The sequence below is a fragment of the Rhodococcus sp. NPDC004095 genome (genome assembly GCF_053604015.1).
The window spans coordinates 1-45,483 of record NZ_JBSGGS010000026.1 but is presented as its reverse complement, the minus strand read 5'-3'; the positions used below and the strand labels follow the sequence as shown (position 1 = coordinate 45,483).

Sequence of the window (45,483 nt, the reverse complement as noted above, 5' to 3'; positions counted from 1 at the left end):
ATTCCGGGCCTGTTCGCGGCCGGTCGCTGCACGTCCGGCGTCTGCGCCGGTGGCTACGCGAGCGGCGCCTCCCTCGGTGACGGCAGCTTCTTCGGACGCCGCGCCGGACAGAGCGCGACCGACGCCTGACGCCTGCGCGAGATCCACGTGCCGCCCACGACCGTTGTCGGTCGCGGGCGGCACGCAGGGTGATGGGGTTGTCAGCCGGACACAGACGTCGGGACCGAGTCGGGATAGACCTGTTCGAACCATCCGCGCTGAGCGGCATCGAACGTGCCCAGTTCCATCGCGCGTCTGCCCCACGCCTTGATCAGATCGAGGAAGCTCGTGACGTCGTAGATGTCCTCCTGCCGGGAGAACTTGCCGTTCCCCGCATAGGTCAGGATGCTCACGTGCGGTGCAGCCCAGCGAGATCCGTCACCCGGGTCGCTCATCACGTTGTCGCACTTGGCGACGATGACACCGCTCGCCTCGTCGATGACGTGGAAGTGTTCGGGGAAGGCGACCGTGTGCGAGCCGGGGAACTGGACCAGGCTGGGCTCGGCCCAACCCCAGATGCCCTCCTTGCCCTCGAGGACCCCCGCCATCTGCTCGTGATACACGACGTCGTCGGTGAACAGCTCGAGAAAGTCCCGCCAGCTCCCCTCACCCGAACCGGCCCGATTCACCGTCGTGAGCCACGTCTGGAATGCCGACTCGAGTTCGTTTCTGCTCCATGCATTTTCGCTCATGAAGCATGTTACGCACCGGGCCGCGCACGAAAATTCACTCCCTCCCGCTCATCGGGAGGCCGCCCGGTCGGGCGGCCTCACAGCCGGGGATCGACCGGCTCGGACTCCAACGCGAGGACAGCGAACACCGCCTGGTGGATCCGCCACAGCGGATCTTTCTTCACCAGCCGGTCGACGGCTTCGAGGCCGAGTGCGTACTCGCGCAGGGCCATCGACTGCTTGTGACCGAGACTCCGGTTCCGGAGTCGTTCGAGGTTCTCCGGCTCGGTGTAGTGCGGCCCGTAGATCAGCCGCAGGTACTCCCGGCCCCGCACCTTCACGCCCGGCTGCACCCGCGATCCGGGCACCAGGTTGGCGAACGGCTTGACCACCATTCCCTCACCGCCCGCCGCGGTCAGCTCCTCCCACCAGGCGACACCGGCCGCCTCGGACTCCGGAGAGATGGTGTCGACGATGATCCGGCGGGTCGTCCGGAACAGGTTCGGCGCCGCCTCGGCCAGGCGGTCCGCGACTGCGAGGTGCCAGCCGTGGTCGCGGTCGGCGTATCCGGTTCCTTCGGTGGCCAGCAGCTGGAACGGGGCGATCTGCACGCCGTCGAGCCCGTCGGTCGGCCAGACGTAGCGCCGGTACGCGTCGACGTACTGCGCCACGTCGTCCGCGCGCCCGTTGACACTCGACTGCAGCGCGGCCACGTCGAGGCCGCGGGACGCTGCCGTCGCCAGCACCTGCGCCCGCGCCACCAGGTCCGTGCGGGCCGCCGCACCCACCGCCGCGTACTGCGACCGCAGCAGGCCTTCCGACTTCGCCGACCACGGCAGCAGCTCCGCGTCGAGTAGCAGCCAGTCGGTGCCGAGTTCGTCCCACAGTCCGGCCGCGGTGACGGCGGCGGCGATCATCTCGACCAGTCGCTGGGTCCGCTCCGGGGCGAACATGCGCCTGCCCGTTCGAGTGTGCACCATCCCGGACAGTCCGTCCCCCACCCCGAACCGCTCGGCGGCGACCCCGGCGTCACGGCACACGAGCGCGACGGCGCGCGAACCCATGTGCTTCTCCTCGCAGATCACCCTGTCCACCTTCGCCTTTCGATAAGCGGCGAAGGCCTCGGCCGGATGTTCGAGCAGGCCCGGCAGCGACGAGGTCGCACACGGCGCCATCGTCGGAGGCAGGTACATCAGCCACTGCGGCGCCGCCGCCCAGCGGCTCATCACCTCGAGCGCACCCGCCGCGTTCTCCGGGCGCACCGAGACGCGTCCGCGCAGCGACGTCTCCACTCCCCCGACTCCCAGGATGTCCGCGATGTCGAGAGCCTGCGGATCACTGTCGGCGACATGCAACGGCCGGATCGGCGGATACCATTCGCGCTGCGCGGGAACCGAAACCACCTCGCGTTCCGGGTAGCGCAACGCGGTGAGGGCACCACCGAAGACGCACCCGGTGTCCAGGCACGCGGTGTTGTTGACCCACCGCACGTCGGGCACCGGCGTGTGCCCGTAGAGCACCATCGCGTCCCCGCGATACTCCTCCGCCCACGGGTAGCGCACGGGCAGCCCGAATTCGTCCGTCTCGCCTGTGGTCTCGCCGTAGAGGGCGAAGCTGCGCACCCGGCCCGACGCCCGGTTGTGGTATTCCTCCTTGAGCCCGGCGTGGGCCACCACGAGCCGTCCCTCGTCCAGCACGAGGTGCGCGACCAGCCCGTCGCAGAACTCCGCGACCCGGCGGCGGAACTCCTCGGTCTCGTTCCCGAGCTGCTCGAGGGTCCGGTCGAGTCCGTGGGTGGCGGAGACCTTACGTCCACGCAGCGCCTTGACCAGTTTGTTCTCGTGGTTGCCGGGAAGGGCCAGTGCATGACCGGCGGCGACCATGCCCATCACCAGGCGCAGCACGCCCGGCGCGTCGGGACCGCGGTCGACGTAGTCGCCGAGGAACAGTGCCGTCCGCCCCTCCGGTGGGCGCGCATCCACCGGCCGACCCGACTCGTCCCGGACGATCTCGTAACCCAGTGTCGTGAGCAGGGTTTCGAGCTCACCGAGGCAGCCGTGAATGTCGCCGACGACGTCGAACGGGCCCCGCAGGTCGCGTCGGTCGCTCCGCAGCGGTCGGCGCAGGATCCGTGCCTGCTCCACCGCGTCGACGCCGTCGAGGACGTGGACGACCTGGAAGCCCTCGCGAGAGAGCCCGCGCATCGAGCGGGTGAGCTGCTGGTGCTGACGCCGCAGCACGGCCCGGTCGAACGCCCGCTCCCCACGCGCGGCGTTGCGTTCGGCGCACACCGGCTCGGGGACGTCCAGCACGATCGCCACCGCCAGCATGTCCTGCGAGCGGGCCAGATCGATCAGCGCGCGGCGGGCTGCCGGCTGCACGCTCGTCGCGTCGACGACGGTCAGCCTGCCCGCGCGCAGCCGCTTGGCCGCGATGAACTCGAGCACTTCGAACGCGTCGGCCGTTGCCGCCTGCGAGTTGGGGTCGTCGCTGACGAGGCCGCGGCAGTGATCGCTCGAGATCACCTCATAGGGCCCGAAGTGCCGGGCGGCGAAGGTCGACTTGCCGGATCCGCTGATGCCGACGAGGACGACCAGCGACGGCTCCGGTATCTCGAGGTCGCTCCGCTCCGGTATCTCCAGATCGCTCATTTACGCCTCCTCCCTTCGCGTGAAGACCGCCATCTGGGTCGGCGCGCCGTGCGCGGTGTCGGGGTCGCCGATCCCGGTGAAGCGGACCTCGTAGCCGTGCGTGTCCGTGATCTCGGCGGCCCAGGTCTCGAATTGCGTTCGGGTGAACTCGAACCGGTGATCCGGATGGCGGAACGCGCCGGGTTCGAGATTCGGGTAGAGCGCGTTGTACTCGGCGTTGGGGGTGGTCACCAGCACGAACCGCGGCCGCATGTCGCCGAAGACCGACCGGACGAGCGCGGGCAGGCGGTCCTCGTCGACGTGCTCGACGACCTCCATCAGCACGGCCGCGTCGAAACCGCGCAGCCGCGCGTCCCGGTAGGTGGCCGACGACTGCAGCACCGAGATCCGCGCACGCTGCCGATCGGGCAGATCGCCGAGTCCGAGACGCCGTTCGGCCCTGCGCAGCGCCGCGTCTCCGACGTCGACTCCGACGATCTCGGTGAACGCCGGCCGGGCGAGCAGCTCCCGCAGCAGCTTTCCCTCACCGCAGCCGACGTCGACCACTCGGGACGCACCCAGGTCCTCGAGCGTCGTCAGCACCGCCTCCTGGCGCAGCTGCGCCAGACTCGCGCTCGGCACCCGCGGTTCACTGACCGGGGTCTCGCCCCCGTCGGCGAGGCGGTCGGTCACCGATGCCACCAGCTCACGCCGGTGCGCCAGATAGCGGGCGGCGATCAGCTCGTGCTCGGGGTGGTCGGCGAGCCATTCGCCCGCCACCCGCACCAGCTTGTCGGCCTCGGCCTCGCCGACCCAGTAGTGCTTGACGTCGTCGAGCACCGGCAGCAGGACGTACAGATGCCGCAGCGCCTCGGACACCGGGAGCGTGCCCTCCAACATCAGGCTCACGTAGTCCGAGTCGCCCCACCGCGGGATCGTCTCGTCCAGCGGCACCGGCGTCGCCGTGACCGCCCAGCCGAGCGGCCCGAACAGCCGGGCGGGCAGGTCGGCGCCACCGCGCGCCGGCGTCACCGGAACCGTGATCGTCAGCGCTACCGGCGAGAGCGGAAGCTCCGGGCGGGAGTTCAGCGTCCCGGCGACGGCCGACTTGAACACCCTCGAGATCGCGACCGCAAGCATCGAGGACGCCGCATAGGGCCGGTCGTTGATGTACTGCCCCAGCGCGAATCCGTCGGTACCGCCGCGGAACGAGCCCCGCGGAGGCACGACCGGATCGATGTCGAGGAGCAGCGCAACGGTGCACCGCGACGCGGACACCTCCGGGTACAGCACGGTCGCGGTGCCCACCGACAACTCGAAGGTCTGGACCCGATCGGGATGCTTGTGCAGGAGGTGGCCGAGATCCGAGGCGTCCGGGAACTCGGCGGTCGCCGTTGCGGTCAGTGTGAAGTGCACCGATCGGACATTACGGGCGGGGTGCCGCTTCCGCGACGCAATTACCGCGTCGCGCGCCTCGTGTCCGATCGGGAACCGGACGGCGGGGAGACCGGCCGTCAGGCCTGCTGGGCCGCCTTCTCCGCGGCCTGCGCCTGCGCGACCTGCTGCGGGGTGAAGCGGATGAACAGGGCCGCGATGCCTGCGATGGCCGCGCACACGGCGCTGCCGACCAGCGCGAAGGTGTAGCCGTTGCCGAGGGCGACGATCTGATCCGCGGTCATCTCCGACACCGAGCCCTTCACGCCGCCGAGCGAGAGGGTCCGTGAGGTGGCCATCGCGCCGACCACCGCGAGCGCGAGCGGCCCGCCGAGGGTCTGCGCGACCTGGGCGATAGCGGCGAGCGGTCCGATCTCGTGCGAACCGACACCGGCGATCGCGCACAGCGGCAGCGGCACCACGGCGAGGCCGACACCGAACCCGATGCCGATGACGGGCACGAACAGGTTGGCCCAGTACGTCGCGGACCCGTCGAGCGTCGACCCGTACAGCAGACCGACGACCATGATCACGGCACCGGCGACGACGAGCCAGCGCGGCTGGATCCGCACGATCAGCTTCGATGCAATCGCGGCGGCGGCGCCGAGGCCGAAGGCGAACGGGATGAACGCCATGCCCGCGCGCAGCGGGCTGTAGCCGAGGATGTCCTGCACGAACAGGGCCACGTAGGCGGCGACGCAGAACATCACCGCGCCGGCGAAGAAGATCGCGACGAACGTGGCGACCCGGTTGCGGTCCCGGAAGAGCGAGAAGGGCAGCAGCGGGTTGTCCGCCCGGCGTTCGACGAACAGGAACGCCACCAGCAACACGATGCCCGCGATCGCGGTCCCGATCACCGCGGCACTGGTCCAGCCCAACTCGGGGCCCTCGCTCATCGCGAACACGATCCCGGTGCAGCCCAGGGTGGCGAGCACCGCGCCGGGGACGTCGAGTGGGAGACGTTCGCTCGCCGTCTCCCGCAGCGCGGTGAACGCGCACGCCACGATCAGCAGGCCGATCGGCACGTTGATCAGGAAGATCAGTCGCCACGACACCTCGGTCAGCGCGCCGCCGATGATCAGTCCGGCGATCGACCCGATGCCGGTCATCGCCGCGAAGATCGCGATCGCCTGGTTGCGAGCCGGGCCTGCGGCGAATGTGGTCGCGACGAGCGCGAGCGCGGTCGGTGACGCCACCGCCGCGCCAGCGCCCTGCAGGAACCGCGCCAGCACCAGCGTGATCTCGTTGAACGCGAGCCCGCACGCCAGCGAGGCGACGGTGAACACCGCCACACCGGCGATGAACATCTTCTTGCGCCCGAACGCGTCCCCGAGCCGGCCACCGAGCAGCATCAGACCTCCGAACGCCAGCGCGTACGAGGTGAGCACCCAGTTGCGGCCGCTGTCGGACAGGCCGAGATCCTGCTGCAGCGGCGCCAACGCCAGGTTCGCGACCGTGCCGTCAAGCACGACCATCATCTGCAGGCCGCTGAGCACGACGATCGCGAGCCCGATCACGCTGGTCGCGGCCGCCTTCCCGGGCGACACGACGGCGGCTTCGGAGGCACGAGAGTCAGACACGGGATTCCACGTTACCGATCGTTTACCGAGAAGCCGGCGACCGGACCGACGACGATGATTGCCGGAGGCCGGATCCCCTCCTCCCGAACCCGCGCCGCGACGGTCGCCAGATCCGCCCGCAGCTCGCGCTGGGACCGGGTGGTGCCCTCCTGGATCACGGTCACCGGAGTCTCGGCGGGACGACCACCCTCGACGAGCACGGCGGCGAACTTCTCGATCCGCTCGACGCCCATCAGGATCACGATGGTGCCCCGCAGCTTCGCGAGCGCCGACCAGTCGGTCAGCGAGTCCGGATGGTCGGGTGCGACGTGCCCGCTGACGACGACGAACTCGTGGGTGACGCCGCGGTGGGTGACCGGGATGCCTGCCGCGGACGGGACCGAGATAGCGCTGGTGATACCGGGGACGACGGTGACCGGGACCCCGGCCGCCGCGCACGCCTCGAGTTCCTCGTAGCCGCGACCGAACACGTACGGGTCGCCGCCCTTGAGCCGGACCACGAACTTGCCTGCCTTCGCGTTCTCGATCAGCGCGGTGTTGATCGCCTCCTGCGCCATCGCGCGGCCGTACGGGATCTTCGCGGCGTCGATCACCTCGACCTGCGGTCCCAGCTCGGCGAGCAGTTCCGGTGGGGCCAGGCGGTCGGCCACGACGACGTCGGCGCGCGCCAGCAGCCGCCGGCCGCGGACGGTGATCAGATCCGGGTCGCCGGGGCCGCCGCCGACCAGCGCGACGCCGGGCGCGTGCGGCTCGTCGTCGATCAGGGTGCCTGCCTGCAGCGCCTCGACGATCGCGGTGCGGACCGCGGCCGAACGCCGGTGCGCGCCGCCGGCGAGCACACCGACCTCGAGACCGTCGAACGAGGCGCTGGCCGGGGTGACGGCGGTGCCCTCGCGGGCGTTGTCGGCTCGGACGCAGAAGATGCGGCGACGCTCTGCCTCGGCGACGATCGCGGCGTTGGTGTCCGGTTCGTCGGTGCAGGCGATCGCGTACCAGGCGCCGTCGAGGTCGCCGTCGAGGTAGTCGCGCAGGTCGGCGGTGATCTGCCCGCCGGTGATCATGCCCTCGACGGCGGGGGTGACGGCGCGGGCGATGACGTGCACCTTCGCGCCGGAGGCGACGAGCAGGCCGAGGCGGCGCTGGGCCACGGTGCCGCCACCGACCACGACCACCTTGCGGCCGGTCAGATTCAGACCGACGAGGTAGTTCGTCTCGTCTGCTGCCACTGCACTTCTCCTTTGTGCGCTTCGCGCCTGTGGGTTCTTGTGGCCCCTGTGCGGACCAGCAGGACTCACAGGAGCGGGTTATCAAACAGTACGGGCGAGCGCGACGGTGACGCCATCGCGGGCACGCTTGCGTATGAGCAGGTCGCCGCCGCCGGAGCCGAGCACCGCGGCCGCCTCCGCGACGCTGGGGGTGCCGACCTCCGCGGCGACCCGATCGGACGGGGTGGGCACCGAGACCGCGGACAGTTCGTCGGCGGTGAAGCCGAGGACCGGGACACCGAGTTCCGCGGCGGCGGTCGCCACGGAGGACTCGGCCGCCTTGCGGTCGAGCGTCGCCAGCGCGTGCAGCTCGGCGGGATCGTCGACGATGTCGCTGATCGCGTCCAGCACCGTCTCCGGCCCGATCCCGTCACGCAGGCCGACTCCGACCACCAGGTCACCCATTCGCCAACTCGAACTCTCGTGCGGCAGAGACGAATCGACGGATCGCGTCCGGATGCGCCGCCGGGTGGGTGTGCAGATACGACGCGTGCACTCCCCCGCCGACGAAGCCCTCTCGGCTCGCGGCCCCGCCCGCGCGCCACCCCCATGCCGGCGCCCAGCCCTCGGCGGACTGCGCGGCGAGCGCGGTGCGGTGGAACTCGTGCCCGACGACCCGTTCCCCGGCCTCGAACAGCACCGACGACTCCAACGACACCGCATCCCGGTAGCCGAGCGTGAGCCTCGACCCGAAACCGGCCTCGACGTCGATCACCCGCGACATCGGGTGTCCGTCGAGCGCACGGGTCAGGTACAGCAGGCCCGCGCACTCGGCGTGGATCGGCATTCCGCGGCGGGCCGCCTCCCGCACCGCGGTCAGCAGCGCGGTGTTCGCCGCGAGCGCGGCCCCGTGTTCCTCCGGGAATCCGCCGGGCAGCACCAGCGCCGACGTCCCGGCAGGCAACGCGTCGCGGGCCGGATCGAACAGCTGCACCCGGGCACCGGCCGCCTCCAGCAGTTCGCGGTGTTCGGCGTACCCGAACGTGAATGCGGCGCCACCGGCGACCGCGACCACCGGTCCGCCCGCGACGGGCGACCCGACCTCCGCTTCCGGGTCCCAGGCCGGAGCGGTCACCGTCGCCGACGCCAACGCCCGCACGCCCTCCAGGTCGACGTGCCGGGCGATCAGCGCGGTCATCGCGTCCACCGCGGCGGTCGCGGCGCCGCCGTGCTCGACGGCGGTGACCAGCCCCAGGTGACGGGACGGCACCGCCAGCTCGGCGAGCCGCGGCACCACGCCGAGGACCGGGACACCGACCCTCTCGCACGCCTGCCGCAGCACCTGCTCGTGCCGGGGGCTGCCGACCCGGTTCAGGATCACCCCGCCGATCCGCACCGCGCGGTCGAACGTGGCGAACCCGTGCAGCACCGCGGCCAGGGACTGGCTGTGCCCGCGGGCGTCGACCACGAGGACCACCGGCGCTCCGAGCAGGCCGGCGACCTGCGCGGTGGACCCCTCAGCGGCACCTTCCGGGGCCGGGTCGGCGATCTTGCCGTCGAACAGGCCCATCACGCCCTCGACGACGGCGATGTCGCAGCCCGCGCTGCCGTGGCGGTAGAGCGGCCCGATCCGATCGGCACCGACGAGTACCGGGTCCAGGTTGCGTCCGACCCGGCCTGCGGCGAGACCGTGGTAGCCGGGGTCGATGTAGTCCGGGCCCACCTTGAACGGCGCCACCCGATCCCCCACCGCCCTCAGAGCGCCGATCAAACCCGTTGCGATGGTGGTCTTTCCGCTGCCCGACGCCGGCGCGGCGATGACGACGGCAGGCGCAACCGGCTCCGTCACCACTCGATGCCCCGCTGCCCCTTGCGGCCGGCGTCCATCGGGTGCTTGACCTTCGTCATCTCGGTGACCAGGTCGGCGGCGTCGATCAGTGCCTGCGGCGCGTCCCGGCCCGTGATGACGACGTGCTGGGCGCCGGGCCGGTTGACCAGTACGTCGACCACCTCGTCCACGTCGATCCAGCCCCACTTGAGCGGGTAGGTGAACTCGTCGAGGACGTAGAACTTGTGTTCCTCGGCCGCGATTCGGCGCGCCACCTCTCGCCAACCGTCCAGCGCCACGCGGGCATGATCCTCGTCGTCACCCTTCTTGCGGGTCCACGACCAGCCGTCACCCATCTTGTTCCACTGCACCGGCCCACCGACCCCGGTGCTCTCGTGCAGGTCACCGAGGGCACGGAACGCGGCCTCCTCTCCGACCTTCCACTTCGCGGACTTGACGAACTGGAACACGGCGACGTCGAAACCCTGATTCCAGGCGCGCAGCGCCATCCCGAACGCGGCGGTGGACTTGCCCTTACCGGGGCCGGTGTGCACGGCCAGGACCGGGGCGTTGCGGCGCTGCCGAGTGGTCAGGCCGTCGTCGGGAATGTTCTCGGGGACACCCTTTGGCATACGGAATCTCCTCTACTGGAAGCGAAGTCGGGTCATGCGGCGGCCCGGGTGGGTGGCGGGATCAGGCGGCTGCACGGGTGGGTGGCGGGATCAGGCGGCGGCACGGGTGGGGGGCGGGATCAGGCGGCTGCACGGGTGGGGGGCGGGATCAGGCGGCGGCACGGACGACGCCGGCGACCTGTTCCGCGGACAGTTCGGCGAGCCGGATGCAGGCGCCGCGCAACGCCGTCGCGAGTTCCGCGGCCAGCCCGAGGCGCACCATCCCGGGTTCGCAGTCGACGACCACCGCGGCCACCGACACGTCCGCGAGCAACCCGGCCGCGACCTTCGCCCGCCGAACCGGATCGGCACCGCCGGTGGCGCGGCCGTCGGTCAGCGCGACGACCATCGCGCGGCGCTGCGGGTCACGCACCCGCTCCCGCAACACCACCTCACGGGCTTTCAGGAAGCCCTGCGCGAGTGGGGTTCTCCCACCCGTCCGCAGCGCGCGCAGGCGGCGCACCGCGACGTCGACCGAGGAGGTCGGCGGCAGCACGAGTTCCGCGGTCGCGCCGCGGACCGTGATCACCGCGACCTTGTCCCGCCGCTGGTAGGCGTCGCGCAGCAGCGACACCACCGCACCGGTGACCGCGGACAGCCGGTCCCGCGCGGCCATCGAACCGGACGCGTCGACGACGAACACGATCAGGTTGCCCTCGCGTCCCTCCTTGAGCGCACCGCGGATGTCGCCGGGCGCCAACAGCATCCGGCCGTCCCGGCGGCCACGGGCCACCTGGTGCTCGGCTGCGGCGAACAGGGTGCCGACCAGGTGCAGGCCCCGCCCGGGTTCGGTGGTGGCGCGCACGGTGCGACCGCGCGGTGACCGCGACCGCGAACGCCGGCCGGGGGCGCCCTCGCCGACTCCGGGGACGGTGAGAAGCCGAGTCCGGAACTGCGCGGACGGCGCCCCCACCGGGCGTTCGCCGGCCGTGCCGGGGCCGGGCGGGGCCGGGGCATCGGCCTGCGACGGGTCGGACGGGGCGGGGTCACCGCCGTCGGACTCGGGCTGCGGGGCGCCGCCGCCGGGACCGTCCGGGTCCGGGTCGGGTTCGGGATCGGGTTGCTGCCGGGCCTGCTCGTCGGCGTCACGCATCGCATCGTCGAGCTGCTGTGGGTCCAGGCCCGGTTCGTCGAACGGGTCGCGGCGACGACGGTGCGGCAGCGTGAGTTCGGCGGCGACCCGCACATCCTGCTCGGCGACCTCGGTCGCGCCGCGCCAGGCGGCGTGCGCGGTGGCGGTGCGCGCCAGGACCAGGTCGGCGCGCATACCGTCCACGTCGAAGGACGCGCACAGGGCCGCGATGCGGCGCAGTTCGGTGTCGGGCAGTGCGACCTCGGCCAGCGCGCCGCGTGCGGTGGCGATCCGGCCGGCGGTGTCTGCGTCGGCGGCGGCGTACCGGGCGGCGAACCCGGCCGGGTCGGCCTCGAAGTCGAGTCGGCGACGGATCACCTGCATGCGGACGTCGACGTCGCGGGAGGCGGCGACGTCCACGGCCAGACCGAACCGGTCCAGCAGCTGCGGGCGCAGCTCCCCCTCCTCCGGGTTCATGGTGCCGACCAGCACGAACTTCGCCGGATGGGAGTGCGAGACGCCGTCGCGTTCGACATGGACACGGCCCATCGCGGCGGCGTCGAGCAGCACGTCGACGAGGTGGTCGTGGAGGAGGTTGACCTCGTCGACGTAGAGCACGCCGTCGTGCGCGGCGGCCAGCAACCCGGGCTGGAACGCCCGCTCGCCGTCGCGCAGCACCTTCTCCAGGTCGAGGGACCCGACGACGCGGTCCTCCGTCGCACCGACCGGAAGCTCCACCAGGCGGGCCGGGGTGCCGGAGGACGTCGGGGGCAGCAGTGCGGCGAGGGCGCGGACCACCGTGGACTTGGCGGTGCCCTTCTCGCCGCGGACCAGCACGCCACCGATGCCGGGATGCACCGCGCACAGGGTCAACGCCAGACGCAGCTGGTCCTGGCCGACGATCGCACTGAACGGGAAGCCCGGCTCGGCAGCCGAACCCTGTTGCGGCACGGCGGCCGAATCATGTTGCGCCACGGCGACACTCCCCTCACTCCCCGGTCTCCACGCCGGGGGTCGGACGAAAGGTTCCGCCGCCGCGGCGATCTGACTTCGGACGCGCTCATGGGCCTGCGTCCGTCACAGTGGCGGGACCGTGCCTGATTCACACAGGACTTCCCCGCGGCGGAGAACATCGATGTTCGGTGCCGACTCTATCCGGTGAGACGACACCGGCCGCCACCTGGCCCGGACGGGCAGGTGACGGCCGGTTGGGGATCCGACGGATCAGGCCGAGGCGGCTGCGGCGACCTCGGCGGGCGCCTCCAGCTCGAGAGCCTTGTTGCTCCAGTCCCACACCTCGCGGAACAGGGACTCGTTGTCCGACAGCTTCAGGCCCAGTGACGGAACCATCTGCTTGAGCTGCGGCTCCCACGCGGTCCAGCGGTCACCGAAGCAGCGCTGCAGGACGTCGAGCATTGCGGGGACCGCGGTCGACGCACCGGGCGAGGCACCGAGCAGGCCCGCGATGGTGCCGTCGGCCGCGTTGATGACCGCGGTGCCGAACTCGAGCACGCCACCGTTGCCCTTCTTGCGGATCACCTGCACGCGCTGGCCCGCGGTGATCAGTTCCCAGTCGCCGCCGGTCGCGCGCGGCACGAACTCGCGAAGGGTCTCGATGCGGTCGTCGGCCGACTGCAGCAGCTCACCGATGAGGTACTTGGTCAGGCCAAGCTCGGTGACGCCGACGCCGAGCATGGACATCAGGTTGTTCGGCTTGATCGAGCCGGGCAGGTCGGTGACCTTGCCGTTCTTGAGGAACTTCGGGGACCAGCCTGCGTACGGGCCGAACAGCAGGCCCTTCTTGCCACCGATGACACGGGTGTCGAGGTGCGGGACCGACATCGGCGGCGCACCGACGGCGGCCTTGCCGTAGACCTTGGCGTTGTGCTGGTCGATGAGCTCGGGGTTGGTGCAGCGCAGGAACTCGCCGGAGACCGGGAAGCCACCGAAGCCCTTGGCCTCGGCGATGCCGGACTTCTGCAGCAGGTGCAGCGCTCCGCCGCCGGCGCCGACGAACACGAACTTCGCGTTCACGGTCTTCTTGTCGCCGGTCCGCTGGTTGACCACCTTGAGCGTCCAGCTGCCGTCGGACTGCTTGGTGATGTTGCGCACGTCGTGACCGAAGTACACGCTCCCGCCGGTCGCGCCGATGTTGCCGAGGAGCTGCTTGGTGAGGGCGCCGAAGTCGACGTCGGTGCCACCCTCGGTCCAGTTCAGGGCGACGGGGTCGGAGAAGTCACGACCCTTGGCCATCAGCGGCAGCCGCTTGGTGAACTCGTCCGGGCGCTCGGTGTACTCCATGCCCGCGAACAGCGGGTGGCCGGCGAGGGCGTCGTAGCGGGCCCGCAGGTACTTCACGTTCTCAGCCCCGTGCACGAAGCTCACGTGCGGGATCGGGTTGATGAACTCCTTGGGCTCGGTCAGGATGCCGGCCTCGATCGCGTACGACCAGAACTGGCGCGAGACCTGGAACTGCTCGTTGACGTTGACGGCCTTGGTGATGTCCACCGAGCCGTCCTTGTTCGCAGGCGTGTAGTTGAGCTCGCACAGCGCCGAGTGTCCGGTGCCGGCGTTGTTCCACGGGTCGCTGCTCTCGGCAGCGGCGGCGTCGAGTCGCTCGAACACGCTGATCGACCAGTCCGGCTGCAGCTGCCGGAGGAGCGCTCCGAGCGTGGCACTCATGATGCCCGCACCCACGAGAACTACATCGGTCTTGGTCTGTACCGCGGTGTTGTCTGACACTGGAGAATCGACTTCCTTGTCCATTGGCAGCGGCAGTCGCGCCGACTGCCCGCGCATAGGTTACCTGCGCGTATGAGCAGGGTTTACCTCGCCTCAATTGTGCGCCCCCGGCCGGTCACGAACGACCATTACGATTGTGATTTGTGACTACCTGGGTGCCGGACCTCCTCGGTGACGGCTACGAACAGACGACTCTGCCCCTCGGCGACGACCCCGACGGCGAGGGCGAGGTGGTCGCGACGCTGGTCCGGTACCGCCCGGCGGGCGCGACCCCACGGCGTCGCGCCGTGCTCTACCTGCACGGATTCACCGACTACTTCTTCCAGACGCACGTCGCCGAGCACTTCCACGACCGCGGCTACGACTTCTACGCACTCGATCTGCGCAAGTGCGGCCGGTCACGACGCCCGGACCAGACCCCGCATTTCGTGACGGATCTCGCACTGTACGACGCCGAGCTGGACTGGGCGCTGGAGACGGTCCGCGAGCAGACGCACGGCGGTTCGGTGTTGTTGACCGGGCACTCGACGGGCGGCCTGATCCTGCCGCTGTGGCTGGACCGGGTGAACCGCCGCCCCGGCGGCAGCACCGGCGCCGGCATCGCCGGCCTGATCCTCAACAGCCCGTGGTTCGACCTGCAGGGCCCGTCGTACGTGCGCAGCGCGGGCACGGTCGCGATCCGGACCGTCGGACGACTCAAGGACAGGCTCGAACTCAAGCAACCGCCGATCGACGTGTACGGCCGCACCCTGCACCGCAGTCACGGCGGCGAGTGGGACTACGACCTCGAGTGGAAGCCGTTGCGCGGCTTCGGGGTCACGTTCGGATGGCTGCGCGCGGTCCGGCGGGCGCAGGCCCATCTGCACCACGGGCTCGACATCGGGGTGCCGTCGCTGATCCTGCGGTCGAAGTCGACCCACTACTCGATGCGGTACACCGAGAAGTCGGAGGTCGCGGACCTGGTGCTCGACGTCAAGCAGATCGCGCGCTGGGCCGGATGCCTCGGCGACCGCACCACGATCGTCCCGATCGAGGGAGCCCGGCACGACGTGTTCCTGTCCCGGGAGGTGCCGCGCAAGCAGGCGTTCGACGAGGTGGACCAGTGGCTGGGCTGGCTCGAAGCGCAGGGCGTCCCGGAGGGACAGGGCATCTCGGAAGGACAGGGCGCGTGACGCACTTCGACCTGGCGATCATCGGATCCGGTTCCGGCAACACCATTCTCGACGAGAGGTTCGCGGACCTGAAGGTCGCGATCTGCGAAGGCGGCACCTTCGGCGGCACCTGCCTGAACGTGGGGTGCATCCCGACGAAGATGTTCGTCTACGCAGCCGAGGTCGCCCGTACCGTGCGCGACGCCGCCCGGTACGGCGTCGACGCCCACGTCGACAAGGTGCGCTGGCCCGACATCGTGGGCCGGGTCTTCGACCGGATCGACCCCATCTCGGCGGGCGGCGAACGCTACCGCCGCGACGAGAACCCGAACACCACGCTGTTCTCCGGCTACGCCACCTTCACGGGTCCGCGGACGATCAGCACCGGCACCGGCGAGGTGATCACCGCGGACCAGGTCGTGATCGCGGCCGGGTCGCGGCCGATCATCCCCGACGAGGTCGCCCGCAGCGGCGTCCCGTACGTCACCAACGACGACATCATGCGGCTGCCCGAACTCCCGGGGCACCTGGTGATTCTCGGCAGCGGATTCATCGCATCCGAGTTCGCGCACGTGTTCTCGGCCCTCGGCAGCCGGGTGTCGATCATCGGGCGCGGCGAGCGTCTGCTGCGCGACCTCGACGCGGACGTCTCCCAGCGGTTCACCGACCTCGCGCGCGGCAAATGGGATGTGCACCTGGGCAATCCGGCCGTCGAGGTGCGGGGCCGCGAGGGCGCCGTGGAGGTCGTGCTCGCGGACGGCACCGTCGTCGCAGGCGACACCCTGCTCGTCGCGACCGGTCGCACCCCGAACGGCGACCGGCTCGGCGCCGAGACCGCCGGCATCGAGGTGGACGCCCTCGGCCGGGTGACCGTCGACGAGTTCCAGCGCACCACCGCGGAGGGTGTGTTCGCGCTCGGCGACGTGTCGTCACCGCACCAGCTCAAGCATGTCGCCAACCACGAGGCCCGGGTGGTGCAGGCGAATCTGCTGCGCGACGCCTGGAGCGAGGGCGCCGACCTGGTGCGGACCGACCACCGGTTCGTCCCGTCGGCGGTGTTCACCGATCCGCAGATTGCCTCTGTCGGGCTCACCGAGGAACAGGCCCGCGAGCGGGGCCTGGACGTCTCGGTGAAGGTGCAGCGGTACGCCGACGTTGCCTACGGCTGGGCGATGGAGGACGACGAGGGCCTGTGCAAGGTGATCGCCGACCGCGGCACCGGGCAACTGGTGGGCGCGCACGTCATCGGCGCACAGGCGTCGACCGTGATCCAGCCGTTGATCCAGGCAATGAGCTTCGGCCTGCCCGCCCGGGAGATGGCGCTGGGCCAGTACTGGATCCATCCCGCCCTGACCGAGGTCGTCGAGAACGCCCTCCTCGGCCTGAGCTGAAAGTGTGTGATTCCTCCCGGGTTCCGGGAGGAATCACACACTTTCCGCGAGCCCACGCGCCGCGGCGCCGCTGACCCGTACCCGGATGTCGTCGAGGTCGACCTCGTTACCTGCGGTGCTGCGCACCTCCACGCTGATCGGCTCGCCGGTCTCGTCCTCGACGAGCTGCAGCGGCCCGCGGCCGTCCTGCAGGTACTTGTCGCCCCACTGCATGAGCGCGATCACCGCAGGCAGCAGATCCCGGCCCATGTCGGTGAGCACGTACTCGTAGCGGGTGCGCTGCCCGGGCTCGCGGTAGGGACTCTTGGCCAGCAATCCCGCCTGCACCAGGTCCTTCAACCTGGCCGACGCGACGGCGTCCGTGATCCCCACCCGCTGGGCGAAGTCGTCGAAGCGCGTGGTGCCGTAGTACGCCTCGCGCAGCAGCAGGATCGCCGAGCGGGTCCCGACGACGTCCATGGCCCGCTTGATCGAGCAGCGATCGCCCGCCTCCCATGCCGAGCGGTCCGCGAGGGGTCCCTGCAGCTTCATCGCCATGCCCCCAGACTACTGACTTACGAAAACCATAGCCAGACTCCGCCCGATCTGGGTATGGTTTTGCATAGCTAGATGGTTTGCACTGGTGGACCGAGCGTCAGGACCCGACCGGGCGCTCACGAGCGAGAAGGACACACGATGAGGGACGCAGTGATCGTCGAGGCCGTCCGCACTCCCCTGGGCCGAGGCAAGGCGACGGGTGTGCTGCACGACGTACACCCCGTGGACCTGATGGCCCACAGCCTCCGCGAGGTGGTCCGACGCAGCGGTGTCGACGCAAGCCTGATCGACGACGTCATCGGCGGCGTGGTCAGTACGGTCGGCGAGCAGGGCGCGAACGTGACCCGCCGCGCGGTGCTGGCGGCCGGGTACCCCGAGTCGGTACCCGCCACCACGGTCGACCGGCAGTGCGGCAGCAGTCAGCAGGCGGTCCACTTCGCGGCACAGGGAGTGATCTCGGGCGCGTACGACATCGTCGTCGCGACCGGGGTGGAATCCATGAGCCGGGTGCCGATGGGCTCGAGCATGCTCGGGACCACGGACCCGAGCGGAATCGCCTTCGCCGAGCGCTACCCCGAGGGTCTGGTACCGCAGGGCATCAGTGCCGAACTGATCGCCGCGCGCTGGGGCATCTCCCGCACACAGATGGACGAGTTCGCGCTCGCCAGCCACGCCAAGGCGGCGGAGGCCACCAAGAACGGACTGTTCGACGCCGAGATCGGTGCCGTCGGCGAGGTCCGCACCGACGAGGGCATCCGGGTCGGCAGCACACTCGAGACCATGGCGGGTCTGCGGTCCGCCTACTACGACGAGGCGATGGCCCGCAGGTTCCCCCAGATCGGATGGAACGTCACGGCGGGCAACGCGAGCCAGGTCACCGACGGCAGCGCCGCGCTGCTGATCACGACGAGCGAACGTGCCGGACAACTCGGACTCACACCGCTCGCCCGGATCCACAGCGTCGCGGTCGCCGGCGACGATCCGCTCTACATGTTGACCGCGGTCGTCCCCGCGACCCGCAAGGTGCTCGACCGGGCGGGACTCACCGTCGACGACATCGATCTGTTCGAGGTGAACGAGGCGTTCGCCTCGGTCGTGCTCGCCTGGGAGCAGGAGACCGGCGCCGATCCGAGCAGGGTCAACGTCAACGGCGGCGCCATCGCGCTCGGTCATCCGCTCGGCGCCAGCGGGGCACGTCTGATGACCACGATGGTTCACGCGCTCCGTGACCGCGGCGGACGCTTCGGCCTCCAAACCATGTGCGAAGCAGGCGGACTGGCGAACGCAACCATCATCGAACGCCTGTGAGCCCACGCTCCGCGGGCGGGGTCACCCCCGTCCGCGGAGCCACCGCGGCGGCCGACTCCGGCCGTCACCCGATGAGAGGAAACCATGAACATCGAAGGACGCACCGTGCTCGTGACGGGCGCGACCGGAGGCCTCGGCCGGGAATTCGTCGGCCAGTTCCTCGCCCGCGGGGCGCGCCGCGTGTACGCCGCGGCGCGGCGCGATCACGACTGGCACGACGATCGGATCGTCCCCATCCACCTCGACGTCACCGACCCCGCGTCGGTCCGGTCGGCCGCCGCCGCGGCACCGGACGTGGACGTGATCGTGAACAACGCCGGGATCACCGGCGCCCCCTCGCTTCTCGCCTCACCGATCGACGAGATCCGGAACACGTTCGAGACCAACGTGTTCGGGCCGCTCGAGTTGGTTCGTGCCCTCGCCCCCACTCTTGCGCGGAACGGAGGAGGAGCGGTGATCGACCTGCACTCGATCCTGAGCTGGCTGGCCACGCCCGGGGCCTACAGCCCGTCCAAGGCCGCCTTCTGGGGACTGACGAACGCGCTGCGGCTCGAGCTCGAGGGACAGGGGACCCAGGTGCTCGGCGCCCACCTCGCCTACACCGACACACCGATGATCGCGCACCTCGACGTTCCGAAATCGGACCCGGCCGTCATCGTCTCCCGCATCCTCGACGCCCTCGAGGACGGGGCGGAGGAGGCGATCGCCGACGAGGTGACGGCGGGACTGCGGGCGGTGCTCGCGACCGCGACCACCGGACGGATCCCGAGCAACGCCTGAGCGGCCGCGCCACCGGTGCGTGATCTCACCCCGGTCGGGGTGAGATCACGCACCGCGCGTCAGCGCCGGTGGTCCAGCGCCCGAACGGCGCGGTCACCGATCGACTGCAGGATCTGCACCACGACCACGAGCACGACGACCGCGACGAGCAGCACCGGCGTGTTGAACCGCTGGTAGCCGTAGACGATCGCGAAGTCGCCGAGGCCGCCGCCGCCGATCACGCCGGCCATCGCCGAGTACCCGACGAGCAGCACCACGGTCAGGGTCGCGCCGGCGATCAGCGCCGACAGTGATTCCGGCAGCAGCACCTTGCGCACGATCTGCCCGTTGGTCGCGCCCATCACCTGGGCGGCCTCCACCCGTCCGACCGGGACCTCGCGCAGCGCCGCCTCGACGACGCGCGCGTAGAACGGAATCGCGCCGATCGTCAGCGGCACGATCGCGGCGGTGGGGCCGATCGCGGTGCCGACGATCAGACGCGTGGTACCGATCAGGGCGATCATCAGGATCAGGAACGGCAGCGAGCGGAACACGTTGACGACGGCGCCGAGCACCGAGTTGACCGCGCGCTGCGGCCACAGACCGCCCGGCGACGTCACGTGCAGCACCACACCGAGCACGATGCCGCCGATCACGGTGAGCACGAACGAGATCGACACCATGTACAGGGTCTCGAGGGTCGCGTCCCACACCTCCGGCAACGAATCCTGCCAGGACAGCTTGTTCATGCGGTCAACCCCTCGATCCCGCTCTCGGCACCCCACGCGAGGGTGACGTTGGGCTGCGCGTCGACGAACGCCTCGACGTCCGCGCGGTCCACTTCCGGCCCGAACCGCAGCCGCAGCCGGCCGACGGTGACGCCGGCGACCGGTTCGACCCGGCCGCCGACGACGGCGATGTCGGCGTCGAGTTTGCGGATCAGCTGCGCCAGCCACGGGCCGTGGGCGTCGTCGCCGATGGTGGTCACCAGCGCGGTGTCGGCGCCCTCGCCCGCCGACAGGTCGTCGCCGACCGGCAGGATCGCCGCGCCCAGCGCCGAATCGGGGTCGGCGACCAGGTCGAGGATCTTCCCGGACTCGGCGATCCGCCCGTCCTCGAGCCGCGCCGCGGAGGTGCAGATGCGGCGCAGCACGCCGAGTTCGTGGGTGATGAGCACGACCGTGACGCCGATCGTGCGGTTCAGTTCCGCGAGCAGGTCGAGCACCTGGTCGGTGGTCTCGGGGTCGAGCGCGCTGGTGGCCTCGTCGCACAGCAGCACGTCGGGCTCGGACGCGAGCGCGCGGGCGATGCCCACCCGCTGCTGCTGCCCGCCGGACAGCTGCGACGGGAACGACTGCTCCCTGCCCGCGAGGCCGACCAGCTCGATGAGCTCGTCGGCGCGGGCCCGGCGCTGCGCGCGGTCGAGCCCGGCCAGTTCGAGCGGGAACTCGATGTTCGCGCGCACGGTCCTCGAGTGCAGCAGGTTGAACTGCTGGAACACGGTCCCGATGCGGCGGCGCGCCTGCCGCTGACCGGCCCCGGTGAGCCGGGACAGGTCGTCACCGCGCAACACGATGCGGCCGCTGGTGGGCCGTTCCAGGAGGTTCAGGCAGCGCAGCAGCGTCGACTTGCCCGCACCGGACGGCCCGACGATGCCGAAGATCTCGCCTTCGCCGATCTCCAGGTCGATCCCACGCAAGGCCGAGACCTCCCCCGCGCCACCGGCTGCGGGGAAGGTCTTGACCAGGTTCTCGACGGTGATCATCAGTTCGCGGGGTGGACCGGGACGACGGAGCCGGAGTAGTTCTCCTGGATCCACGTGGCGGTCTCCGGCGAGACGAGGGCCTCGGCGAGTGCCTGGACGCCGGGATCGTTCTCGTCGGCCGCGCGGACGACGAACAGGTTCGCGAACGGGTTGTTCTCCACCTTCTCGGAGAGCAGGGCGTCCTCGGCCGGGGTCAGGCCGGCCTCGATGGCGTAGTTGGAGTTGATGATCGCGGCGGTGATCTGCGGGTCGCCGAGGTTGCGGGCGATCTGGGAGCGTTCGATCTCGACGAACTTCAGGTTCTTCGGGTTGGCCTTGATGTTCGCCTGCGTGACGACAGACAGATCGGCCTCGGCGAACGGCTTGTCCATCTGGATCAGGCCGGCCGACTCGAGCAGGTAGAGGCCACGCGCGAAGTTGGTGGTGTCCTTGGGCAGTGCGATGGTCGACCCGTCGGCCAGCTGGTCGACGGCGGTGATCTTCTCCGAGTACAGGCCCATCGGCTCGAGGTGGACGTCGGCGACGGAGACGAGGTCGCTCACACCCTTCTGCTTCTGCCAGTCCGCCAGGTACGGGGCGTGCTGGAAGTAGTTCGCCTGAACGTCGCCCGCGACGAGCAGTTCGTTCGGGTCGATCTCGCCGGTGACAGGCTTGATGTCGAGCTTGACGTCGCCGAGGACGCCCGAGTCGGCGATGTGCTCGAGGATCTCCACGTGCGGCGTGCTGGAGGCGGAGACCACCAGCGTCTCGGCGTCACCACCCGACGAGCAGGCGGCCAGGCCCGCGGTGAGCAAGGCGGCTGCGGAGAGAACAGCGGTGCGGCGCAAGAACATTGAGGGGTACCTTCCGGGTGGGTGGTGATGGATCAGCCGCGCAGGGCGGGCAGGTCGAGCAGGTCGCGGTGGTACCGCTCGGTGACGTTCGGATGCGCGCGCAGGCGCGACTTGAGGGCATTGAGGCCGTACCGGGCGTGCAGGGTGCCGCCGTGCTGATCCGGCCCGACACCGGCCGCCTCGGCCGCGAGCTCCGGCGAGAGCGGCACGGCCGGGAGGGCCTGGTCGTAGCCGGGATTGAGGAAGAACGGCAGCGAGACGCGGTCGGTGCCCGCGGCAGGCGGCAGCACCCGGTGCACGGTGGCCTTGAGGTAGCCGCCGGTGGCGACCTCGAGCAGCTCGCCGATGTTGACGAGGAAGTGCCCGGGGATCGGGTCGACGTCGAGCCAGGCGGTCCCGCCGTCCGGGGTGCCGGTCTCCACCTGGAATCCGCCGCTGGTGGGTTCGGGGTACAGCAGGGTCAGGGCTCCGACGTCCTTGTGGCTGCCGACGCCCTGGTCGGTGACCGAGCCGTCGTGGCCGGGGTACCGGGCGATCTTCAGCAGCGGATCGGGGTCGGCGAACGCGGCGTCGAAGAAGTCCGCCGGGGCGCCGAGCGAGACGGCCCAGCCCCGGATCAGCCGCAGGCCCGCGTCCTGGGCCTGCGCCATCCACTCCAGCGCCAGGTCACGCAGCTGCGGAACCCGGGTCGGCCACAGGTTCGGTCCGTGCAGCACGTCCCACGGGCGGGCGGGGTCGATCGGGTCCACCGCGGCGCGCTCGGGTCCGATGTCGAGCTGCTCGCGCCAGTCGATGTAGCCCTGAGTGCGCTCGCCGCCGATCCGGGTGTAGCCACGGAACTGCGGCGAGTTGCTGTTCTCGATCTCCAGCTTGTCCGCCTCGGGCAGCGCGAAGAACTCACGGGCCGACGCGATCAGGTCGTCGGTGAGCTGCTGCCCGATGCCGTGACCGGTCAGGTAGAAGAAGCCGATCTCGTGCGTGACCTGGCGGAGCGCGTCGACGTCGAGGTTCTCCAGATCGATGATCGGGAGCGTTCGGGCGGACATGGACTGGTCCTTTCCCCACGGGCACCGGGCAATGACTGCGCTGCGACGAATCGGTGCCCGGTGGGAATTTCACGCGGGAAGATGGCGGCACGGTCACTCGATGTGACGGCGCGCGGGATCTCGTCTCAGCGGCGGTGCATTCGACAACAACCGCCACGCATCAGCGTCGTGGTGACAGTTGCTGCATGGCCGCGCATCGTGGTCCTTCCCGGACGAGATCGTTACCGCCGCGTAGCAGTCGGCGTGACTGCAGGCTAACGCGCAAGCGGTTGAGAGTTCAAATCACGCGTATACGCGCGGCGACGAGCGGTGACATCCGTGAGACGAGCGGTCAGAGCCGCCCGGACAACCGCTCGAGCCGGTCCAGGCTCGCCCCGTCCAAGCCGACGATCCGCACGGACTTCCCGCGCGCGGCGTACTTGTGCGAGACCGCGTCGAGGGTGGCAACGGTGGACGCGTCCCACACGTCGGCCTCGGACAGGTCGATCACCACCGAGTCGGGGTCGCCGGCGTAGTCGAACCGGTGCACGAGGTCGTTGCTCGACGCCCAGAACAGTTCGCCCGACACGCGGTAGGTCCGCTCGCCCTCGCCGTCGGCGACATCGATGTCCGTCAGGTGCGCCACCCGGCGCGCGAAGGCGACCATCGCAGTCAGCACGCCGAGGACGACGCCGACGGCGAGGTTCTCGGTCGCGAGGGTGCCGACGACCGTCACCACCATCACCAGGGTCTCGCTGCGCGGCATCAGCCGCAGGGTGCGCGGGGCGACGCTGCGCCAGTCGAAGGTGGTCACCGCGATCACCACCATCACCGCGACGAGCGCCGCCATCGGAATCGCGCCGACGACGTCGCCTGCGGTCACGCAGAGCACCAGCAGGAACGCCCCGGCCAAGAAGGTGGAGATGCGGGTGCGGGCCCGGCCCTCCTTCACGTTGACCATGGTCTGGCCGATCATCGCGCACCCGCCCATGCCGCCGAAGAGCGCGCCGGCCATGTTCGCCACACCCTGCCCCCAGGACTCGCGGGTCTTGTCCGAGGGCGTGTCGGTGATGTCGTCGACGAGTTTCGCGGTGAGCAGCGACTCCAGCAACCCGACCAGGGCGAGGCCGAGGGCGAACGGCGCGACGATCGTCAGCGTGTCCCACGTCCAGGGCACGTTCGGGATCATCCACGTCGGCAGTCCCGACGGGAGCTCACCCTGGTCGGCGACCTCGGGCACATCCATGTGGAACAGGGCGACGACCCCGGTCAGGACGACGATCGCGATCAGTGGCGCCGGCACCGCCTTCGTCAGCTTCGGGATGAACACCACCATCGCGATCCCCGCGGCGACGAGCGGATACACCAGCCACGGCACGTCGAACAGGTGCCGCAGCTGGGCACTGAAGATGAGGATCGCGAGAGCGTTGACGAAGCCGATCATCACCGACCGCGGAATGAAACGCACCAGCCGCGCGAGACCGGCGACGGCGAACAGGATCTGCAGCCCGCCGGCCAGCCACACCGCCGCGATCAGGTAATCGATGCCGTGCGACGCGACGAGTGGCGCCACCACGAGCGCAGTGGCGCCTGCGGCCGCCGAGACCATCGCGGGCCTGCCGCCGACGAACGCGATCGTCATCGCCATGACACACGAGGTGTACAGCGCCACCTTCGGATCCACACCCGCGATCACCGCGAACGAGATCACCTCGGGAATCAGGGCCAGCGCCGTCACGAGCCCGGCGAGGGCCTCCGTGGTCAGCCGCCGCGGCGAACGCAGGGCCGAGCGGACGGAGGTGACGCGGAAGGGGGCGGAGACGCTGTCGAGCACCGGCAGAGTCTAGTGCGGCGCGCGTTCGAGTCGCCCGCGGCCGCCGGCGAGGGCGCCCCCACGACAGCTCCGGAGGGCCGGCGGGATTTCGCTACGGCTTCTCGAAGTAGGCGACGATGGAGTTGATCAAACCCTCGCGAGCATCGTCGAGGTCTCCGTACGTACCCAATGTGCGTTCGGAGGCGAGTCCTCGCATGGCCGCCGGGAGCAGGGCCGCGATCTGACGGATCCGCACCCTGTCGATGCCGAGACCGGCGAAGGCCCGTTCGCACGCCTGATCCCAGCTCGGCCTCCATGACGCGAGCTCCGCCGCGGTGAGCGGATACGCGCGTTCGAGTTCGGCGGTGTCCCGCGGCAGGGCGGCCCGGAGATTCTCGATGGCAAGCGATTCCGGGGAACGCAGACCGACATACATGGCATCGATCAGCGCGGCGACTCGCTCGCGCACAGGTCCATCGGGTTTTGCGCTCGCGGGGAGGTCACCGCGCTGCTCTGCGGTGTGCCTCAGCACCGCAGCCCACAGGCCGTCGATGTCGCCGAACTGGTACTTCACCACACCCCAGGTCGCGCCAATATCCCGGGCGATGCGGTTTCCCGACACCGCTGCGGGGTCGCCGCTGGCCAGCGACGAGATCGCCGCCTTGATCATGCTCTCGCGCGTGGCCGCCCCGCGTTTGTTCACGCGGCGACCCGGTGCGGCTGCTACCTCCGACATCGGCTCATGGTAACGCGCTCCCAAAGCTTTCAAAGAACCCTCTTGTATTGTTTCACAGAGGGTTCTACCCTTCTGCGTGTCGTCGGTCGCGGACCGCTCTCGAAGCCCCGGCGGCAATTCGGCTCACGACCCCGCGATGGTGGAGGAGTTCTCGTATGGCGCACACGCCGTTGTCGATGGAGCCCACCGGCTGGTTCCAGGTCGCCTGGTCGGCCGAGATCCGAGTCGGTGATGTGCGCAAGATGAAGTACTTCGGCCGGGAGATGGTCGCGTGGCGATCGACATCGGGCACCGTTGCCGTGTTCGACGCGTACTGCGAGCACCTCGGTGCCCACCTCGGGTACGGCGGGCACGTCGAAGGCGAGAGTCTCGTGTGTCCGTTCCACGGATGGGAATGGAACCGTGAGGGCCGCAATGTGTGCATCCCGTACGAGAATGCACCGAACAAGGGTCGCCGCATCCGCAGCTATCCGGTCGTCGAACGCAATGCGGCGGTGTGGATCTGGTACGACATCGACGGCCGGCCTCCGCACTTCGAGGTCCCCGACATGTTCGAGGCCTTCGGGGACGACAAGACGGCCGCGGACTACCACCAGCCCTTCCCCTCCGCCACATTGTTCCGCGAGCAGCTGGAGATTCACCCGCAGTACATCATGGAGAACGGGGTGGATTTCGCGCACTTCAAGTTCGTCCACAAGACGCCGTTCATGCCGGAGTTCACCCGCCACGACTTCTCCGGCCCCGTCTCCTACGTCGATTTCACCATCGCCTTCGACGAAGGCGCGACCCTCGAAGAGGCCACCAGCGGCGTGGAATCCATCAATGCGGGGCTCGGCTGCTCGATCACCAAGAGCTGGGGAATGGTCGACAATCGCACCATGCCGGCGGTGACACCGGTCGACGAGCACACCTCCGACGTGCGTTTCACCGTCTGGATCGGGCGCAGGCACGGTGAAGACGGCCCCGAGATCACCGAGTACGGCAAGACGATGGCCAGGTTCGTGATCGAACAGTTCGAGGCCGACATTCACATCTGGGCACACCAGCGCTACTCCGACCCACCGGCTTTGTCGCAGAAGGAATACCAGGGATTCAAGGCGCTTCGCGAGTGGGCGACGCAGTTCTATCCCGACAGCGAGCACCGTCTTCAGTTCGCCAACCCGACAGAAGGGCATCAGCAGCGATGAGCACCGACAACAAGATTCGCGTGTTCCAGGTCGCCACCGGAAACCTGGGCACGGAAATGATCGGCCGTATCCGGAACCACCCGGATCTGGAGTTGGTCGGCCTGCACTGCTATTCGCCGGACAAGATCGGCCGCGACGCCGGGGAGATCGTCGGCCTCGATCCGATCGGAGTGATCGCCACCGGCTCGGTCGAGGACATCATCGCGGCACACCCGGACGTACTCACCTTCCACGGAGTGTTTCCCGACGAGGACCTGTACGAAAAGGTCCTCGAAGCCGGGATCAACATCGTCACCACTGCCGACTGGATCACCGGCCACCACCGCGACACCAACCATCCCCACCCGTCGGGCAGGAAGGTCAGCGAGGTCATTGCCGCAGCGTGCGAGCGCGGCAACGCCACCTTCTACGGGACCGGCATGAACCCCGGGCTATGCCAGATCCTCGGCATCGTCCACTCCGCCGACGTCGCCGACATCGAGAACGTCACCGTCATCGAATCGGTCGACGTGTCCTGTCACCACTCGGTCGACACCTGGAAGGCCGTCGGCTACGGCCGGCCGGCCGACGACCCGACCATTCCGGACTCGCTCCACAAGTACACCGCTGTGTTCGCCGACTCGGTCCACTTGATGGCCGATGCGTTCGGGCTCGTTCTCGACGAGGTCAAGTTCAGCTACGAGCTCGGCGCATGCACCAAGGACGTCGACCTGGGCTGGTATCACCTGCCCAAGGGGTCGCTCGGCGCCAACTACATCAAGTACCAGGGCATCGTCGACGGTGTCTCACGCGTCGAGACGCACCTGGAGTGGCAGATGACCCCGCACACCGATCCGGCATGGAACATCAAGGGCTGCTACATCACCCAGATCACAGGCGACCCGAACGTCTACAGCAGGCACATGATCTACCCGCGAAAAGGCTTCGACATGTCCAACCCGGAGAACTTCGCCTCCATCGGCATGACCGTCACCGGCCTTCCGGCCCTGAACTCGCTCCGATCGGTGGTCGACGCACCTGCCGGAATCATCACCAGCGCCGATCTCCCGCTCCGCGCGTTCGCCGGCCGATTCAAGCTCTGAGCGCGGCGGTGCAGCCCACGGTTCGGCACCGGGTCCGGGCGGCCACCGTGGAGGCATGTGACATGTGAGCCCGCCGGCCGGACTCCACGAGGGGCCTCACCACATGCTGGTGCGCAGCGAGATCTCCGTGGCGAACGCGGCAGCCCCGGCATCCGGCACCGAGTCGACACCGTCCAGTTCGACCACTCGGAAGTCCGAGCGGCAGCGCCGGCCACTGGCGTCGGCATCGGGCCGCCCGCCGGGACCGCCGACGACGACCGTGGAGGGAATCTCCACCGCCGGGCAGTCCGCACCCGCGACCGCTGGATGCGGACTGTCGGCGACAACGAGGCTCTTGAATCTGCCGAAGGTGCGGGCGGCGGCCTCCCAGGCGAGGGTCGCACCCTCGCGGTTGCCTGCGAGGTTGACGTACGTCAGTCCGAGCCCATCGAGAAGGGCCAGCACGCCCGCGACGTCGAGACCGTCGATCGAGTCCGGCACCACGGTGCGCAGATCGGATCCGTGCAGACGTTCGCAGACCGCGTCGAACACCGAACCGTCCTCGCCCGCGCCCGGCAACAGCAGGACCACGTGGGCACTCTCGGGACCGTCCACCCGGACGCTGTAGACGACGTCCCCGACCGACACTTCCGTCAACTCCATGGCACCGGACGCTACACGGCGGCGACCGCACCGCCCGCACGATCACACTCCGACCGAGGGATCCGCCATTTCGAGGGCCTTGACGGTGTAGACCCGGTAGCCACGGTGCGGGCGATAGCCGTGGACCTCCGGGGTGTCGAGGCTGCGGATGAACGAGAGGATCTGTCTGCTGAACACCTGCCCGGGGACCAGCACGGGGAAGCCCGGCGGATACGGGGTGACGAAGGTCGCCGAGACCACCGACCTGCCGGCCTCGATCGCATCCTCCACCTCGTCGTCGGTGAGGTACTCGCAGAGCGCGTCGTCGTAGGCGAGGAAGAAGGCCCGCCGCACGTCACCGTCGGGAGTCGTTGCGCCACCGTTCTTCTCCAGGAAGCTCGGATGGAACCCGCTGAAGTCCGGCAGCGGCGCCGACGGGTTGGTCAGCCTGGCCACGGCCGCCTCGTGGTACCCGCGCTCGGTGATGCTCATGTCGGCGAGGCGGTCGTCGAGTTCGTGCGCGAACTTGACCAGCACCTCGACTAGGTAGGCGACCGAACTGCGGGTGGTGCCGATGTTGGTCATGAACAGGACCGTGTTGCGGGAGGTCTTGTTGATCTGCACGCCGTAGCGGTCCATCAGCTCGGCCCGCTTGAAGGTGTCCCCGTCGACACCCGTCGGCCCGATGTAGAGGGTGACCCGCGAGGGGTCGAGCACGAACTCGTCGGTGCGCCAGGCGGTCACCATCTCGCGCAGGCCTCCCCGCAACGGCTGGGAGAGCCCCGAGGGCCGGAACTCCTCGGGAATCATCTCGCCCGTCGACAGGCAGTGCATGTACCTGCTCAGCAGCGGATGGTGGTCGACCGCGTCACGCAACTGCATCGCGTTCTCGACCTGCTTCTGAACCAGCTCCGCACCCTCCAGGTCGGCCTGCCTCCGGCCGATGTCGAGGGAAGCGAGGATCTGGTAGTTGGGCGAGGTGGAGGTGTGGGCCATGTACGCCTCGTGGAAGGTCTCCTCCACCTTCTGGTCGAATTCCTGGTCGAACACGTGGATCATCGAGCCCTGCCGCAGCGAGGTCAGCGTCTTGTGCGTCGACTGGGTGGCGTAGACCCGCACCCTGGCGCGTGCCGGGTCGGGCATCAGGCGCCGTTCGAGCAGCTCCTCGTCGGAGGCGCCCCGCACCTGCTCGGCGTGCGCGTCGTAGGCCGCCCTGGATGCGGGGTCGCGCAACCGTTCGCGCACCGCCTGCGCCGCATGCATCGCGGTGCGGGTGCGGTAGACCGGATGGAACCGGGCGAAGGCGAACCACGCCTCGTCCCACAGGAACACCAGGTCCGGCTTGATCGCCAGGCATTCCTCCATCACCCGCTCGACGTCGTAGATGATCCCGTCGAAGGTGCAGTTGGTCAGCATCAACAGCTTGACCCGGTCCAGTTTCCCGGCCGCGCGGAGCGCCAGCAGCCTGGACTTGATCTCCCTCAGCGGCACCGCGCCGTACATCGAGTACTGACTCAGCGGGTATGCGTCCAGATACGTCACCTGCGCGCCGGCGAGCATCAGACCGTAGTGATGGGACTGGTGGCAGTTGCGGTCGACCAACACGATGTCGCCCGGCGCGATGAGGGCCTGGACGACGATCTTGTTGGCCGTCGACGTGCCGTTGGTGACGAAGTACGTCTGGCGCGACCCGAACGTCTTCGCCGCCAGCCGCTGCGAATCACGCAGCGGCCCGATCGGCTCGAGCAACGAGTCCAGTCCGCCGCACGTGGCCGAGGTCTCGGCCAGGAACACATCCAACCCGTAGAAGTCCACCATGTCGGAGATCCAGTGCGAGTTGACGATCGACTTGCCCTGCGAGATCGGCAGCGCGTGGAAGACCCCGGTCGGGCGGTGACTGTATTCGCGCAGTGCACTGAAGAACGGGGTCCGATACCGGGCCGCGACGCCCTCGAGCAGACTCAGATGCAGGTCGAGCGAGCCCTCCCCCGCATGGAACACCCGCCGGAAGTACCGGCCGAGCCGGCCCGCGGTGTCCTCGACCGCGATCTCGGTCATCAGGTACAGGTCGAGCTCCGGACGGGTGTCGGCGAGCTCCCCGGCCAGGATCCGGGTCCGTTCGTCCGGCGGCTGCCCGGCCAGCTTCTCCGCCACACCGGAGTAGATGAAGTCCGACAGGGCGGTCAGATCCTGCTGCGACCGGTGGCCGAATCGACGCCGGATCACGCACGCCTGCAGATTCACGTTCAGCCGCGCCGCGATGACGGCGTCGTCGCCACTGCCGACGATGACCAGTTCGTAGATGAACTCGTCGTCCGGTCGCCGCCAGGCCCGCAGCTCCCGGCGCAGGGCGAGTTCCTGTGCCTCCGTCATCCTTTCGACCACGAGCACCTCGAAGTAGTGACGCTCCGGTCGGTCCACACCCGGCTCCTCGCTGCGCGCGGAGTCGGCGTCGAGTGCCTCGTGCTCACCGTCGGCAAGGGACGCCGGTACGCCGCTCCGGTACGAGCCGGTGACCAGCGCCCGGTTGATCCGCGCAACGGTCCGGGCGAGCTTGTCGTATCCTCCGCCCGCGAACTGTCGCTGGATGCGGGCGAAACTCTGCGATCCCGGATAGGCCCAGTACCGCTCGAACGGCCGCATCTGGCCGAGCAGCCCCTCGACGCGCTCGATCAGCTCGTCGAGCGGCGCGCCGCGTGCGGCCAGACCCGCCAGGTGCGCGCTGGCCGCCTCCAGCCGGCACCACGCGTCCGCGCGGAACTGCCACACACTGTTGTAGGCCCGTGGGTTCACTTCTTCCGTTGCAGCCATCACAGCCTCCACCGATTCGATCACGACCGGCATCCGAGGCCCGTCGACGGAAGTGCCGTCGCGGCGAACACTCTCAGCCTGCTCCCCGACCCGTGCCCAGGCAAGGGAGCCAGGGGTTGCCCTCCACGCGAACCGCTTCTATGGTTCATTACATGAGTAATGAACCAGTGAGCCTGGGCGGGAGGTCGGTCCCGTGATCGACGACGGCCGGCCACTGTTCCAACAGATCGCCGAGCAGATCGAGGGCGAGATCATCGACGGCTCGCTGCCCGAGGAGACCCAGGTCCCCTCGACCAACGAACTCGCGGCGTTCCACCGGATCAATCCGGCAACCGCCGCGAAGGGCCTCAACCAGCTCGTCGCCGAGGGGATCCTCTACAAGAAACGGGGAATTGGAATGTTCGTCAGTCCAGGGGCGCGCGAAGCGCTCCGCTTCCGGCGGCGAGAAGCGTTCGCGCGCCAGTACATCGAGCCCCTCGTCGCCGAGGCCGATCGGCTGGGCATTCCGCTCGACGAACTCAAGTCCATGCTCGACACGAGGGAGGTGGCCCGATGACCCGGAGCCTGACCGTCACCCAGATCGCCGACCGGAAGTCGACCGGGCGCGACGTCGTCGCCTCGATGCGAGAGGTCGACAAGCGCTACGGGGACGTCGCCGCACTCACGGACATCTCGTTCGACATCGAGCGTGACAAGATCTACGGCCTGCTCGGACGCAACGGAGCAGGCAAGACGACGATCATGTCGATCCTGACCGGACAGAGCCTCCAGACCTCCGGCGAGGTCTCGGTCTTCGGCGCCAACCCGTTCGAGAACGCGGGCGTGCTGCGCAGCATCAGCTTCATCAAGGAGAGCCAGACCTACCCTGACGACCTCCGGGTCGGGCACGTCCTCTCCGCCGCCGGACACCTGATGGAGCGGTGGGACCGCGGCTTCGCCGAGCTGCTGCTCGACGACTTCCAACTTCCGCTGTGCCGCAAGGTCAAGAAGCTCTCCCGTGGCATGAAATCCGCCCTCGGGGTGATCATCGGCCTCGCGTCACGAGCACCGCTCACGCTGTTCGACGAGCCGTACCTCGGCCTCGACGCCGTCGCCCGGCATCTGTTCTACGACCGCCTGCTCGCGGACTACGCCGAGCACCCCCGCACGATCGTGCTGTCCACCCATCTCATCGACGAGGTGGCGAACCTGCTCGAGCACGTCATCCTCGTGGACCGGGGTCGGATCGTACTCGACGACGATGCCGAGACGCTGCGCCGCCGGGCGGTGATCGTGTCCGGCCCCACCGAGGCGGTCGACGCATTCACCGCGAAAGGCACCGTCCTGCACCAGGAATCGCTCGGTTCCCACACGCGAGCCACGGTCCAGGTCACCGCGGACGAGGCCGACCGGGCCCGACTGATCGCCGCCGGCGCAACGCTCGAACCGGCATCACTCCAGGAACTCGTCATCCGAACCACCACGCAGGAGTCGACGTCATGACCGCAGCCACCCTGACCGCCACGGCGGACACACACGCCACCCGACCTTCCCGGATCGGATCGGTGCTCCGCCTGCACACCGTCGCCTGGCCGCTGCTGATCGCATGGCCCGTCGGGATCCTCGCGGTGTCCTTCGCGATCAGCTGGACGATCTACTTCCTGGTCGGGAACGAGGAAGGTGAGGGTTTCACCGGCAGCGTCACGGCCCTGCTCGGGTTCATGATCGCGTTCTACATCCAGGCCCTGACCCAGACCTTCCCGTTCGCTCTGGGACTGAGCGTCACCCGCCGCGAGTTCTACGGCGCGACGGTCCTGTTGGCACTCGGACAGTCGGCTGTGTTCGCGGTCGCGGTACAGGTGCTGTCCGCAATCGAGAGCGCCACCAACGGGTGGGGCGTGTACATGCGGATGTTCGGGATCGCACGCTACTTCACGGACAATCCGCTCGTGCAGCTGCTTTCGCTGTTCGCGATCATGTTGCTGACCGCGGGGATCGCGGTACTCGCCGGCGCGATCTACCAGCGTTGGCGCACAACCGGACTGCTCGCGGCGATCGTCGGGGCCGTGGGCGCACTCGGACTGGCAGCGATCGTGATCACCTGGGCACGCTGGTGGCCCGCAATCGGCTCGTGGTTCGTGGACATGCCGCGAGTGGTTCCGATGGTGGTGCTGCCACTGGTCCTCGCACTGCTCGCCCTCGCGAGTGGATGGGTGGCGCTGCGCCGCTCGACGTTGTGACCCGAGCTCAGGCGTCGGCCGCCGACCCGAGTCCGCTCGTGATCGTCGGAAGGTCCCGCGGCGCTCCGCTTTCGATCAGCGCGAGCACCGCATCGACGTCGACGTTGCGCTCGACCAGGTCGGCGAGCAGGTCGAGCTGGGAATCCCGCTCGGCGGCAACCGAGGTGTCGGGGGCAACGGCGAACTCGCGTCCGGTCGCCGCGGCGATCCGGGTGAGCAGGGCCCGCCGGTACTCGTCCGACTCGAGCAGTCCGTGCCAGTGCGTGCCGAACACCGACCCGCGCACGCTGCCCTCCGGGGTCCCGTCGTCGTGACGGAGCAGCGGGGCGTCGCCTGTGCGGGTCACCCGACCATGGTGGATCTCGTAACCGGACACCACGATCCCCTCCGCGGTCCCGGTCGCCTGTCGCAGCACCTTGTCGGCGGCGAACTCGATGTCGAGGTCGAGCAGGCCGAGCCCGTCGACGGTTCCCGCGCCGGATTCGACCGTGTCGACGATCCTCCGGCCGAGCATCTGGTAGCCGCCGCAGATTCCGAGAATCGGCAGTCCCGCGGCGGCCCGGTCGCCGAGGGCGTCGGCGATCCCCGACGACCGCAGCCACGCCAGATCCGACACCGTGGACTTGCTGCCCGGCACCACCACCAGGTCGACGTCGGCGAGCCGGGACGGTTCGCTCACCCAGTGCACCGATACGCCCGGCTCGCAGGCCAGTGCCTCGACGTCGGTCGCATTGGACACCCGCGGCAGCCGGATCGCGGCCACCCGCAACCAGTCCCGGCCCCGCGGCGGCGCGGGCCGGCCGACCGGTGCGTCGGCGACCGTGGACAGCGAGTCCTCGGCATCGATCCACAGTCCCTCGGCGAACGGGACCACGCCGAGGGTGGGACGGCCGGTCAGCGATTCCAGTTGGCGCAGGCCCGGTTCGAGCAGAGCGACGTCCCCGCGGAACTTGTTGACGACGAAGCCTGCGATCAGCGCCTGGTCGTCGGGGTCGAGAACGGCGACGGTGCCGAACAGGTGGGCCAGCACTCCCCCGCGGTCGATGTCACCGACGACGAGCACCGGGAGGTCCGCGGCGCGGGCCAGACCCATGTTCGCCAGGTCGGTGGTGCGCAGGTTGATCTCGGCGGGCGACCCGGCACCCTCGCAGATCACCACGTCGAATTCGGCTCGCAGCGAGGCGAGTTCGTCGGCGACCACCCCGCGCAGCCACTGCCGGTGCGCCATGTAGTCGCGGGCGCCGACCGAGGTGACGGCCTTCCCGCGCACGACGAGCTGCGAGGTGCGGTCGCTGCCCGGCTTGAGCAGCACCGGGTTGAACCGGACACTCGGCGCGAGCCCGCAGGCCCGCGCCTGCAGCGCCTGCGCCCGTCCGATCTCCCCACCGTCCAGGGTGACGACGGAATTGTTGGACATGTTCTGCGCCTTGAACGGCGCCACCGAGACGCCGCGACGGGCCAGCAGCCGGCACAGCCCGGCCACGAGGACGCTCTTCCCGGCGTCGGAGGTGGTACCGGCGACGAGCAGCGCACCGCTCACCCGAGCGTGGGAATTGCCACCACTCACGGGAGCGTGAGGATCTCGTTGCCCGTTTCGGTGACGACGATGGTGTGCTCGAACTGCGCGGTCCACTTGCGGTCCTTGGTGACGACGGTCCAGTTGTCGTCCCAGATCTCGTAGTCGACGGTGCCGAGGTTGATCATCGGCTCGATGGTGAACACCATGCCCGGCTCGATGACGGTGTCCACGTTCGGCTGGTCGTAGTGCAGGATCACCAGCCCGTTGTGGAAGGTCTCGCCGATGCCGTGCCCGGTGAAGTCGCGGACGACGCCGTAGCCGAATCGGTTGGCGTAGGACTCGATGACCCGGCCGATGACGTTGAGCTCGCGGCCCGGCTTGACCGCCTTGATGGCGCGCATCGTCGCCTCGCGGGTGCGTTCGACGAGCAGGCGGTTCTCCTCGGAGACGTCACCGGCAAGGAAGGTCGCGTTGGTGTCACCGTGCACGCCGTCGATGTAGGCGGTGACGTCGATGTTGACGATGTCACCGTCCTGGATGACCGTCGAGTCCGGGATGCCGTGGCAGATCACCTCGTTCAGCGAGGTGCAGCAGGACTTGGGAAAGTCCTTGTAGCCCAGGGTCGACGGGTAGGCGCCGTGGTCGATCATGTACTCGTGGGCGATCCGGTCGAGCTCGTCGGTGGTCACCCCCGGCGCGACCGCCTTGCCCGCCTCCTGGAGGGCCTGCGCGGCGATTCGGCCTGCGAGCCGCATCTTCTCGATGGTCTCGGGCGTCTGCACCCACGGCTCGTTGCCCTCGTTGACGGTGGGCTTCCAGGCGTACTCGGGTCGCTCGATCTTCGCGGGGACCGACAGCGTCGGCGAGACGGTTCCGGGGACCAGGGATGCGCGCACAGACATGGCGTCAAGGCTACGCGCCGTGCCCACGCGGGAAGGGACGAGCCCGGCGGACATCCACGAGGGATGCCCGCCGGGCCCCGACGCGACGGCGCCGATCAGCACGGGTGCGCGACGTCGGTCAGCTGCGCGCACCGACCAGTTCCGCCTCCGGTGCAGAAGCCTGCACCGGGCGACGGGACGGGATGCACGCGGCGACGGCGGCGGCGACGAGCGCGACGCCACAGCCGATCAGCAGGCCGGTGCGGAAACCGTTCTCGGTGGGCAGTGTGTAGTCGCCGACCTGGACGCTCATCTGGGCGAGGACGAGCCCGACGACCGCGGCGGCAATCGAGGTGCCCAGGGACCGCGAGAGCGTGTTGAAGGCGTTCGCCGAGGCGGTCTCCGAGTGCGGCACCGCGCTCATGATCAGGGCGGGCATCGCGCCGTAGGCGAAGCCGGTGCCTGCACCGCAGATGGAGGCGACGATCATCAGACCCCAGGCCGAGCCCATCAGCAGCATCGACGAGGCGTAGCCGAGCGCGATGATCAGGGCACCGACGATCAGGGTGATCTTCGGCCCGCGAGCCGAGGAGAGCTTGGCTCCGATGGGTGCCACGAGCATCATCACGACGCCACCGGGGATCATCCACAGACCCATGACCAGCATCGACTGCCCGAGGCCGTACCCGGTCGACTCGGGAAGCTGGAGCAGCTGCGGCAGGATCAGCGACTGCGCGTACATCGCGAAGCCGACGACCATTCCGGCGACGTTGGTCAGCAACACCTGCGGACGCGCGGTGGTCCGGAGGTCGACCAGCGGATCGGTGGTGCGCAGCTCCCACCAGCCCCAGGCCAGCAGGACGAGCACCGCGGCAACGAACAGGCCGACGATGGTGCCGCTACCCCAGCCCCAGTCGGCACCCTTGGACACACCGAGCAGCAGGCACACCAGCCCGATGCCGAGGCCGAGGGCGCCGACCGGATCGAACTTGCCGGCATCGGAATCGGCCGGGATGGCAGGCACGATCTTCCAGATCAGCACCGCGATGACGACGCTCAGCGCGGCGGCACCCCAGAACAGCGCTCGCCAGCTGGCATTCTGGGCGACGGCCGCGGCAAGCGGCAGACCGAGTGCGCCGCCGATGCCCATGGACGCGCTCATCAGCGCGATGGAGGAGTTCAGCTTCTCCGTCGGGATCAGGTCACGCATGGCGCTGATGCCGATCGGGATCAGGCCCATGCCCATGCCCTGCAGCGCACGTCCGGCGATCATCGGAATCACGGACGTCGCGAGTGCGCACACGACCGAGCCCAGGATCAGCGGCACCGTGCAGATCAGCAGCATGCGACGCTTGCCGTAGATGTCGCCGAGGCGGCCGGTGATCGGGACGCACACCGCGCCGGCGACCAGCGTCGCGGTGACGATCCAGGACGCGTTCGACGCGGTGGTGTTCAGGATGTGCGGCAGGTCGCCGATCAGCGGGACGACCAGCGTCTGCATGAGCGCGGCGACGATGCCGGTGAATGCCAGAACCCCAACGAGACCGTTGGGGTTCACGGCGGATTTCTGCCCTCCCAAAGGACACTCCTCACTACTTCACAATCGAGAATTTTGTGCGGGGCCGTTGCGGCCGGCACGGACTGTGCCCAGTGCACATTACTTGCACAATACACATAATTTGCACGATACAATGGTGTTGCATGATGCACGTCACATGCAACATGCAACCCGCATGTATGGTACAAATCGGATGTAAAGCACAATTCGCCCGTTCGGCCGCACCCACACAGAAGGCGACTTCAGGGATCTCCGCACGGAGGAAGAGGATCTACGCTCGGGGGAAGAGGAAAGGATGCACATGACCACGGCCGCGGACCGCATCGAGTTCGAGACCATGCTGCTCACGCGACACCTCACCCATCCTCGCCGCGGCACCGGCCACCTCGACAACAGCGCGTACCTTCTGCTCAGCCGGATCAGCGCGCAGGGGCCGATGTCCGTCGGCGAACTGAGCGAGGCATTCGGCCTGGACACCTCCACCTTGAGCCGGCAGACGACCGCGATGCTCAATTCCGGCCTGGTTCAACGCATCCCAGATCCCGACGGGGGAATGGCTCGCAAGTTCCTGATCACCGACGAAGGCCGAATCCGCCTCGAGGAGGAACGGGCGGGGAAGGCCGGCGGGGTCGCCAGCATGCTCGAGAGCTGGGACGACGACGATCGAACAACCTTTGCGAACCTCCTCGAACGCTTCAACCTCGAGATCGAGCAGCACACGGGTCGCGAGTGGCCTCGCCCCGTCACACACGGCAACGGGACATCACAGGCCTGAGCCGAGGCGACGCCGCCACACCAGGCCGCGCGTAGCGTGGACTGCGGGACCCGGTCCCGGCAGCGGGAGGCGAACGATGTCGGACGACGTCGAGAAGCGGTGGAACGATCCGCCGGAGATCCGGCGAGCAACCCGCTACGCGGTCGTCGTGCTCGCCGCGGCCCTGGCGGTGATGGGACTCGCCGCACTCTGGGCGTATCTGGGCCGCAGCGACTGCACCACTGCGTCGACGATGGTGTGTGCGACGGCCGACCGCTATCTGCTCGCGATCGCACCCGCGGCGATACTGATGGTCGGCGGGATCGGCGCGTTCGTGCACACCTACACGGTCTGGCGGCACGGCGGCACCTGGCCGGCGTGGCAGGGCGCCGGCTGGGCCTTGATGACGTTCATGTTGATCTACGCCGCGATGGGATCCGGTCTACTGGCCCAGTGAGCGGCGCGGGCACTATCCCGACTTGGGTACCCAGTGATCCGTCTCGAGTTCGTAGCTCTGTTTGAGCTCTCCATAGGCTGCACGCTGGGCTTCTTCACCCTCGCCGTACCGCCTGACCGCCGTCTCGTGGGCCGTCGCGAAGGCCTCCTGCACCTCCTTCGCGGATCGACGCAACGTCTGAGGGAGCTCGAACCGATTCACTTCGCCACCCCTTCGTCGATGAGGAACGCGTGTGCCCATTGTCCGTCGCGCTCCCCCGATGCGGTACCGCTCGGGCGGAATTCGTCGCATCGAGGTGTCGGCGGCACCCGGAAGTCAGCGGAGTTCGGTCACGAATGCCATCCGGTCCCCCCGGTACAGCGATCGCACGCGCTCGATCGGGACCCCCGCGGCGTCGCGGGACACGCGGTGCAGTTTCAGCATCGGCATCGCCGTGCTCGACTCGACGAGCCCTGCCTCGCGCGGGGTGGGCAGAGCGGTCTCGATCCGCTCGGTGGCCGTCGCGAACCCGATTCCCTTCGCGCGGATCGCCGCATACAGGGAGCTCTCGGGGTCGAACGTGTCCGCGAGATCCGGGAAGCGGTACAGCGGCAGGTAGGTGCTCTCGAGTCCGATGCGCTCGCCGTCGGCGAGCAGGACGCGTTCGAGGTGGATCACCCGATCGCCGACGGCGATCTCGAGGATCTCGGCCAGTCTCTCGTGGGCGTCGATCTCTTCCCACCGCACCAGGATTCGGCCCGGTTCGCGCCCCTGGCTCAGTGCGCCCTCGGTGTAGGAACCGAGAGAGAGGGGCTGGACCAGCTTCGGGCGCGCGACGACGGTGCCCCTCCCCCGGCGTTCGATCCGGCCGGCGACCAGCAGCTCGTGCAGCGCCTGACGAACGGTCTCCCGGGAGACTCCGCAGGTGGCCGCGAGTTCCCGCTCGGCAGGCACCGGGTCACCCGCGACGAGGTCCGCGAGCAGGTCCTCGACGTGCGTCCGCACGATGTAGTGCTTGGGCAGGCTCTCGGCCGTCACGATGCCACCGCCGCGGCGCCCACGCGGGACGCGACTGCGCGGACGCCGCGCCCGGCCCTGCCATCGAGCCCGTTGCGACGCGAATCAGACAGCGCAGCAGTCTCTTCGAGCACGGACGTGTCGTCGTTCACGTCCGTCAGCGTACACAGTTTTTGGTCTATACCAATTGTTCATCTGCCCTTTCCCGGGCGTCTCCCAGATGGTCTAGACCAATGGTCAGGCTGTGCCCCATGCGAATTGCAATTGTGGGAGGCGGGATCCTCGGCACGGCGCATGCCGACGAGGCGATCCGCAGAGGACACGAGGTGGTCCACCTCGAACGCGAACCCGAGGCGCGCGGTGCCACGGTACGCAACTTCGGCCTGGTCTGGGTGTCCGGGCGGGCCGAACACGAACTGGACGCCGCACTGCGCTCGCGTGAACTGTGGGCCGATCTGGCCGCCCGCGTCCCCGCCATCGGTTTCCGACCGGCCGGCTCACTGACCCTGCTCCGCACCCCGGAGGAGGTGGCGGTCGCCGAGGAGGTGCTCGCCCGCCCCGCCGCCGCCGCTCGCGGCTTCGCGCTCCTCGACCCGGAGCGGGTCCGCGCCGTCAACCCGGCCCTGCGCGGCAAGTACCTCGCGGGCCTGCACTGCACCCGCGACGGCGCCGTCGAGTCCCGGGTCACCCTGCCCGCGATCCGCGCGCACCTTCAGGCGAGCGGGCGCTACACGTTCCACGCGTCCACCGAGGCCCGCGAGGTCACCAGCGACGCCGCCGGCGTCCACATCCGCGACGACCACGGCCGCACCTTCGACGCCGACCTCGCGATCGTGTGCCCGGGCGCCACCCTCGGCGGCCTGGCCCGCGACCTGGCAGGCGAACTGCCGCTGCGGCGGGTCCGGCTGCAGATGATGCAGACCGCCCCGCTCGGCGAACCGCTGACCACCGCGATCGCCGACGGCGACAGCCTGCGCTACTACCCCGGCTTCGCGGGCAGCGCCCTCGACGCCCTGAAGTCGGCGCAGGCGCAGACCCCGACCGCGGCGGCGCACCGGATGCAGTTGTTGTGCGTGCAGCGACTGCACGGGGGCCTGACCATCGGCGACACCCACGAGTACGACGAGCCGTTCGACTTCGACGTCGACGAGGCGCCCTACGAACACCTCACATCGGTGGCGGAGGAACTGCTGGGCCGCAAGCTCCCCCACGTCGTCAAGCGCTGGGCAGGCGTCTACAGCCAGCACCTCGACCCGGGCGAGCTGGTTCACCGCGGTCAACCGGCCGAGAACGTGTGGGTCGTCGCGGGACCGGGCGGTCGCGGCATGACCCTCGGACCGGCGCTCGCCGAGCAGACCGCCGAACAACTCGGCCTCTAGGACACCGCTGACCTGGTCGGCTGCTAGGACGCCGCCGACCAGGTCGGCCTGCAGGAACAGGAGACACCATGTCCGACAACCAGATCCGACTCGCCGTCCTCGACATGGCCGGCACCACCGTCGCCGACGACGGGCTCGTGCTGAGGGCGTTCGCGGCAGCCGCCGACGCCGCGGGCCTGCCCGCCGAAGGTCCCGAGGCCGAGGCCGCCCGGCAGTACGTCATCGACACCATGGGTCAGTCCAAGATCGTCGTGTTCCGCGCGCTGACCGGAGGGGACGAGGATCGCGCCCAGGCCGCCAACGCGGCGTTCGAGGCCACTTACGACGGGCTGATCGACGAGATCGGCGCCGAACCGATTCCCGGTGCCGCCGAGACGATCACCGCGCTGCGCGAGAACGGCATCAAGGTGGCGCTGACCACCGGATTCAGCCGCGGCACCCAGGACAAGCTGCTCGCAGCGCTCGGGTGGCGGGCCCTCGCCGACCTGACCCTGGCGCCATCCGACGCCGGGCGCGGTCGCCCCTACCCCGATCTGATCCTCACCGCGCTGCTTCGGCTGCAGGTCGACGACGTGCGCGAGGTCGCCGTTCTCGGCGACACCGCCAACGACATCACGTCGGGCCTGCGGGCGGGCGCGTCCGTCGTCGCCGGAACCCTGACCGGAGCCCACGACGAGGCGCAGCTGCGTGCCGCCGGTGCCACCGCCGTACTGCCGTCGGTTCGCGAGTTCGCGGATCTGATCCTTTCCGACCGCTAGCCGCCCGCCCTACGAAGCATTCACCCACACTCCCTTCACCCCGAGCGAGGAAATCGATGCGCCCCTTCCGGATCCGCCCCGCCGTCGCCGCGGCCGCACTGGCCGCAACAACCCTGACCCTGACCGCCTGCGGCGGCACCGGCACCGCCGCGAACTCCGACGGCTCCGGCGTCGTCACCGTCTACAGCGCCGACGGGCTCGCGAACTGGTACAACCCGCAGTTCGAGGCGTTCACCGAGGAAACCGGCATCGCCGTCAACCTCGTCGAGGCCGGGTCCGGCGAGGTCGTCTCCCGTGTGGAGAAGGAGCAGTCCAACCCGCAGGCCGACGTCGTCGTCACGCTGCCGCCGTTCATCCAGAAGGCCGCCGCGCAGGGCCTGCTGCAGCCCAGCGGCATCGACACCTCGATGGTCCCCACCGCCGAACAGGATCCCGCCGGCACCTACGTGCCCGTGGTGAACAACTACCTCTCGTTCATCGCCAACCCCGCCGCGAACCCGGCCCCCACCAGCTGGGACGACCTGCTCACCGAGCAGTACAAGGGCAAGCTGCAGTACTCGACTCCCGGCCAGGCCGGCGACGGCACCGCGGTACTGCTGCTGCTCCAGCACCTCAGGGGCAAGGACGGCGCACTGGACTACCTGGGCAAACTGCAGACCAACAACGTCGGCCCCTCGTCGTCGACCGGCAAGCTGCAGCCGAAGGTCAGCAACGGCGAACTGCTCGTGGCCAACGGCGACGTGCAGATGAATCTGGCGTCGATCAAGGACGACGGCTCGAAGTTCGGGTTGTTCTTCCCCGCCAACGCGGACGGCACCCGCACCACCGTCGCCCTGCCCTACGTGATGGGTCTGGCGAAGGGCGCGCCGCAGGAGGACGAGGCGAAGAAGCTGATGGAGTACCTGCTCTCGGAGACTGCGCAGCAGGCCGTCGGCACCAAGGCGCTGGGGGTGTCGGTCCGCAGCGACCTCGCCGCCACCACCGCGTCGGCCGGCCAGAACACGCCGGCGGGTGTCCTCGCAGGCGTCGACGTGTGGACCCCGAACTGGAACGACGTGCTGCGGGACCTCGACGCCGACGTCGCCGCCTACCAGAAGGCCACCGGGAACTGACATGACGCGGATCAACGCCCGGTGGCGCCAGGCGGCCACCGAGATCGACGGCGGCACGGTCGGCACCACCTCTCCCGCGATCCAGTTCGATCGCGTCAACGTCGCCTACGGGCGCGGCCGCGGCGCCACCCGGGCGTTGGTCGACTTCAACCTGCGGGTGGCACCGGGCGAGACCGTGGCCCTGCTCGGGCCGAGCGGGTCGGGCAAGTCGACCGCGCTCAAGGCACTGGCCGGGTTCAACCGCCCGGTGTCGGGCACCGTCCGCCTCGGCGGCGTCGACATCACCGACCTGCCGCCGGCCAAACGGGGCATCGGCGTCGTCGTCCAGTCCTACGCCCTGTTCCCGCACATGCGGGTCGCGGAGAACGTCGCGTTCGGGCTCCGGTCCCAGCGGGTGCCGCGGTCCGAGATCGGCGGCCGGGTCGACGACGCGCTCGCGATGGTCGGGATGTCCGCCTACGGCAAGCGGTTTCCCCGCGAACTGTCGGGCGGACAGCAGCAGCGGGTGGCGATCGCGCGGGCACTGGCGATCCGGCCGAAGGTGCTGCTGCTCGACGAGCCGCTCGCCGCGCTCGACGCCCAGCTGCGCCAGTCCATGCTCGCCGAACTGCAGCAGCTGCGCGCCGCCCTGCCGGACACCGCGATGCTGTACGTCACCCACGACCAGTCCGAGGCGCTCGCGCTGGCGGACCGGATCGCCGTGATGCGCGACGCCCGCCTGGTGGACGTGGACACCACCGAGAACCTGTGGAAGCGGCCCCCGAGCAGCTTCACCGCCGCGTTCCTCGGTGGGGCGAACCTGCTGCCGTGCACGGTGAGCCGGGTGATCGGCACGTCCGCGCTGGTCTCGCTGGCCGGGCTCCCCGTCACCGCGCAGGCTCCGCGACCGGAGATCGGCGCCACCGACTGGGAGGCCGCCGACTCGGCTGCGCTGCTGTGCATCCGGCCGCACGCCGTCGAGTTGACCGGGCCCGCCGACCGGGGCGCGCTGCGCGCCGCCGTGACCGGCAGCGTATGGCGCGGCGCCACCACCCGCCTGACCGTGACGCTCGCCGGGATGCCGGAGCACCCCCTCCACGTCGACGTCACCGGGCACGACGACCGGCCGATCGGCACCCCGGTGGGTGTGAGGTTCCCCGACGGGAGCGCGGTGCTCGTCCCGGCCCCGAGGCCGGTCCCGTGAACGCTCCCGTGCTGGAGCGGCCGCCCTTCCTCGATCCCACCCCGGCGCGCCCCCGGCCGCGCCGGTGGGGTCCGACGCTGTGGGCGCTGCCGCCGCTGCTGCTGGTCCTCGGTTTCGCCGTGTACCCGATGGCCCGCGTTCTGGCGGAGTCGACGGTCACCGACGACGGCCGCGGCTGGTCCACCTGGGGCGAGGTCCTCGGGTCGCAGCTGTTCCGCACCGCGCTGTGGCGCACCGTGCAGATCGCGGCCCTGTCCACACTCGGCGCGATGCTGCTCGGCACCTTCCTGGCCCTGGTCCTCGCGTTCGTGCCGTTCCCCGGGTCCAAGGTGGTGGGCCGCCTGATCGACACCGTGCTCTCGCTGCCGTCGTTCCTGATCACCCTGGCGTTCACCTTCCTGTACGGCACCGCGGGCGCGGTCAACGCGCTGATCACCCGGATCACCGGCGCCGAGCACGGTCCGCTGAACTTCCTCTCCACCCCGCTCGGCGTGATCGCCGCGGAGGTCACCTTCTTCACGCCGTTCGTGGTCCGCCCGCTGCTCGCCGCGTTCACCCAGATGCCGCGTGAGCAGCTCGACGTGGCCGCCGGCCTCGGCGCGTCCCCGTGGCGGGTGCTGCGCACGGTGGTCATGCCGGAGGCGTGGCCGGCCCTGATGTCCGGCGGCTCGCTCGTCCTGCTGTTGACGCTCAACGAGTTCGGCATCGTGCTGTTCACCGGCGCCAAGGACGTCGTGACGCTACCGGTGCTGATCTACACCCGCGGCATCGTCACCTTCGACCTGCCCGGCGCCGCGGTGATCGCCACCGTCCAGGTGGCGCTGTCGGTGGCGCTGTACGTCGGCTACCGGGTCCTGTTCAACCGACCGATGGGAGGCAGCCGTGCTGCTGTGGACAACGCGGGCTAGGGCGTTGACGCTGACCGTGTTCGGGCTGGTTGTCGCGGTGGTGTTCGTGGCCCCGATCGCGACGGTCGTCGCGGCGGCGCTGGCCGGGTCGTGGACCGGACCGCTGCCATCCGATCTGGGTGGCAAGCACTTCGCGGCCGCGCTGACCGACGAGAACCTGGCGAGCCTGGCGGTGAGCCTGCAGACCGCGTTCATCGCAGGCGCGATCGCGCTGGCCGTCGGCACCTGGGCCGCGCTCGCGGCACGCGAGGCGCCGGTGTGGCTGCGCAAGGCCACCGATGCGGTGTTCCACCTGCCGATCGCGGTGCCCTCGGTGGCGATCGGGCTCGGGCTGCTGGTCGCGTTCAACTCGAAGCCGCTGTTGCTCGGCGGCACCAAGTGGATCGTGATCCTCGCGCACACGGTGCTGGTGCTTGCGTTCGCGTTCAGCTCGGTCTCCGCCGCGCTCGACCGCCTCGACCCCGCCTACCGGCAGGCCGCCGAGTCGCTCGGCGCCGGGCCCGCCCGGGTACTGCTGCGGGTGACGCTCCCCTTGCTGCTGCCCGCGATCGGCGCCGCCGCCGGCCTGTCGATCGCGCTGTCCATGGGAGAGCTCGGCGCCACCGTGATGGTGTACCCGGCTACTTGGAAGACCCTGCCGGTGACCATCTTCGGCCTCACAGACCGGGGCCAGGTGTTCCAGGCCGCCGCAAACACCACCCTCCTGCTCGCCGTCACGCTCGTCGCCCTGCTCGTCGTCGGCCGCCTCCGCAGGCGCTGACACAACCCGGGAGTCCTTCCGGTCCGCCTCCGGACCGGAAGGACCGCGCCGGCGTCACCCCGCACGTCACCGGCGGGGCCGCGCGGGAATCCGCTCCGCGCACCGGAC

The 45,483-nt window shown here is 69.6% G+C and carries 42 protein-coding genes and 1 riboswitch; of the genes, 17 read left to right on the top strand and 25 right to left on the bottom strand.

Features of this window, described 5'->3' with window-relative positions:
- Positions 1–200: 200 nt before the first annotated feature.
- From ACWEPG_RS28215 to mqo, 10 genes are all read right to left on the bottom strand, one after another.
- Positions 201–731 carry a nuclear transport factor 2 family protein gene (locus tag ACWEPG_RS28215; RefSeq protein ID WP_450116913.1) on the bottom strand — a complete coding sequence of 177 codons (531 nt, stop codon included), beginning with the start codon at positions 729–731 and terminating at the stop codon, positions 201–203.
- 77 nt (positions 732–808) lie between these two features.
- The gene (locus ACWEPG_RS28210; protein ID WP_452595835.1) at positions 809–3,361 is read right to left on the bottom strand and encodes a polynucleotide kinase-phosphatase; all 2,553 of its coding nucleotides are present in this window, start codon (positions 3,359–3,361) and stop codon (positions 809–811) included.
- Positions 3,362–4,756, bottom strand: coding sequence for a 3' terminal RNA ribose 2'-O-methyltransferase Hen1 (locus tag ACWEPG_RS28205; protein ID WP_452595834.1), 1,395 nt, complete (start codon positions 4,754–4,756; stop codon positions 3,362–3,364).
- A 98-nt stretch (positions 4,757–4,854) separates the two neighbouring features.
- Entirely contained in the window at positions 4,855–6,354 is a 1,500-nt protein-coding gene (locus ACWEPG_RS28200; RefSeq protein ID WP_450116916.1) for an MFS transporter, read from the bottom strand.
- 11 nt (positions 6,355–6,365) lie between these two features.
- Complete coding sequence (gene cobA / locus ACWEPG_RS28195; protein WP_450116917.1) at positions 6,366–7,580, bottom strand: uroporphyrinogen-III C-methyltransferase; 1,215 nt, start codon at positions 7,578–7,580, stop codon at positions 6,366–6,368.
- Between the two features lie 81 nt (positions 7,581–7,661).
- Positions 7,662–8,024, bottom strand: coding sequence for a cobalamin biosynthesis protein (locus ACWEPG_RS28190; RefSeq protein ID WP_450116918.1), 363 nt, complete (start codon positions 8,022–8,024; stop codon positions 7,662–7,664).
- On the bottom strand, positions 8,017–9,411 hold the full coding sequence (locus tag ACWEPG_RS28185) for a cobyrinate a,c-diamide synthase (protein WP_452595833.1): 1,395 nt from the start codon (positions 9,409–9,411) through the stop codon (positions 8,017–8,019). The genes ACWEPG_RS28190 and ACWEPG_RS28185 overlap by 8 nt, the downstream gene beginning before the upstream one ends.
- Complete coding sequence (gene cobO, locus ACWEPG_RS28180) at positions 9,405–10,019, bottom strand: cob(I)yrinic acid a,c-diamide adenosyltransferase (RefSeq protein ID WP_450116920.1); 615 nt, start codon at positions 10,017–10,019, stop codon at positions 9,405–9,407. Before cobO ends, ACWEPG_RS28185 begins: the two co-directional genes overlap by 7 nt.
- 148 nt (positions 10,020–10,167) lie before the next feature.
- Positions 10,168–12,105, bottom strand: a complete 1,938-nt coding sequence (locus tag ACWEPG_RS28175) for a VWA domain-containing protein (RefSeq protein ID WP_452595832.1) — start codon at positions 12,103–12,105, stop codon at positions 10,168–10,170.
- 8 nt (positions 12,106–12,113) lie between these two features.
- Positions 12,114–12,275: riboswitch (adenosylcobalamin (AdoCbl) riboswitch) on the bottom strand.
- A 79-nt stretch (positions 12,276–12,354) separates the two neighbouring features.
- Positions 12,355–13,896: a malate dehydrogenase (quinone) gene (mqo, locus tag ACWEPG_RS28170; RefSeq protein ID WP_452595836.1), complete on the bottom strand. Its 1,542-nt coding sequence runs from the start codon at positions 13,894–13,896 to the stop codon at positions 12,355–12,357.
- A 119-nt stretch (positions 13,897–14,015) separates the two neighbouring features.
- Between mqo and ACWEPG_RS28165 the strand changes: the two genes are divergently transcribed.
- Both ACWEPG_RS28165 and mtr read left to right on the top strand, forming a co-directional pair.
- Positions 14,016–15,044, top strand: a complete 1,029-nt coding sequence (locus tag ACWEPG_RS28165; protein WP_452595831.1) for an alpha/beta hydrolase — start codon at positions 14,016–14,018, stop codon at positions 15,042–15,044.
- Positions 15,041–16,414 carry a mycothione reductase gene (gene mtr, locus ACWEPG_RS28160; protein WP_450116923.1) on the top strand — a complete coding sequence of 458 codons (1,374 nt, stop codon included), beginning with the start codon at positions 15,041–15,043 and terminating at the stop codon, positions 16,412–16,414. Before ACWEPG_RS28165 ends, mtr begins: the two co-directional genes overlap by 4 nt.
- 33 nt (positions 16,415–16,447) lie before the next feature.
- On the opposite strand, the gene ACWEPG_RS28155 is transcribed toward mtr, so the two are convergent.
- Positions 16,448–16,951 carry a winged helix-turn-helix transcriptional regulator gene (locus tag ACWEPG_RS28155; RefSeq protein ID WP_452595830.1) on the bottom strand — a complete coding sequence of 168 codons (504 nt, stop codon included), beginning with the start codon at positions 16,949–16,951 and terminating at the stop codon, positions 16,448–16,450.
- Positions 16,952–17,089: 138 nt separating this feature from the next.
- Here ACWEPG_RS28155 and ACWEPG_RS28150 point away from each other — a divergent pair, with 138 nt between their 5' ends.
- Together ACWEPG_RS28150 and ACWEPG_RS28145 are read left to right on the top strand one after the other, a co-directional pair.
- Positions 17,090–18,259: a thiolase family protein gene (locus tag ACWEPG_RS28150; protein WP_452595829.1), complete on the top strand. Its 1,170-nt coding sequence runs from the start codon at positions 17,090–17,092 to the stop codon at positions 18,257–18,259.
- A gap of 84 nt (positions 18,260–18,343) precedes the next feature.
- The gene (locus ACWEPG_RS28145; protein ID WP_450116926.1) at positions 18,344–19,039 is read left to right on the top strand and encodes an SDR family oxidoreductase; all 696 of its coding nucleotides are present in this window, start codon (positions 18,344–18,346) and stop codon (positions 19,037–19,039) included.
- A gap of 59 nt (positions 19,040–19,098) precedes the next feature.
- On the opposite strand, the gene ACWEPG_RS28140 is transcribed toward ACWEPG_RS28145, so the two are convergent.
- The 6 genes from ACWEPG_RS28140 to ACWEPG_RS28115 all read right to left on the bottom strand — a co-directional run bounded on the left by ACWEPG_RS28140 (position 19,099) and on the right by ACWEPG_RS28115 (position 25,190).
- A complete protein-coding gene (locus ACWEPG_RS28140) occupies positions 19,099–19,767 on the bottom strand; it encodes a methionine ABC transporter permease (RefSeq protein WP_450116927.1) in 669 nt (222 codons plus the stop codon).
- Positions 19,764–20,783, bottom strand: a complete 1,020-nt coding sequence (locus ACWEPG_RS28135) for a methionine ABC transporter ATP-binding protein (protein ID WP_450116928.1) — start codon at positions 20,781–20,783, stop codon at positions 19,764–19,766. Before ACWEPG_RS28135 ends, ACWEPG_RS28140 begins: the two co-directional genes overlap by 4 nt.
- Positions 20,783–21,616 (bottom strand): MetQ/NlpA family ABC transporter substrate-binding protein, encoded by an 834-nt coding sequence (locus tag ACWEPG_RS28130; protein WP_452595828.1) that lies wholly within the window; start codon positions 21,614–21,616, stop codon positions 20,783–20,785. Before ACWEPG_RS28130 ends, ACWEPG_RS28135 begins: the two co-directional genes overlap by 1 nt.
- Positions 21,617–21,648: 32 nt before the next feature.
- Positions 21,649–22,662 carry an isopenicillin N synthase family dioxygenase gene (locus ACWEPG_RS28125; RefSeq protein WP_452595827.1) on the bottom strand — a complete coding sequence of 338 codons (1,014 nt, stop codon included), beginning with the start codon at positions 22,660–22,662 and terminating at the stop codon, positions 21,649–21,651.
- 331 nt (positions 22,663–22,993) lie between these two features.
- Positions 22,994–24,475 (bottom strand): SulP family inorganic anion transporter, encoded by a 1,482-nt coding sequence (locus ACWEPG_RS28120; protein ID WP_450116931.1) that lies wholly within the window; start codon positions 24,473–24,475, stop codon positions 22,994–22,996.
- 91 nt (positions 24,476–24,566) lie between these two features.
- A complete protein-coding gene (locus ACWEPG_RS28115; RefSeq protein ID WP_450116932.1) occupies positions 24,567–25,190 on the bottom strand; it encodes a TetR/AcrR family transcriptional regulator in 624 nt (207 codons plus the stop codon).
- 155 nt (positions 25,191–25,345) lie between these two features.
- Here ACWEPG_RS28115 and ACWEPG_RS28110 point away from each other — a divergent pair, with 155 nt between their 5' ends.
- On the top strand, positions 25,346–26,377 hold the full coding sequence (locus ACWEPG_RS28110) for a Rieske 2Fe-2S domain-containing protein (protein WP_450116933.1): 1,032 nt from the start codon (positions 25,346–25,348) through the stop codon (positions 26,375–26,377).
- Positions 26,374–27,459, top strand: a complete 1,086-nt coding sequence (locus ACWEPG_RS28105; protein ID WP_450116934.1) for an NAD(P)H-dependent amine dehydrogenase family protein — start codon at positions 26,374–26,376, stop codon at positions 27,457–27,459. The genes ACWEPG_RS28110 and ACWEPG_RS28105 overlap by 4 nt, the downstream gene beginning before the upstream one ends.
- Before the next feature lie 96 nt (positions 27,460–27,555).
- Here ACWEPG_RS28105 and ACWEPG_RS28100 read toward each other — a convergent pair whose 3' ends face one another.
- A complete protein-coding gene (locus ACWEPG_RS28100) occupies positions 27,556–28,101 on the bottom strand; it encodes an alpha/beta fold hydrolase (RefSeq protein WP_450134458.1) in 546 nt (181 codons plus the stop codon).
- 42 nt (positions 28,102–28,143) lie between these two features.
- The gene (locus ACWEPG_RS28095; protein WP_452595826.1) at positions 28,144–30,891 is read right to left on the bottom strand and encodes an aminotransferase class I/II-fold pyridoxal phosphate-dependent enzyme; all 2,748 of its coding nucleotides are present in this window, start codon (positions 30,889–30,891) and stop codon (positions 28,144–28,146) included.
- 193 nt (positions 30,892–31,084) lie between these two features.
- Between ACWEPG_RS28095 and ACWEPG_RS28090 the strand changes: the two genes are divergently transcribed.
- The 3 genes from ACWEPG_RS28090 to ACWEPG_RS28080 are packed head-to-tail and all read left to right on the top strand — an operon-like array spanning position 31,085 to position 33,110.
- A complete protein-coding gene (locus ACWEPG_RS28090; RefSeq protein WP_450117069.1) occupies positions 31,085–31,447 on the top strand; it encodes a GntR family transcriptional regulator in 363 nt (120 codons plus the stop codon).
- The gene (locus tag ACWEPG_RS28085; protein WP_452595825.1) at positions 31,444–32,373 is read left to right on the top strand and encodes an ABC transporter ATP-binding protein; all 930 of its coding nucleotides are present in this window, start codon (positions 31,444–31,446) and stop codon (positions 32,371–32,373) included. The genes ACWEPG_RS28090 and ACWEPG_RS28085 overlap by 4 nt, the downstream gene beginning before the upstream one ends.
- Positions 32,370–33,110: an ABC transporter permease gene (locus ACWEPG_RS28080; protein WP_452595824.1), complete on the top strand. Its 741-nt coding sequence runs from the start codon at positions 32,370–32,372 to the stop codon at positions 33,108–33,110. Before ACWEPG_RS28085 ends, ACWEPG_RS28080 begins: the two co-directional genes overlap by 4 nt.
- A gap of 7 nt (positions 33,111–33,117) precedes the next feature.
- On the opposite strand, the gene ACWEPG_RS28075 is transcribed toward ACWEPG_RS28080, so the two are convergent.
- The 3 genes from ACWEPG_RS28075 to ACWEPG_RS28065 form a co-directional block, all read right to left on the bottom strand.
- Complete coding sequence (locus tag ACWEPG_RS28075) at positions 33,118–34,650, bottom strand: cobyric acid synthase (RefSeq protein ID WP_450117066.1); 1,533 nt, start codon at positions 34,648–34,650, stop codon at positions 33,118–33,120.
- Positions 34,651–34,673: 23 nt separating this feature from the next.
- The gene (map, locus tag ACWEPG_RS28070; RefSeq protein WP_450117065.1) at positions 34,674–35,531 is read right to left on the bottom strand and encodes a type I methionyl aminopeptidase; all 858 of its coding nucleotides are present in this window, start codon (positions 35,529–35,531) and stop codon (positions 34,674–34,676) included.
- A gap of 118 nt (positions 35,532–35,649) precedes the next feature.
- On the bottom strand, positions 35,650–37,089 hold the full coding sequence (locus ACWEPG_RS28065; protein ID WP_450117064.1) for an MFS transporter: 1,440 nt from the start codon (positions 37,087–37,089) through the stop codon (positions 35,650–35,652).
- Positions 37,090–37,369: 280 nt separating this feature from the next.
- Between ACWEPG_RS28065 and ACWEPG_RS28060 the strand changes: the two genes are divergently transcribed.
- Together ACWEPG_RS28060 and ACWEPG_RS28055 are read left to right on the top strand one after the other, a co-directional pair.
- Positions 37,370–37,843: a MarR family winged helix-turn-helix transcriptional regulator gene (locus ACWEPG_RS28060; protein ID WP_450117063.1), complete on the top strand. Its 474-nt coding sequence runs from the start codon at positions 37,370–37,372 to the stop codon at positions 37,841–37,843.
- Between the two features lie 76 nt (positions 37,844–37,919).
- Positions 37,920–38,279 (top strand): hypothetical protein, encoded by a 360-nt coding sequence (locus ACWEPG_RS28055; RefSeq protein WP_450117062.1) that lies wholly within the window; start codon positions 37,920–37,922, stop codon positions 38,277–38,279.
- A gap of 12 nt (positions 38,280–38,291) precedes the next feature.
- Here the strand turns inward: ACWEPG_RS28055 and ACWEPG_RS28050 are convergent, their stop codons facing one another.
- The 3 genes from ACWEPG_RS28050 to ACWEPG_RS28040 all read right to left on the bottom strand — a co-directional run bounded on the left by ACWEPG_RS28050 (position 38,292) and on the right by ACWEPG_RS28040 (position 39,427).
- Positions 38,292–38,519, bottom strand: coding sequence for a ChaB family protein (locus ACWEPG_RS28050; RefSeq protein WP_450117061.1), 228 nt, complete (start codon positions 38,517–38,519; stop codon positions 38,292–38,294).
- Positions 38,520–38,594: 75 nt separating this feature from the next.
- Positions 38,595–39,299 carry a GntR family transcriptional regulator gene (locus ACWEPG_RS28045; protein WP_450117070.1) on the bottom strand — a complete coding sequence of 235 codons (705 nt, stop codon included), beginning with the start codon at positions 39,297–39,299 and terminating at the stop codon, positions 38,595–38,597.
- A complete protein-coding gene (locus tag ACWEPG_RS28040) occupies positions 39,293–39,427 on the bottom strand; it encodes a hypothetical protein (RefSeq protein ID WP_450117060.1) in 135 nt (44 codons plus the stop codon). Before ACWEPG_RS28040 ends, ACWEPG_RS28045 begins: the two co-directional genes overlap by 7 nt.
- A gap of 99 nt (positions 39,428–39,526) precedes the next feature.
- Here ACWEPG_RS28040 and ACWEPG_RS28035 point away from each other — a divergent pair, with 99 nt between their 5' ends.
- From ACWEPG_RS28035 to ACWEPG_RS28010, 6 genes are all read left to right on the top strand, one after another.
- Positions 39,527–40,654: a TIGR03364 family FAD-dependent oxidoreductase gene (locus tag ACWEPG_RS28035; protein WP_450117059.1), complete on the top strand. Its 1,128-nt coding sequence runs from the start codon at positions 39,527–39,529 to the stop codon at positions 40,652–40,654.
- A gap of 68 nt (positions 40,655–40,722) precedes the next feature.
- Positions 40,723–41,412, top strand: a complete 690-nt coding sequence (locus ACWEPG_RS28030) for a phosphonatase-like hydrolase (protein WP_450117058.1) — start codon at positions 40,723–40,725, stop codon at positions 41,410–41,412.
- Positions 41,413–41,468: 56 nt separating this feature from the next.
- Positions 41,469–42,524, top strand: a complete 1,056-nt coding sequence (locus tag ACWEPG_RS28025) for a 2-aminoethylphosphonate ABC transporter substrate-binding protein (protein WP_452595823.1) — start codon at positions 41,469–41,471, stop codon at positions 42,522–42,524.
- A gap of 1 nt (position 42,525) precedes the next feature.
- Positions 42,526–43,707 (top strand): ABC transporter ATP-binding protein, encoded by a 1,182-nt coding sequence (locus ACWEPG_RS28020; protein ID WP_450117056.1) that lies wholly within the window; start codon positions 42,526–42,528, stop codon positions 43,705–43,707.
- Positions 43,704–44,615 (top strand): 2-aminoethylphosphonate ABC transporter permease subunit, encoded by a 912-nt coding sequence (locus ACWEPG_RS28015; protein ID WP_450117055.1) that lies wholly within the window; start codon positions 43,704–43,706, stop codon positions 44,613–44,615. Before ACWEPG_RS28020 ends, ACWEPG_RS28015 begins: the two co-directional genes overlap by 4 nt.
- A complete protein-coding gene (locus tag ACWEPG_RS28010; protein WP_450117054.1) occupies positions 44,590–45,375 on the top strand; it encodes an ABC transporter permease in 786 nt (261 codons plus the stop codon). The genes ACWEPG_RS28015 and ACWEPG_RS28010 overlap by 26 nt, the downstream gene beginning before the upstream one ends.
- Positions 45,376–45,483: the final 108 nt, after the last annotated feature.

Excerpts from the sequence above, each read along its gene's own strand:
- ACWEPG_RS28105 (WP_450116934.1), top strand. The coding sequence starts at position 26,374 with ATGAGCACCGACAACAAGATTCGCGTGTTCCAGGTCGCCACCGGAAAC.
- ACWEPG_RS28215 (WP_450116913.1), bottom strand. The coding sequence starts at position 731 with ATGAGCGAAAATGCATGGAGCAGAAACGAACTCGAGTCGGCATTCCAG.
- ACWEPG_RS28150 (WP_452595829.1), top strand. The coding sequence starts at position 17,090 with ATGAGGGACGCAGTGATCGTCGAGGCCGTCCGCACTCCCCTGGGCCGA.
- ACWEPG_RS28050 (WP_450117061.1), bottom strand. The coding sequence starts at position 38,519 with ATGGGCACACGCGTTCCTCATCGACGAAGGGGTGGCGAAGTGAATCGG.
- ACWEPG_RS28190 (WP_450116918.1), bottom strand. The coding sequence starts at position 8,024 with ATGGGTGACCTGGTGGTCGGAGTCGGCCTGCGTGACGGGATCGGGCCG.
- ACWEPG_RS28125 (WP_452595827.1), bottom strand. The coding sequence starts at position 22,662 with ATGTCCGCCCGAACGCTCCCGATCATCGATCTGGAGAACCTCGACGTC.
- ACWEPG_RS28145 (WP_450116926.1), top strand. The coding sequence starts at position 18,344 with ATGAACATCGAAGGACGCACCGTGCTCGTGACGGGCGCGACCGGAGGC.
- ACWEPG_RS28020 (WP_450117056.1), top strand. The coding sequence starts at position 42,526 with ATGACGCGGATCAACGCCCGGTGGCGCCAGGCGGCCACCGAGATCGAC.
- ACWEPG_RS28080 (WP_452595824.1), top strand. The coding sequence starts at position 32,370 with ATGACCGCAGCCACCCTGACCGCCACGGCGGACACACACGCCACCCGA.
- ACWEPG_RS28115 (WP_450116932.1), bottom strand. The coding sequence starts at position 25,190 with ATGTCGGAGGTAGCAGCCGCACCGGGTCGCCGCGTGAACAAACGCGGG.
- ACWEPG_RS28060 (WP_450117063.1), top strand. The coding sequence starts at position 37,370 with ATGACCACGGCCGCGGACCGCATCGAGTTCGAGACCATGCTGCTCACG.
- map (WP_450117065.1), bottom strand. The coding sequence starts at position 35,531 with ATGTCTGTGCGCGCATCCCTGGTCCCCGGAACCGTCTCGCCGACGCTG.
- ACWEPG_RS28100 (WP_450134458.1), bottom strand. The coding sequence starts at position 28,101 with ATGGAGTTGACGGAAGTGTCGGTCGGGGACGTCGTCTACAGCGTCCGG.
- mqo (WP_452595836.1), bottom strand. The coding sequence starts at position 13,896 with ATGGACAAGGAAGTCGATTCTCCAGTGTCAGACAACACCGCGGTACAG.
- ACWEPG_RS28110 (WP_450116933.1), top strand. The coding sequence starts at position 25,346 with ATGGCGCACACGCCGTTGTCGATGGAGCCCACCGGCTGGTTCCAGGTC.
- ACWEPG_RS28135 (WP_450116928.1), bottom strand. The coding sequence starts at position 20,783 with ATGATCACCGTCGAGAACCTGGTCAAGACCTTCCCCGCAGCCGGTGGC.
- ACWEPG_RS28130 (WP_452595828.1), bottom strand. The coding sequence starts at position 21,616 with ATGTTCTTGCGCCGCACCGCTGTTCTCTCCGCAGCCGCCTTGCTCACC.
- ACWEPG_RS28140 (WP_450116927.1), bottom strand. The coding sequence starts at position 19,767 with ATGAACAAGCTGTCCTGGCAGGATTCGTTGCCGGAGGTGTGGGACGCG.
- ACWEPG_RS28055 (WP_450117062.1), top strand. The coding sequence starts at position 37,920 with ATGTCGGACGACGTCGAGAAGCGGTGGAACGATCCGCCGGAGATCCGG.
- ACWEPG_RS28030 (WP_450117058.1), top strand. The coding sequence starts at position 40,723 with ATGTCCGACAACCAGATCCGACTCGCCGTCCTCGACATGGCCGGCACC.
- ACWEPG_RS28210 (WP_452595835.1), bottom strand. The coding sequence starts at position 3,361 with ATGAGCGATCTGGAGATACCGGAGCGGAGCGACCTCGAGATACCGGAG.
- ACWEPG_RS28085 (WP_452595825.1), top strand. The coding sequence starts at position 31,444 with ATGACCCGGAGCCTGACCGTCACCCAGATCGCCGACCGGAAGTCGACC.
- ACWEPG_RS28155 (WP_452595830.1), bottom strand. The coding sequence starts at position 16,951 with ATGGCGATGAAGCTGCAGGGACCCCTCGCGGACCGCTCGGCATGGGAG.
- ACWEPG_RS28025 (WP_452595823.1), top strand. The coding sequence starts at position 41,469 with ATGCGCCCCTTCCGGATCCGCCCCGCCGTCGCCGCGGCCGCACTGGCC.
- cobO (WP_450116920.1), bottom strand. The coding sequence starts at position 10,019 with ATGCCAAAGGGTGTCCCCGAGAACATTCCCGACGACGGCCTGACCACT.
- ACWEPG_RS28035 (WP_450117059.1), top strand. The coding sequence starts at position 39,527 with ATGCGAATTGCAATTGTGGGAGGCGGGATCCTCGGCACGGCGCATGCC.
- ACWEPG_RS28095 (WP_452595826.1), bottom strand. The coding sequence starts at position 30,891 with ATGGCTGCAACGGAAGAAGTGAACCCACGGGCCTACAACAGTGTGTGG.